At 59.0% G+C, this 57,671-nt stretch carries 42 protein-coding genes, 7 pseudogenes and 1 riboswitch; of the genes and pseudogenes, 28 read left to right on the top strand and 21 right to left on the bottom strand.

Annotated features, from left to right (window positions below):
* Positions 1-65: 65 nt before the first annotated feature.
* From XI09_RS02780 to XI09_RS02760, 5 genes are all read right to left on the bottom strand, one after another.
* The gene (locus tag XI09_RS02780; protein WP_271565561.1) at positions 66-350 is read right to left on the bottom strand and encodes a hypothetical protein; all 285 of its coding nucleotides are present in this window, start codon (positions 348-350) and stop codon (positions 66-68) included.
* 182 nt (positions 351-532) lie between these two features.
* Complete coding sequence (locus XI09_RS02775; protein WP_271565614.1) at positions 533-721, bottom strand: hypothetical protein; 189 nt, start codon at positions 719-721, stop codon at positions 533-535.
* A gap of 956 nt (positions 722-1,677) precedes the next feature.
* A complete protein-coding gene (locus XI09_RS02770) occupies positions 1,678-1,896 on the bottom strand; it encodes an integrase core domain-containing protein (protein ID WP_271565560.1) in 219 nt (72 codons plus the stop codon).
* Between the two features lie 77 nt (positions 1,897-1,973).
* A complete protein-coding gene (locus XI09_RS02765; protein WP_271565613.1) occupies positions 1,974-2,921 on the bottom strand; it encodes an IS3 family transposase in 948 nt (315 codons plus the stop codon).
* Positions 2,922-3,123: 202 nt separating this feature from the next.
* Positions 3,124-3,330, bottom strand: coding sequence for a cold-shock protein (locus tag XI09_RS02760; RefSeq protein ID WP_271565559.1), 207 nt, complete (start codon positions 3,328-3,330; stop codon positions 3,124-3,126).
* A gap of 1,616 nt (positions 3,331-4,946) precedes the next feature.
* Here XI09_RS02760 and XI09_RS02755 point away from each other — a divergent pair.
* Positions 4,947-6,164, top strand: a pseudogene (locus XI09_RS02755) (IS1380 family transposase).
* The gene (locus XI09_RS45930; RefSeq protein ID WP_442869516.1) at positions 6,077-6,283 is read left to right on the top strand and encodes a transposase; all 207 of its coding nucleotides are present in this window, start codon (positions 6,077-6,079) and stop codon (positions 6,281-6,283) included. The pseudogene XI09_RS02755 and the gene XI09_RS45930 overlap by 88 nt, the downstream one beginning before the upstream one ends.
* Before the next feature lie 167 nt (positions 6,284-6,450).
* On the opposite strand, the gene XI09_RS02750 is transcribed toward XI09_RS45930, so the two are convergent.
* The 4 genes from XI09_RS02750 to XI09_RS02735 all read right to left on the bottom strand — a co-directional run bounded on the left by XI09_RS02750 (position 6,451) and on the right by XI09_RS02735 (position 9,856).
* Complete coding sequence (locus XI09_RS02750; protein WP_271565558.1) at positions 6,451-7,326, bottom strand: host specificity protein; 876 nt, start codon at positions 7,324-7,326, stop codon at positions 6,451-6,453.
* A gap of 1,023 nt (positions 7,327-8,349) precedes the next feature.
* The gene (locus tag XI09_RS45925; protein WP_442869515.1) at positions 8,350-8,589 is read right to left on the bottom strand and encodes a transposase; all 240 of its coding nucleotides are present in this window, start codon (positions 8,587-8,589) and stop codon (positions 8,350-8,352) included.
* Positions 8,590-8,707: 118 nt separating this feature from the next.
* Positions 8,708-9,094: a cbb3-type cytochrome c oxidase subunit I gene (locus XI09_RS02740; RefSeq protein WP_442869514.1), complete on the bottom strand. Its 387-nt coding sequence runs from the start codon at positions 9,092-9,094 to the stop codon at positions 8,708-8,710.
* A 534-nt stretch (positions 9,095-9,628) separates the two neighbouring features.
* Positions 9,629-9,856, bottom strand: a complete 228-nt coding sequence (locus tag XI09_RS02735; RefSeq protein WP_183233830.1) for a hypothetical protein — start codon at positions 9,854-9,856, stop codon at positions 9,629-9,631.
* 1,335 nt (positions 9,857-11,191) lie between these two features.
* Here XI09_RS02735 and XI09_RS02730 point away from each other — a divergent pair.
* The 8 genes from XI09_RS02730 (at position 11,192) to XI09_RS02700 (ending at position 18,522) form a co-directional block, all read left to right on the top strand.
* Positions 11,192-11,524 (top strand): hypothetical protein, encoded by a 333-nt coding sequence (locus XI09_RS02730; RefSeq protein WP_271565557.1) that lies wholly within the window; start codon positions 11,192-11,194, stop codon positions 11,522-11,524.
* 2 nt (positions 11,525-11,526) lie between these two features.
* Positions 11,527-11,757, top strand: coding sequence for a hypothetical protein (locus XI09_RS02725; RefSeq protein WP_333939016.1), 231 nt, complete (start codon positions 11,527-11,529; stop codon positions 11,755-11,757).
* Positions 11,758-12,108: 351 nt separating this feature from the next.
* Positions 12,109-13,038: a PAS domain S-box protein gene (locus XI09_RS02720; RefSeq protein WP_271565556.1), complete on the top strand. Its 930-nt coding sequence runs from the start codon at positions 12,109-12,111 to the stop codon at positions 13,036-13,038.
* A complete protein-coding gene (locus tag XI09_RS02715; RefSeq protein WP_245570229.1) occupies positions 13,011-13,286 on the top strand; it encodes an ATP-binding protein in 276 nt (91 codons plus the stop codon). The genes XI09_RS02720 and XI09_RS02715 overlap by 28 nt, the downstream gene beginning before the upstream one ends.
* A complete protein-coding gene (gene fixJ, locus XI09_RS02710) occupies positions 13,283-13,888 on the top strand; it encodes a response regulator FixJ (protein ID WP_271565555.1) in 606 nt (201 codons plus the stop codon). Before XI09_RS02715 ends, fixJ begins: the two co-directional genes overlap by 4 nt.
* A 1,984-nt stretch (positions 13,889-15,872) precedes the next feature.
* A complete protein-coding gene (locus XI09_RS45920) occupies positions 15,873-15,995 on the top strand; it encodes a hypothetical protein (RefSeq protein WP_245570234.1) in 123 nt (40 codons plus the stop codon).
* 154 nt (positions 15,996-16,149) lie between these two features.
* Complete coding sequence (locus XI09_RS02705) at positions 16,150-16,779, top strand: hemerythrin domain-containing protein (RefSeq protein WP_271565554.1); 630 nt, start codon at positions 16,150-16,152, stop codon at positions 16,777-16,779.
* A gap of 1,374 nt (positions 16,780-18,153) precedes the next feature.
* On the top strand, positions 18,154-18,522 hold the full coding sequence (locus XI09_RS02700) for a hypothetical protein (protein ID WP_271565553.1): 369 nt from the start codon (positions 18,154-18,156) through the stop codon (positions 18,520-18,522).
* A 634-nt stretch (positions 18,523-19,156) separates the two neighbouring features.
* On the opposite strand, the gene metE is transcribed toward XI09_RS02700, so the two are convergent.
* Entirely contained in the window at positions 19,157-21,502 is a 2,346-nt protein-coding gene (gene metE / locus XI09_RS02695) for a 5-methyltetrahydropteroyltriglutamate--homocysteine S-methyltransferase (protein WP_271565552.1), read from the bottom strand.
* Positions 21,503-21,603: 101 nt separating this feature from the next.
* A riboswitch (cobalamin riboswitch) is annotated at positions 21,604-21,806 on the bottom strand.
* Between the two features lie 969 nt (positions 21,807-22,775).
* Here metE and XI09_RS02690 point away from each other — a divergent pair.
* The 3 genes from XI09_RS02690 (at position 22,776) to XI09_RS02680 (ending at position 26,519) form a co-directional block, all read left to right on the top strand.
* Positions 22,776-23,642 (top strand): nodulate formation efficiency C protein, encoded by an 867-nt coding sequence (locus XI09_RS02690; RefSeq protein ID WP_271565551.1) that lies wholly within the window; start codon positions 22,776-22,778, stop codon positions 23,640-23,642.
* Between the two features lie 1,415 nt (positions 23,643-25,057).
* Complete coding sequence (locus XI09_RS02685) at positions 25,058-25,768, top strand: thermonuclease family protein (RefSeq protein WP_271565550.1); 711 nt, start codon at positions 25,058-25,060, stop codon at positions 25,766-25,768.
* 10 nt (positions 25,769-25,778) lie between these two features.
* Complete coding sequence (locus tag XI09_RS02680; RefSeq protein ID WP_271565549.1) at positions 25,779-26,519, top strand: carbonic anhydrase; 741 nt, start codon at positions 25,779-25,781, stop codon at positions 26,517-26,519.
* Positions 26,520-27,268: 749 nt separating this feature from the next.
* On the opposite strand, the gene XI09_RS02675 is transcribed toward XI09_RS02680, so the two are convergent.
* Positions 27,269-28,423 carry an 8-amino-7-oxononanoate synthase gene (locus XI09_RS02675; RefSeq protein WP_271565548.1) on the bottom strand — a complete coding sequence of 385 codons (1,155 nt, stop codon included), beginning with the start codon at positions 28,421-28,423 and terminating at the stop codon, positions 27,269-27,271.
* Positions 28,424-30,459: 2,036 nt separating this feature from the next.
* On the bottom strand, positions 30,460-30,801 hold the full coding sequence (locus XI09_RS02670; protein WP_271565547.1) for a recombinase family protein: 342 nt from the start codon (positions 30,799-30,801) through the stop codon (positions 30,460-30,462).
* Positions 30,802-31,079: 278 nt separating this feature from the next.
* Here XI09_RS02670 and XI09_RS02665 point away from each other — a divergent pair, with 278 nt between their 5' ends.
* Entirely contained in the window at positions 31,080-31,337 is a 258-nt protein-coding gene (locus XI09_RS02665) for a hypothetical protein (protein ID WP_271565546.1), read from the top strand.
* Between the two features lie 470 nt (positions 31,338-31,807).
* Here XI09_RS02665 and XI09_RS45650 read toward each other — a convergent pair whose 3' ends face one another.
* Positions 31,808-31,990, bottom strand: a complete 183-nt coding sequence (locus tag XI09_RS45650; protein ID WP_333939020.1) for a hypothetical protein — start codon at positions 31,988-31,990, stop codon at positions 31,808-31,810.
* On the opposite strand from XI09_RS45650, the gene XI09_RS02660 reads away from it, so the two are divergent.
* The gene (locus XI09_RS02660) at positions 31,919-32,224 is read left to right on the top strand and encodes a hypothetical protein (RefSeq protein ID WP_246740375.1); all 306 of its coding nucleotides are present in this window, start codon (positions 31,919-31,921) and stop codon (positions 32,222-32,224) included. The two genes, XI09_RS45650 and XI09_RS02660, sit on opposite strands and share 72 nt — an antisense overlap.
* A gap of 464 nt (positions 32,225-32,688) precedes the next feature.
* Here the strand turns inward: XI09_RS02660 and XI09_RS02655 are convergent, their stop codons facing one another.
* On the bottom strand, positions 32,689-33,336 hold the full coding sequence (locus XI09_RS02655; protein ID WP_161536441.1) for an FkbM family methyltransferase: 648 nt from the start codon (positions 33,334-33,336) through the stop codon (positions 32,689-32,691).
* A gap of 503 nt (positions 33,337-33,839) precedes the next feature.
* On the opposite strand from XI09_RS02655, the pseudogene XI09_RS02650 reads away from it, so the two are divergent.
* The 3 genes and pseudogenes from XI09_RS02650 to XI09_RS02640 all read left to right on the top strand — a co-directional run.
* A pseudogene (locus XI09_RS02650) lies at positions 33,840-34,175 on the top strand (IS66 family transposase); the annotation flags it as partial.
* A 162-nt stretch (positions 34,176-34,337) separates the two neighbouring features.
* Positions 34,338-34,510: pseudogene (locus tag XI09_RS45915) on the top strand (transposase DNA-binding-containing protein); the annotation flags it as partial.
* Positions 34,490-34,714 (top strand): IS4/Tn5 family transposase DNA-binding protein, encoded by a 225-nt coding sequence (locus XI09_RS02640; RefSeq protein WP_245570275.1) that lies wholly within the window; start codon positions 34,490-34,492, stop codon positions 34,712-34,714. The pseudogene XI09_RS45915 and the gene XI09_RS02640, both read left to right, overlap by 21 nt.
* A gap of 15 nt (positions 34,715-34,729) precedes the next feature.
* Here XI09_RS02640 and XI09_RS02635 read toward each other — a convergent pair whose 3' ends face one another.
* The 3 genes from XI09_RS02635 to XI09_RS02625 form a co-directional block, all read right to left on the bottom strand.
* Entirely contained in the window at positions 34,730-36,883 is a 2,154-nt protein-coding gene (locus XI09_RS02635) for a peptidase domain-containing ABC transporter (RefSeq protein ID WP_271565545.1), read from the bottom strand.
* 29 nt (positions 36,884-36,912) lie between these two features.
* Positions 36,913-37,998 carry an HlyD family secretion protein gene (locus XI09_RS02630; RefSeq protein WP_161536443.1) on the bottom strand — a complete coding sequence of 362 codons (1,086 nt, stop codon included), beginning with the start codon at positions 37,996-37,998 and terminating at the stop codon, positions 36,913-36,915.
* A gap of 175 nt (positions 37,999-38,173) precedes the next feature.
* Complete coding sequence (locus XI09_RS02625; RefSeq protein WP_271565544.1) at positions 38,174-38,317, bottom strand: hypothetical protein; 144 nt, start codon at positions 38,315-38,317, stop codon at positions 38,174-38,176.
* Between the two features lie 1,091 nt (positions 38,318-39,408).
* On the opposite strand from XI09_RS02625, the pseudogene lptD reads away from it, so the two are divergent.
* From lptD to groL, 3 genes and pseudogenes are all read left to right on the top strand, one after another.
* A pseudogene (lptD, locus tag XI09_RS02620) lies at positions 39,409-39,908 on the top strand (LPS assembly protein LptD); the annotation flags it as partial.
* Between the two features lie 670 nt (positions 39,909-40,578).
* Entirely contained in the window at positions 40,579-40,893 is a 315-nt protein-coding gene (locus XI09_RS02615; protein ID WP_271565543.1) for a co-chaperone GroES, read from the top strand.
* 83 nt (positions 40,894-40,976) lie between these two features.
* Positions 40,977-42,617, top strand: a complete 1,641-nt coding sequence (groL, locus tag XI09_RS02610) for a chaperonin GroEL (protein ID WP_271565542.1) — start codon at positions 40,977-40,979, stop codon at positions 42,615-42,617.
* Between the two features lie 787 nt (positions 42,618-43,404).
* Here groL and XI09_RS02605 read toward each other — a convergent pair.
* Entirely contained in the window at positions 43,405-43,557 is a 153-nt protein-coding gene (locus tag XI09_RS02605; RefSeq protein WP_442869517.1) for an integrase core domain-containing protein, read from the bottom strand.
* 275 nt (positions 43,558-43,832) lie between these two features.
* Here XI09_RS02605 and arfA point away from each other — a divergent pair, with 275 nt between their 5' ends.
* The 4 genes and pseudogenes from arfA to XI09_RS02585 all read left to right on the top strand — a co-directional run.
* On the top strand, positions 43,833-45,371 hold the full coding sequence (gene arfA / locus XI09_RS02600) for an arabinosylfuranosidase ArfA (protein WP_271565541.1): 1,539 nt from the start codon (positions 43,833-43,835) through the stop codon (positions 45,369-45,371).
* A 412-nt stretch (positions 45,372-45,783) separates the two neighbouring features.
* Entirely contained in the window at positions 45,784-46,227 is a 444-nt protein-coding gene (locus tag XI09_RS02595) for an oxygenase MpaB family protein (RefSeq protein WP_333939019.1), read from the top strand.
* Between the two features lie 1,781 nt (positions 46,228-48,008).
* Positions 48,009-49,553 carry an acyl-CoA dehydrogenase family protein gene (locus XI09_RS02590; protein ID WP_271565540.1) on the top strand — a complete coding sequence of 515 codons (1,545 nt, stop codon included), beginning with the start codon at positions 48,009-48,011 and terminating at the stop codon, positions 49,551-49,553.
* Positions 49,554-50,160: 607 nt separating this feature from the next.
* Positions 50,161-50,315 (top strand): annotated as a pseudogene (locus XI09_RS02585) (transposase domain-containing protein); the annotation flags it as partial.
* A gap of 568 nt (positions 50,316-50,883) precedes the next feature.
* Here XI09_RS02585 and XI09_RS02580 read toward each other — a convergent pair.
* Both XI09_RS02580 and XI09_RS02575 read right to left on the bottom strand, forming a co-directional pair.
* A complete protein-coding gene (locus XI09_RS02580; protein WP_271565539.1) occupies positions 50,884-51,093 on the bottom strand; it encodes a hypothetical protein in 210 nt (69 codons plus the stop codon).
* A gap of 402 nt (positions 51,094-51,495) precedes the next feature.
* The gene (locus tag XI09_RS02575) at positions 51,496-55,362 is read right to left on the bottom strand and encodes a Ulp1 family isopeptidase (RefSeq protein WP_271565538.1); all 3,867 of its coding nucleotides are present in this window, start codon (positions 55,360-55,362) and stop codon (positions 51,496-51,498) included.
* A 497-nt stretch (positions 55,363-55,859) separates the two neighbouring features.
* On the opposite strand from XI09_RS02575, the pseudogene XI09_RS02570 reads away from it, so the two are divergent.
* The 3 genes and pseudogenes from XI09_RS02570 to XI09_RS02560 all read left to right on the top strand — a co-directional run.
* A pseudogene (locus tag XI09_RS02570) lies at positions 55,860-56,262 on the top strand (transposase); the annotation flags it as partial.
* 409 nt (positions 56,263-56,671) lie between these two features.
* The gene (locus XI09_RS02565) at positions 56,672-56,971 is read left to right on the top strand and encodes a transposase (RefSeq protein WP_271553078.1); all 300 of its coding nucleotides are present in this window, start codon (positions 56,672-56,674) and stop codon (positions 56,969-56,971) included.
* A gap of 177 nt (positions 56,972-57,148) precedes the next feature.
* Positions 57,149-57,304: pseudogene (locus XI09_RS02560) on the top strand (transposase domain-containing protein); the annotation flags it as partial.
* Between the two features lie 100 nt (positions 57,305-57,404).
* Here the strand turns inward: XI09_RS02560 and XI09_RS02555 are convergent.
* Positions 57,405-57,671, bottom strand: a 267-nt coding sequence (locus XI09_RS02555; RefSeq protein WP_271565537.1) for an IS4 family transposase, incomplete at its 5' end; no start/stop codon positions are given.

Here is a 57,671-nt window from a genome sequence, read left to right as displayed (position 1 = left end):
CCTCGGAAAGAACCATGACCCTAGCTGGCATCAAAGGTTCAACTATAGACCGGTCCAATGCCTGACTAACCATCACACCTCAGCCGCGCTCGCGCCGTCTCAGCAACCCTGACCGGCTCCATCGGCACGAGCGCTACCGTCGTGCCGTTGGCGAGATCAAAAGGAAAGCTTGACAACAAACCGCAATTAAAGTGCCGAATGACAGCTTTTCTTGAACAATCAACGGCGCCGAGCGCCCCGCGAGACAATTTCCAGCCGGGAAATCTTCGAGACAGGGCTGTGGCTAAGACGATGTCTTCACTCGCGATCATAAATCGCAAGCGGTCTTCGCCGTCGAAACCGTCTTCCAAGAAACTTCATCAAAGATGAGGAGGCGCTGGAGCCCGTTCCGCGACATTGGGAGGCCATCCAGCACGTGCGTGAAAAACTTCTCAGCGCGGATCGGCAAAGCTGATGTGCGACAAAATTTCTATGGCCATAGAGGGCGGCCCGCGAGCCGCCCTACCGCGCCAGTAGCCAGCGCTGCTGAAAATTACCGTTGATGTCCGAGTCCGATTCCGAGATTTAAGGCCTTCTGACGTAGCGCACCGACACTGCGTTTGGTCATCTTTGCTATTTTTATGACCGGGGTCCGAGCCCTCGAATGGACTTTGAGCTCTTTGATATCTGCCTTCGTCCACTCGCGCCGCTTAACGCGATTCTTGGTTGCTTTTTTCACGATGAATGTTCCTTTTGAGAGGAGCGGCTTGTAACATAGTTTTTTCGGAGCGACGACCGTAAAAAAGAGGCAATCATAGGAACTCGCGCCAGGATATAAGCTCGGTCATGTTTTCCGAAGACAAGGAGTCTGGACTAGTGCAGCTGTGGAATTGTAACCTTCGTACAGACGCCGTGTTGAGAGGCTTCTTGAATGCGGCCCCCAATCGACGCCTTTCTATTCGAAGCTGAGCACGTAAACGAACATGTTCTGGAATGAGCGAGCCAAGCGCGATGAACCTGAACAGCTCCAACTCGGGGAGTTCGTGATTTGTATTAAGCCTAGAGCGATCAAACATCGAGGCCCTGTGAGACATCGTGGCGGTCTCTTACTATGGTCGCCTTATGACGATTGGCGCGCTGCGTTATCTAGACGCCAGAGCTCCCTCGGGCTGCGCGCCAATACTAGATCGATCTCGTCTTCGTCGTCCGGGCTCGGCTCAACGCGTCGAAGGGGCAATGTGTGGCCGGATGATCAGCTCTCACTTCTTTTGAAGAAGGACAGAGAACGGAAAGACGTTGTGGTTTCAGCGTCCGCGATGATTTCTTAGAGAGGGCGGCCGACGTGAAGATCACGGGCTACTCTTCAGCTTTGATCGCGCGCTCTTCGTCCAATTCGCTTTCGGTGTGATGTATCCATATTTCGCGTAGAGAGACCGCGGACCCTTGATGGTGCTCGGCTCGAGCGCGTCCGGTTATCGGTGAGGTTCACGCGTGCCAAGGTCACATCCAGGATGCTAGACAGATTGCACTCGATCTTCTGAAGTGGACCCTTTGCTGAGGACCACCGGGTCCGGTTCTTAAGTGGAGTTGCTGCCATTCGTTCTTCCCAATACTTTACGCTACTCTTGCTTGCTGCTGTTGTGGCTGTGGGGATGTGGGCAACGCGCAGCCGTCTAAGCTTCTCGCTTGCGAGAAGCGTCATATCCACAGCCTCTTCGCCGAATGCGCCGGTGACACCGGCCCGCCAGACCGCCATCGGCGCACGGTTTTCCAGCGCCTGATGGGACGCTGGAAATTGTAAAACTCGATCCATCGGGCGATTCCGGCTTTGGCCTCGTGGCCATCCGAATAACCCTTAAGATAGATGTCCTCGTATTTGAGCGAGCGCCACAGCCGCTCGATGAACACGTTGTCCATCCAGCGGCCGCGCGACCGTCCATCGAGATCCTGACGCCGGAGGCGGCCAGCGTGCCGGTGAAGGCGGCGCTGGTGAACTAGCTGCCCTGGTCGGGATTGAAGATCTCAGGCCGGCCGAAGCGCGCCAAGGCCTCTTCGAGCGCAGACACGCAGAACGATGTGTCCATCGTGTTCGACAGGCGCCAGGCCAGTACCGCACGGCTTGCCCAATCGATGATCGCCACCAGATATAGAAAGCCCTGGCCGATCGGCGCATAGGTGATATCGGCCGCCCACACTTGATTTGGTCGGTCGATCACCATATGGCGCAGGAGATACGGGAAGATCTTGTGTCCCGGTGCCGGCTTTGTGGTTCTGGGCTTTGGTCCCAGCGCCGCGATGCCCATCTTGCGCATCAACCGCTGCACGCGCTTGCGATTGATGCGACGGCCTTCGCCATTGAGCATCGCCGTCATCCGCCGCGAGCCCAGGAACGGCCAGGCCGTGGACAGCTGGTCGATCCGTCGCACTAGCTCAAGGTCGTTGTCATTGGCCGGCCGCGGCGGCCGATATACGCTCGATCGCGCAACGCTCAGCAGTTGGCATTGCCGGCGGATCCATAGACTCTCATGATCGCGCTGAAGCAATCCTCGGCGATCCGGCGTGCTCATCTTCCGGACCTCCTGGCTAAGAAATCTCGCTCGACCGTCAATTGTCCGATCTTGGCGTGGAGCTTCTCGACCTCCAGGGGGGGGGGGGGGGGGGGGGGGGGGGGGGGGGGGGGGGGGGGGGGGGGGGGGGGGGGGGGGGGGGGGGGGGGGGGGGGGGGGGGGGGGGGGGGGGGGGGGGGGGGGGGGGGGGGGGGGGGGGGGGGGATCGAACGCCCGAACCACTTGATCCTGAAGCTGCTTCTTCCACGCATAAATCTGGTTCACATGCACCTGGTAGCGCTGCGCCAGATCCGTCACCGTTGACTGTTCTCGCAGCGCCTCCAAGGCGATCTTTGCCTTCAGCGCTGCATCGATTTTCCGTCTCGTCTTCTTCATGGTCCGCTCCGTTTATCAAAACGGAACGGCATCCGCACCACCTAAGCCGCCGGTCCAAAATCCGCGGTCCACTTCACAGCCTTCGAGATGACATGCTGGGGTCATATCGATGGCGTCTTAAGGAAGCCAAAATCCAGGTCAGAACGCCAGAGACGGTCAGAGCGCTGAAAGACCGGGCAGAGTCCCTCGCCAGGCGACGTCGTCAACCAATACGCAGGTTCTTCGCACTGATTTTGCCTGAACGACCGGCCTTCATCTCGTAACTGACCCGGGCGCCTTCCGCGAGATTGGTGTAGCCGGCCGTCTCGACCGCGCTGATGTGCACGAAGACGTCAGCTCCTCCATCCTCAGGTTGGATGAAGCCATATCCCTTGGTCGCGTTGAACCACCTCACAGTACCCATTGCCACTGCATTATCTCCAAACTGAACTTGCGCGATCTAATCGGAGTACGTCGCAATCAGCAAGGGGTTGAGCGGCAAGCCGTCACGCCGATAGCCCTTTGCGCGGGCTCAATCGCTTGCCGGGGAGCGCTTTCTGCGAGCGCTTGTTCGCGGGGGTCGTCAGGCGGTGAAAAGCCGAAGGCAATCCTGTGCGCCTCGTCAGACAAGATGTGCGGCCGCATCAATCGGGCCAAAAAGCCGGACTCTCACGAATAGGACGGGCTAGGAACCCTTGACGACCGCAAACGCACCGCCGGAAGCAGTTGCTCTTCTAGTACAGTCACGGCCGGCACATGGACACAAGGCGACCGTTTCGGAGCTTGATCTCGCCGTCGAATTCAGGAACTCTTTCGCGCAGCAGAATGCGACCATCGGATGATCAGAAGGCCGAATTTTTCGAGACGGCCTTCTCGCTCTTTACACAGCGCAGCCCCGCAAACCTGGTGAACGGTTCGGCAAGTGGCCGGACGAGCCATAGGCTCCCCCAAGCCTAAGTCGGAAATCGCTCGTGATCCAAGCGCTAAACAGCTGGTGAAGCGATTCAGCGAGCGGCGGCGCCAACACACAGGCGGTAGGCTGTAAGATATCGGCAATTGACCCCCTTGCGCTTGCGTCGGATGTTCGCCTGAGACGCTTTATTGATGAACAGACCAATGTTCAAATTGCCCTTTGACACGGTTCTGCTCGCAAGTTTGGCTTCGTATTGCGATCACTCCCGTAGTCTTCCAACACACTCAAGGACGGCTGCAACGATGCTTCATTGAAAGCGATCGAAGATAACCGGTCCACTGAACGAAAACGTGCAGGCAGAGCATCGCGAAATGTCATCCTGCCGAGCACTAAGATCAGCAACGACGGCAAGACATTCCGCTATCCGTGAAGATGATGTCCGGATGAGGCGCAGCAAGCGGAGCTCCGAGAAGCGCCCCCCTCTTCGGCTCGATGCCGAAAGTCTCCAGACAATTGGGCGGTATCGATCGACGAACAGCGCGTCTGGTTTGCATCACGCGCGGGTGTTTTTCATCGATATAGACCAGTCTGATTCATTCCCTGCTCCTTCCGTAGCGCGCCGGCTTAATGTCATTCAAACCGCAGATCGTACAGGCGGCAGCGACATTCGGCTTGGCCCATTGCTCGGTCATGAGGAGGCACACCTCAATTGATCGCCCTGCGAAGCGCCCTTCCAGCATCGCGCAACAAGTCCATGCTTGCGGAGCGTTCAAATCCCAGAGCGTTGCCAGATACGCAAGAAGCCGCTGAGAGCAGCTGACTAGGGATTCCAAAGGGCTGCTCTGCCGGAAAGCCCGAACCGCCGCCGGTTCAGCCTATTCCGCTCGCGCGCCGCATGGGGAGCACACCCGCGCGTGGCGGGCGCTCGCGCCGGAGCGCCCCTTCCCGGTGCATGCCGCTACGAGAAGTCGGCCACTTTCAGGCCAAGCCGCACCCATCGGGACGCCTGCTAGCCTGTCTTATTCGTAAGAGGCGCCCGAGAGGCTGGCGAGCGTGGTGTAAAGCGCTGATACGGCGTAGGATTCGGTTGGAAGCCAACCCCATCACCTCCAACTGCGAACGCCACGCCCGCCATGACCGACGATACGATTCCGCCCTTCTCGTTTCCAGCCATTCACGCCAAGAAAGTCACAGCTGCCTTCGATGGTGGGCGCCTAACCTCGAATGGGGGCGTGATGCTTCTGGCGATGGCCGAGCGGCGTCTCGGTTTGGCCGACAATTTGGCCCGGGTGTTCCCGGATCGGCGCGATCCGACGCGGGTCGTGCACAGCCTGGTCGATATGTTCCGCGCGCGCATGTTCGCGATCTGCTGCGGCTACGAGGACGCCGACGACCTCGATCATCTGCGGTCCGATCCCGCATTCAAGCTGGCCTGCGGTCGCCTACCGGACACGGGCCGGGATTTGTGTTCCCAACCGACGCTGTCACGGCTGGAGAATGCTCCGCGCCTGCGCGACGTGATCCGGCTGACCTACATTTTGGTCGACGCATGGATGGATAGCTACCCGCGCGAGCCGGCATCCGTCACGCTCGACATCGATGATACCTGCGATGTCGTCCACGGCCATCAGCAGCTCTCGCTGTTCAACGCTCATTATGACGAACGCTGCTTCCTGCCGATCCACGTCTACGACACGGAGAAGAGCCGTCCCGTGGCGGTCGTGCTGAGGCCCGGCAAGACGCCGGGCGGCGTCGAGGTGCGTGCCCTTCTGCGCCGCCTGGTACGGCATATCCGGACGCGGTGGCACAACACGCGAATTACGTTCCGTGGCGACGGGCTATGCCCGGCCGGAGGCCATGACGTGGTGCGAGACCAACGGCATCGACTACATCTTCGGTCTGTCCGGCACCAAGCCTCTCGCCAGAAAAGTCGACGAGGTCGCCGACGACATCCGCACCCGACGCGCCATCGAGAACCTGCCGGTTCTGCGTGGCTATACCGAGACCCGCCACAAGGCAAAGTCCTGGGATCGCGAACGGCGCACCGTCGCCCGTATTGAGGCGACCATGCTTGGCCTCGACATCCGCTTCGCACCAGCCTCGATGTCGGTTCGGCCGAGTGGGTCTACGACAGCCTGTATTGCGCGCGCGGCCAAGCAGAGAATCTGATCAAGCTGCATAAGACGCAGCTCGCCTCCGACCGCACCAGCTGCCGTTCGGCGCTCGCCAACCAGGTCCGTCTCGTGCTCCATACGGCCGCTTATTGGCTGATGCTGACCGTGGCGACGCCATTCCCAAAGCCCGGGAATTGGCCACTGCCGAGTTCGCGACGCTGCGTCTTCGTCTCTTGAAACTCGCTGCCCGTGTGGTCGAGACCACGAGCCGCATTCGCCTTGCGTTTGCCGCGGCATGTCCCGAAGCCGACCTGATCCGCGGCTTGCCCGGCGCGCTGCTGCCGCTCAGTCCTTGACCGGCGGGGCGTCCACCCCCCGTTCGCCCAACCTATCCCTCAAGCGCGTTGCAAAGTACGGGTGGTCAGGCGGTGAAAAGCCGAATGCACTCCTGTGCGCCTCGTCAGAGCAGATGTGCGGCCACATCAATCGGACCAGAAAAACGCACTCTCACGAATAGGACGGGCTAGCCAGTCCCCGGGCCTAAATTGAGCTGATCGAAGTACCAAGAAGGATCGTCCCCCGACGAATCCGTTTCGATGTATTCTTCACCCGAATATTCCTCGACACTTCCTTCGGTTTCCTCATCACTACTCTCAGCTTTTGAGAGATATAGCCGAGGCTTATCCACCCGCTGCCATTCTCCCTCCTCGTTCAGCGTCCACTTGTCCGGATGCTGCCTCGGGTCAAGCACATATTCATTGTCATCTTCATTGTTACCCACGTAAACAAAACCCATCTGCTCTAGACGGGGCTTCACTTCATCAGTGGCGGGACGCGACATGACCAACGCCCGCTTGCCGTCAAGCCGAAGTTGATGTTCCAGCAGAACATCGCCAGCGTTCTCAACGAGCGGATGAGTAACCCGGAGACCGACAACGGACGAGACGTGATTTCGTCCAGGAAAGTTCCGCTCCCACGCCTCCCCTGCCATGCGACTTCGACCTTCGGTTTTTAGAAGCCCGACACTCTTGTCACCCAATTGGTAGCTGAAATATCGCGCCTGGTCCGAATCCTTTACGGTAGATGCGGCTCTGGCGACCATCGCTGTTTGCCTAGCCTTGTTGGAAACGAAATCCGAGTATTCTAGCGGATTATCGGCTATGTGCTTGATGTCGTTACCGTAAAAATTTCTCAGTTCTTCCTTGAATGACTTCCTGTCAATCTTATCGATGGGAGGTTCGGAAACGAGTGAGTACGGCCGTGTCGCCCCCGAGGACGAACCAGGCGCCGCGTCGGCAAGCGTTTCTGTAAACCTCCGGCCATCTGCTGATGGCTCCGATTCATCGGCCTGGCTCGCGCTTGGAAATTGACTGGAAGAACCAGTGATTCTGCTATCCATGCGGTTCGCTCTCCTATCCCAAAAGTTACACCGTACTGGCCCATTCGAAGGCCTGTAGACATGATAGGCGCGCGAAGCTGACAATAAGCTGACGCACAGACGGGGTGCATCATCCTAGCTAGCTGTTCAAGCGTCTCAAGAGCCTTCCTTCCCTCCTCGGTGATAATCCAGCACCCGGCCTCTCGCTCGATCAGCCTTTGGCCGAAAATATCGAGTTGGGGCGCGCGACTCGCGATGCGCTTCATACGCGCCGGCCACTCTGGGCCGCTGCTATAATAGATGGCCAAATGCTGTTTAACGATTTCGATGCTCGCCCGTCCGTGCGGCTGGCCGGCAAGTATCTTTAGTATGGACAGCTGAAAACTCACGCGCGCACGCAATCGACTCAAGGAAAAGCTCCATAATTCTTATCCTGAGGAAGCCGCAGCGCCGTTCGCCGCTTTTCAAAAGAAACCTTGCTCCTTAAGGCTAATGAAGCAGGATACCCACCTGCCGTCGACGCGGTAAGCAAGGTTCTCGACGGCATCGGCGACTTCCTGCCCAGAGTGTTTCGAAGAATGCATCAGCGTAGATCGCCGCGTTGGCTACCCGTGTGACGAGGTCTCAACTGCCGCCTTCAACCGATTTGAGATCAAACTACGTCGGTGGTAACCGCGCTGTTGCACATCTTGGCGAATGAGATCGCTCACTGAACGCACCGCCCGCTTCTTTCGCTTCCAATTGCCGTCCAATCCCGCGGGGATCGCAAAGCCTCGCGGAACGACCAAAAGATCGTGTCTTCCGTTCAAATAAATATCGAACATGCCGTCCCTCGTTTGACACGAGCGTAGATCGCCGGCTCATCCATTTGGTGACATCGAAGCAACAGGCGAGTTTAAAGACTCTCGCGATTTTTCTCCGGATTTCGCCCGCACTTAGCGTGCATCCGCAGAGCGCGCCACGATATCGAGTGCACCAAACGAAGACAGAGCGGAGGCTCTGGCCCGCATTGGCGCGAACAGGCGGCAACAAGCGCCGCAGGGCCTAACCGTTGTCCACCAGTGACGCCTCTCTGGCGAGGCTGAGACAGCAGAATGTAGTACACCAAGGCGTCGGCCCCGATTCTGCGACCACCATCGCCGGTACGAAGCCCGTTTGATGGGCGGCATCCTTCGGCTCGGGACGAAACGACCGTCGCCATCGCAGCAGCAATGAGCGCGAAACGCCATATCGCCGCGCCGTCGCCGCGACCTGACGCGCCGCCTGTAAGCTTTCCAGGACCATCTTGAGCTTCTCTGGACCAGCGTCGCCGCCGGCCTTTGTCCACTACTTCAGTTCGACTTGGGCACTGCGCCTATCTCCTTCGACTGGGTGGCGCCGAACAGATAGCCGGTGCCCCTGATCAGAACAAATAAATTGACACGCACACCATAGCCGACCACCACGAACCACGGCGCAAGATCGCCAGCCAGTCGCGTGCGGCAGGTCTTCTCCACGAGAACGAGGTCGCGATAAGCACCTTGCCGCCGAACGCAAAGATCAGCGCCGACGTATGCAGCGGGCGGAGCCGCCCGAAGCTCGTCCAGGACAGACCGAAATTCAGTGCAGGCCAAGCAAGCTGTGACGCGATGACAAGGCCGATGGAAAACCCAGCGATGCCACATGTCCATCCGAGGTGAGTTTGATCGGACCGAGTTGTAGTTCGGCCGACCGTTGATCTCCGGGCGGCGGCCAGACTAGCGGCGAAAGCCAGTAATGCGCAGAAGGTAAACGCCGGATCGTGTCCCATCGCTCCGGCAAAGAAGCAAACGTGGCAGAAACAGCGAATACAGACATCAGGCCTGCTTCACCCTTGTCGTGGATTTCGAGGCGGCGATGGGCTTGTCCTGTGTTAACCTTCTTTGAAAGCCGGCTTGCTCAGGAGTCAAGATTCTCGGCGAGGAACTGATTGAACGCGATCAATCGCGAAAGCGCAGCGGGAGGATGTCTCACGACCGAACGCGCAGGGCCTGTTCGTTTTGGCAGACTTTGAGCGGATTTGCATGGTTCTGCCTCTCGAGGTCGGCGGCGCAGCTGTCTTGGCCAGAGGCAGGCCGCACACCCGCTGCAGATCGCGCAATACGCCTCCATGCGGGCAGCAAGCGTATTCTCGGAAAAACCGGCAAGTGCGAGGCGCCTGCTTAAGACTTCAGGAGAGTCTGGTTTTTGCGCCATGGTTCGAAAGGCGGATGTGGCAGATTGAGCTCACGTGCGATCGCATCGATGTCCTGATCACGCCTAGATTCGCAGATTGACCCCGTAGACTTCCCTGGCCAAACTCAAGCTAACCACCCCATGCTGGCGGCAATGCAGGCGGAGTGCGAAGCTCTATCACATCGGCGAAGACTGTCCAATCGCGGACACTCTTTTGCTTGCAGAAATCGGTCTCCGCCTGCTGTGCAGCAGCACTCAGCGAGGCGGCATCGACCTTGAACGCTGCCTGACAGGCACGATGTTCGTGGCCGGTATCGTCACAAACGGTCTTAATGAACCGAACGTTAAATGAAGGCATAACAGCCTCTTCCTGTGGGGTTACTCATTCACCATTCTGCCATTCGCGCCACAAGAGTATTTGATCTACCTCAAGCAGCATCCCCAAGAGGTTGTCCGCTCCTCCGATCGAAATAAGGTCGAGACTTGGGCAACGCGGCGCGAGCGCTCCCGTCGGCCGCAAACCCCGCAATAGCTCTCTGTGCAGCTTGGCGGACCGCACTCTGTTTTGAGCCGACGGACAGCGCCTTCTGGTCTGCTCATGCCCTCGACCGACAAAATTGAGTCGATAATCGAGGAATGTCTCGAAGAGACGATTGAGAACAGCATGCACCGTCACGCCCGAGATGCCGGCTATTGATCTCTATCGATCCCATACTCAACCGCTGGCAATATCGAACCTCGAGCCGCCGCGAACTTTGCACGCGATACTTGGTCTCACGAGGCATCGCCGCAAATACCGGGTCATTGGCCAATCACCGGGTAGAGCCATTTCTGACGCGCCCCGGCGGCGGGGGGCTATCGACGGCGAAACCTACGCGCACGTGATCATGGCCAATGAGGCGAACCGCCCCCGATCTCGGTCCTGACGGTCCACCCTGCCGCCGCGACAGCAAAGCCGATGATCAGGCTTGTCACAAAGGTTCAGGACTTCAGCGCGAAAGCCTATGGCTGGGATTAGCGCCGGCAAGGCTACCGACAATGCGAGGCGGGCGATCAAATTACCATCTGCTTGCCGGCTATCGCAGCATTGAGGACAAATGCTGTCGTGGCCCATCCGCGTGCGGTGCGCCTCAAATCAACCCTGCTACACGCTGGCGTGTCGCGGACCAACGCGACGCTCTGGCGGATCGCCCGAGTTGTGACATGTCGCCTGCCAACGCGGGCCTGTCCGGCTCGCAGCGGCCGCTCGGGCTCGGCCATTCTGGACGCGCATCAGCTCTTTTTGACCTGTATCAATTACTGCGACGGCTGCCTACTGATACAAGTGATCTTCCAGTCCAAGGTCAGACACATGGCAGACAGAAAGACTTGGCGCCCCATCATCTTTTCATGTCCAGATACCGGCGACCTAGTTCAAGGACTGCTGCCGGACGCACCCGAACCGTGTGCCGATGACCTGCACCCGATAGCCTGCGTCGCTTGCGATGGCGCACTTCATCGACCTGCGGACCGGCGCGCGATGATCGGTGCCGAGCGCATCATCCGAATGGCGTCAAGCGATTTCCGGCATCTTCCCATTCTAGCTTGGGGATGCCGCCCGCTGGCAAGGGCGCGGCTGAAGTCATCATAACCCAACGCCCCACGCTGACGCCGTGGGACAAGGAGATTCCTCACCAACGAAGGATGTTTCGACATGACGGACATTTGTCCCGCCGCGGGCCAAGTTGCGGGAGCGGCAGTCCAGTTTAACTTCTGCAGAACAGCGATCAATACCAACCGCCGAAGGCTCGAGCTGATCCAGATCGATTCGACCGAAGCCCGGGAGTTGTTTCGCAGCGCCAATCCTAATATTTCGGTCGGTGAGCGGATCAGGTCCCGGCACGATAGGTGCCACGGCGCCGCGGCCGATAAAACCCCGGCCACGGCTGACGCGATCGAGACCACGCGCCGCCTGGGCAATATTGGGCTGAGCCTGTTCGCGCGGCGGCCAAGCGATCGGTTCCTTAGTGCCCAGAAGGTTGCCTGAATTTGTCAGCCCGCAGCGATGAACCCCGTTCAGGATCTAATGGCGACCTGACCTGGGAGCGGCTCGAAACGGCGCCGCCCTTTGATCGAGATTTGGAGATTGCCGTGATCGAGGGTAACATCATTCACCGGGTGGTCTTTCCTTGCCGCCGGATCTTCGGCGGCTGGATCAAGGCCAAGACCGGAGAACACGTCACCGTGCAGCCGACGCACTGGCGCATCTGGCCGAGATAGCGGCGGCCATCCTCCACAATAGAGTGGCGTGAGTTGAGACGCGGACTGCCTCCGGTGGCCTCTCGTGGGAAACAATGTAAAGTCGATCGAATGAGAGGGGCTGCCAGGAAACATGCCGGACCACATCTGGTACCGCTATGGCACTGCCGCGGCAGTCGCCGGGCTGGCTCTCGTACTGCGCCCAGCGCTAAATCGGTATCGTCCGGACCGCACGTTCACGATCATCTACCTTCCAGTGGTCGTTTTTGCCGCTTTCGCCGCGGCCGCGGACGGACCAACTTCGCTACCGTGCCCTGCCTCATCATCAGCGTGGCCTTTCTTGCGAAAGGCCTCATCACCGATTCCGCAAACATGATCGATATCGCGGAATTCGCGGTACTTGGCCCCCTCCTTGGCTTCATGGGCAATCGGCTGCGGCGGGAATCAGAGCAGGCGCGGTATAGGCTAGCCCTTCTGCAGTTGATCCTGAACACCGTGACGGAAGCCATGATCGTGATTGACGAGAAGGGCATCATTCGCTCGTTCAGCGCCGCGGCAGTGCGTTTATTTAGTTGCTCTCCGGACGAAGTCGTCGGAACGAATGTATCCAGGTTGCTGCCGGAGCCCTGCCGCGCCGAGCATGACCACCACATCGAACGTTATCTGAGCAATGGCGAGCGGCACATCATCGGCATCGGCCGCATCGTGGTCGGTGAACGGAGCGACAACTCGACCTTTCCGATGGAGCTTGCCGTCGGTGAGGCCAAAGTGCGCGGGGAACGGTTCTTCGGTTTCATCCCAAATCTCACCGAACGGCGAGCGCAGAAACGGCGCTTGCAAGAGCTGCATTCTGAACTCGTGCACGTGTCGCGGCTGACCGCCATGGGTGAGATGGCATCGTCTATTGCCCATGAGATCAACCGGCCGCTCTCCGCAATTACAAACTACATGCGCGGCACAAAGGCTCTGCTGGCGCCCGACAAGCCGGACGCCAATCGCATTGCTGGCGCACTCGAACACGGCGCCCAACTGGCTCTGCGCGCCAACGATGTCATCAAGCGCCTGCGGGAATTCGTTGCCAAGGGCGAGACGGAGCACACGGCGGAGAATCCGCTCACGCTCCTTGAAGAGGCTGTGGCTTTGCCCCTAGTCGGCGCCAAAGTGCAAGCCGGGCGCGTGGCCATCCGCAGCGACCGCAATCTGCCATCAATGATTGTCGACAAGATCCAGATCCAGCAGGTCGCGCTGCACCTGATACGCAATGCAATCGAGCCATGGCTTCCTGCCCGCGCCGCGAATTGACCGTTGAACTTGCCAAGGTCGACAGGTTTGCCGTTGCTGATAAGGGCCCCGGCACCAGCCCTGATATCGCCGACCGCTTGTTCCAGCCCTTTGTCACGACCAAAGAGCATGGCATGGGTGTGCGGCTATCAATCTGCCGGACGATCATCGAGTCACATGGCGGCCACATTGTCCCGGAAGCGAATTCGGGCGGCGGCACGATCTTTCAGTTCACCGCGCCATTTGCGGAGCTTAGTGAAGAGACATGATTGGCCAGCGCATTCTTGTGATCGACGATGACGCGGCGATGCGGGAATCGCTCGCGTTTCTGCTTGATGTTAACGGTTTCTACGTAGCAACCTATGAGACGGCGACCGCCTTTCTCAATGACGTCGCGAGCGGTCCGGTTGACTGCATTGTGTCAGACATCCGCATGCCCGGTATGAGCGGTCTCGAACTGGTCCGCAAAGTGAAGGCCGATCGCGTCGACTGCCCCGTCGTCCTGATAACTGGTCATGGCGACGTATCGCTCGCAGTCGAAGCGATGAAAGCGGGTGCGGTCGACTTCATCGAGAAGCCGTTCGAGGAGGAGGTGCTATTGCGTGCGATCAATAGTGCTTTGGAAGCGCGGCCAACAAGGCAAGCCGATGACGCAGCGAAACTACAGGCGGAATCCCGCCTCGCGGACCTCTCGTCGCGCGAGCGTGACGTCCTGCAGGGACTATTAGCCGGCAAGATTAACAAGGTGATCGCCCATGATCTCGGCATCAGTCCCCGGACAGTCGAGGTTTACCGTGCGAACCTCATGGCCAAGATCAATGTCCGCAGCATGTCCGAGTTGATGCGGATCGCCATTACCGCGGGACTCTAGCAGCAGCGCAAATGGCGCGAATGGCTGATTCCTGCATTCAAGCTGCGCAGTGCAGACGACGAACGGAGGGTTTTTCGGGCGCACGGCACCGAGCCGATCATGTTTTCGGTGACGGCTACCGATGCAACACGGAGAACGGCATAGTTCGGCAATATATTGGTCCATCCTCCAACGGAGCTCCCGGTGCGGGCTGCAGTAAACAATTCGATTTCCTTCGCATATTGGGCACGGGTGCGCATTTTGACGCTATGGCGATCGGTTACGAGAGGACCATCATTCGGTGATTGCGCTAGGCTGGTCGGCAGTCACTTCGGTGTTCGAAATCAAACGGTCGCGTGCGTTGGAGCGGGCCGAAGCGGCACTTCGGGTCTTTGATCTGCGGGCACGGAACCGCCGGCATACCAGCGCACTGAGTGGGGTTCCGGCCGAGGCGCGCCGGATTATCTGCACGAGCGCGCGGGTCTACGACCTAGCCATCGTCACGCAACCTCAGAGGGGCTACGACAGCCACGATAACTCTATTCCCTTCGCCAGGCCGGCGACCCTGTTTTTTACCGGCCATACATCTTCCATGGCGCTTTTTCGATCAGACGAATCGGGATTTGCTCGGGCGGCAGGCGCCGTGCGGCCCGCGCGTTGCACGACCCGATGCCGCTGCTATGTAAAGCAGACGCCCTCACCATCGTCGCGACCGCCGCTCCGGACAAGGTCCCCCCGGAAAGTTCCACCGCCTGTCTGGGTTAGTACCTTGCAAAGCCAGGACTTACTGCAAAGGTCGTCTCACTCCCGACATCCCGGTCAGCGCAGCGCGCCCGCCTATCGCTTGCGGCGGACGAAAGCCTCGACCTGCTGGTGATGGGCGGATACGGCCGCTCTCGGCTCAAGAAAGGCTGCTCGGCGGTATCGCGGGAGATATGCTTCGTGCAATCTACCATTCCAGTCCTGATGTCACAATGAGGGCAAGAATTTCAGATACGGTCAAAACGCCGTCGCAATCGGCGCAATGGCGACGCCAGGCGCGCATCAGGAACAGGAGTGCCGTCTGTCCGGAGCCCTCACGGTTCGCCGGCGCTCCATCGACGAGGTGCGGCCGAGCCCACCGGTGATGCCCCGAGCTTAGCTTCAAGCCAGGCCAGTCACGATTTCCTCCGGCTTCAAAAACGCGGGAGAGTCGGCAAGGCCGGCCGTTGCGCCAGGTCAATATGTCACGCGAGCCAAGCACTATGATCCGGGTGGGCCCCAACTCGGTCCACATGCGCAAGTATTGCATGATCATCAAGCACGTCGACCACGTCGGCCTGCGTACATCGATCAGGATGCTGTCAATATCCGCATCGTCACCTCCGCGGCCGACCGATGCTGACGAGCATCAGAGTCAAGGCGAGCGAACAAGACTTCCTGCGGCGAGCCGAAAGTGGCGGTGGACGCCCGCGTTCGACTTGGCCGGCGCTCTTTACGGGTGCGGCCGTGCGCTTCCGACTGTTCCCATGGTCGCGGCCGACGAAGCCAGCATGCAGCTTCCTAATCCGATTTGAGCATGTTTGAGCAACCAAGGGACCGCGCCGCGGCGCCCATACGAGATGCCCTCCTCACGGGACTTACGTGTAAATACTTAGGGGCTTCTACCTAGGGAAAACATCCAAATTTCCCAGTTTGTCAAGAGCAGTCAATCTGCATCCCATCGCCGCGAGGCCGGAGCAAGCCATATCTCTTCGGCCGGATCGATTTTTGAGGCACAGCTGCTGATGGTGAAGCGTACCGCCCTCATTGTTCGCGCCACTCATGAGAGGGAGCTAAGATGGGAGCTGTGGGACGCGATGGCGCTTGAGCTCCGCCGCTTTCAGGAACATATGATGCTCCTGATCAGCAGCGCTGAAGACCGGATCGTCGCCTTCCTGCTCGATATGTCTCGCCGCGCTATGAAGAACGCTGCCATCGAACTGCCCAGTCACGGCAGGAGGTCGTCGATTATCTTGACTTCACGATCGAACCGGTGTCGCGCACCTTTACCCAACTTGAGCAGAATGGCGTGATCGCCCTGCCGACATCACGCCGACTGGAGCTTCGTACAGATTGCCCAGGAGCTTTGTGCAAAAACCTAGGTTAAGTTGATTTATGCCAGCTCGAATTGAAGCGCACTACGTTTTTGCGTCGAACAGCGCGGACAAATTGCAGCGCAGAAGGACACCGAATTCGGCTTAGGCGATCTGGCAAATGGCAGAAACGCGTCCAGCCTACATTGTTCCTCTAGGAGTACGGCAATGATCATCGATCTTTTGGTTCGAGAGCATCGCAATATTGATCTGCTTCTGGTCGCTCTTCAACGCGAATTGGAGATTTTTGAGAAAGGGATCCGTCCCGACTATGAGGTCATTCGCGCGATTATCAGCTATTTCGAGGTTTACCCGGAGGTGTACCATCATCCACAGGAAGACTTGATTTTTTCCAAGCTCAAGGTTCGCGATCCGGATGCGGCTGCAATCGTCGGCGATCTCGCGCTTGAACACCAGGAAGTCGTCGACCGTTTGCATCACTTCGCGCAAGCTATTGATGCCATCCTCGCGGATCGTGAAGTCCTTCGGCAAAACGTCGGCAATATCGTACGCGACTTTATAGTACGCGAGCGGCACCACATGATGTGGGAAGAACGAGATTTCTTTCCCGCCGCCCTGAAGGCTCTCTCGGCTCAGGATTGGACCGAAATCGCCTCCGCCCTCACCGATGATGGAGATCCGCTATTCAGCGAGACAGCGGCAGCGACTTCCGATGCGCTAAGAGCGCATATTTTGCAATTGGAGCAAGAAGCTGAGGCCGAACGGAGCTCGGTCGCGTTTTCGTCCGCCAAGGCCGGCAACCCGCGACACGGCGCCGAGACGGATGGGGCGTATTGACCGCTGCCGTTTCACAGCAGGAAGTGGACCTCATGCTTGGGGTGCTCGCCGGCGCGCAGGCTGCCGTACTGCGAAAATGGCTTCGGCGCAATATTCGCTTCCTCGACCACCGGTGCAAACGGCATGGCCGAACTTCCTGAGGTTTTGTTCCGGCACGTTCCACACTGGGACCGTTGCAGGTTCGGCATGCGCAGTAATATCGCACTAAACGGACGCCTCTCATTTCCGCCGACCGATAAGGACGGACGATTGCGGCCTCGGGGGCGGCGAAACACTCCCATTCCTTCCCCGCCCGGCATGCTCTGAATCATCCTGGTTCGGCTCACTGGACGCCAACTGCCACGTCCCGGTACGTTCAGCAAAACAGCAAGGCGTTGGATGTCGATCGCCTCGCCCAGTTCTAGCGGCATTGGATCACAACGAGCTGTGGGGCTCCGCATCGTAAGGATGCTCATTCCTGGCGTGTGACCGCTTCATCGGGATCCAAAATACGATGTATGCCGCGTGCAGCATGCCCTACCAATTGCGCTGTGGAGTGGCCATAGCCATCAGCAAGACAGATATTTTGAGGCAGCGCAAAGCTTCTCCGGGCGTGTCCGATAATCGGACCCAGAAAGCAAGAAAGGCATCCGAATGCGACCGGACCTGGCACAATCCTAAGGGCAGCATCGCCTACCGCGCTACACCAGCTATCTGACGTCCCCGCATTTCTCAGCGTCAGTTCGCGAATTGGACTATCAAGGGTGGCTCAAGTCCTTGGGCGGGCGGCAATCCGCCTCGATCTACGTGCACCTGCATTTGGTCGAAGCATGTGCTGATACAGCGGCTGCCAGACGTCAGTCACGAAACGCGGCGAGCCGATCGCGATCTATGCCTTCGGTCGATCGGTCACGCCGCGCCCGCGTCGGCCGGATCAATTTCGACCTGCTCTATGGCCTGTCCCAGCAGACAGTAAGCCTTTATGCCTGGACAGCCAAATGCCTCGAGTTGTATCGGACCGGTTTGCCGCCTTCGGTACGCGCACATTCCTCCATTCAAAAAGCACCACCGCAAGATCGACGAATTCACTCTGCCGGACAGTGTCGAGCGCTACCCCCAATTCGAAACGATCGCGGAAGCTTTAGTTGATGCTGGATACGTACGCATCGGCATCGATCACTTTGCTCTGCCGCACGAAAGTCTTGCCCGGGCGAGGCAGAAAGGCAGGCTGAAGAGCAACTTCCAGGGCTATACTGACGATTGCGCGGACGCCCTCATTGGTCTCGGCGCGGGCGCCATCGGGCGCATGCAACAAGGGTTCGCGCGAACGCTGTCTCGGCAAAGGACTACCTTGCTCACATCACCGAGGATCGGCTCGCCACCGCAAAGGGCTATTTGCTGACGGATGAGGATCGCTTCCGCGCCGAGATCATCGAGCAAATCATGTGCGACATGGCAGTCGATCTCTCAGAGACATCCCGTCGTCACGGTCTGGATCCGAAGTTCGCCGTCGTCGATCGTTCTCGAATCGACAGCCTTATTGCAGATGGGGTCGTGCTGATTGACGATGCCCGGCTTTCCGTAGCTGATGGCGCAGAGTTCCAGTTCCTGGTTCGCATCGTCGTTCGACGCTCATCTTCCTCGGTGCGGGGCTACACACAGTCCGGCGGTCTAAACCGGCTGCGCCGAGCCGAGTCGTGTCGGGTTCGAAATCGCCATCACTTAACTGGCCTATTTTTGGCGCAGGACCACACTCACTTCTGAGTAGCACCCTATTGGCACCCGCCACCTTCAAGTTCGTGACGTTCTCTAACTCGTCCGCTCATAGATCTCAAACAGAGGCCCAAGCCGAAACTGACTATCGGTGGAACCGGTCGACCGACGACTGCCTTAATCAGGGTCCCAATCAACAGTAGCCGCTCATGCATTCGTACGTTTGCGAGATCCTTGGAGCCCGGTTTTTCGTATCGCCGCGGTGATCAAGCATATCGTTTCCAGCCAGGAAGCGCACCAATTTGCGGGTGGCCCCCGCGGCGACCGCCGGCATCACTGCCCCTCGTTGCCGACGTGCTCATGAGCTACAAACCTTCGTGTAGACTTCTAAAACTCAGGCTATACGGTCGCATACCACGGCACAATTGAGCTTACGCTGAGCTTGTGCTTTAACTGGGCTCAGATTTTCGGCGAATGTCCTCGCCGTGATCGAACCGTCGGCTGTCCTCCCTCCGCCGATGGAAGTCGGCGCGATGCGCCAGCGGTCGTTCCTCCCAGACTTTCCTTCCGCCCGGCCCGCCAAGGCCGGGCATTTTTTTGCGTTCCCAAGGCTCCCTCGAGATTATCGAGAGCGCAAATGACCACAAGCGGATCAGCTTTGTCGAGAAAAGGCCCAGGCCCGCGATCAACGGCCTAGCGGATCGGATGCAGCGCGCAATTCGCGGGCGGCAGCGACCATGTTCGCTAGCGCCGGCCGAACCTCCTCCCATTTGCGCGTCTTCAGGCCGCAGTCCGGATTGACCCAGAGCTGCGAATCCCGCAGCCGTGCCCGAGCCAATGCCATCAGCTCCTTCATTTCGCCTGTCTCGGGAACACGTTGAGAGTGGATGTCGTACACGCCTGGCCCGATCTGATTTGGATATTCGTAGTTCCTGAACGCGTCGAGTAGTTCCATTTTCGAGCGCGACGTCTCGATCGAGATGACATCCGCGTCCATTGCAGCGATCGCACCCATGATGTCGTTGAACTCCGAGTAGCACATATGCGTATGAATTTGCGTTTGATCGGCGACGCCAGATGAGCAGATGCGGAAGCAATCCACGGCCCAGTCGAGATAAGCCGTCCACTCCGATCGACGCAACGGCAATCCTTCGCGGAGTGCAGCTTCGTCGATCTGGATCATGGTCGCACCAGCGTTCTCGAGATCGCGGACTTCGTCTCGGATCGCGAGCGCAATCTGGCGGCAGATCTCGCTTCTGGGAATATCATCGCGAACAAAGGACCAGTTCAAGATCGTCACCGGTCCGGTCAACATCGCCTTCATCGGCTTCCTGGTTAGTGATTGCGCGTAGCGCCACCACTCCACGGTGATCGGCTTCGACCGCAAGACATCGCCAAACAGGATCGGTGGCCTGACGCAGCGCGAGCCGTAGGATTGCACCCATCCGTTCGTGGTAAATGCGAAGCCGGCGAGGTGCTCGCCGAAGTACTGCACCATGTCATTGCGCTCAAATTCGCCGTGCACGAGGACGTCAAGACCGATATCCTCCTGCCAACGTACGGCGCGCGCAGTCTCCTCCTTGAGGAACCGGTCGTATTGCTCGTCGCTCATCGCGCCTCGTGCATGCGCTGCACGGGCATTCCGGACCTCTGTGCTCTGCGGAAACGATCCGATCGTCGTGGTAGGGAAAGCCGGTAGTCCGAAACGATTGCTTTGGATCTCGGCACGACGGGCAAATGGGCTGGCGCGCCGGCGCATGGTCTGGTCGATCGCTCTCATCCGGACAGCGACATTGGCATCACGGATTTTCGGGGAAGTCCGGCGGACAGTCGCGGCACATTCCGACTCGGCAAGAGCTAGCGCAGCATTCTGGTCGCCTGCGAGTGCCCGCGCCAGGGTTGCAAGCTCACGCATCTTCTGAACCGAGAAAGCAAGCCAACGCTTGACGTCGGAAGCGAGTCCGGTCTCGAGTTCAACATCGACCGGCACATGAAGCAGCGAACAGGATGGGGCGATCTGTACACGATCCTTGCCAAGCTTCGCAATCGCGGGTTCCAGCCGCTGGCGGAGCGACGACAAATTCGACCGCCATACATTCCGGCCGTCGATGACACCGAGAGACATGACAAGATCACTTCGGCCGCCAGCGATGATCTGATCCAATAACTCTGGCGCTCGAACCAGATCGAGGTGCAGTCCGGCAACTGGAAGGCTCAAGGCGGTGTCCAGATTGTCGCCTAGGTCGCCGAAATAGCTGGCAACCATGATCTTGATGGCCGGCCCCTCCTTCGCGAGCCGGTTATAAGCATGTAGCAAGGATTTTCGCGCCACCTCGCCCAGATCAAGAACCAGGCAGGGCTCGTCGAACTGAACCCACTTTGCCCCGCGTTTGGCCAATTCCTGCAGGACCTCGATATAGACCGGTATCAGATCGTCCAGTAGCGAGAGTGGCTGGAACGCAGGATCGGCACTCTTGCCGAGCTTTAGGAATGTGACCGGCCCGATCAGGACAGGGCGGGTCTGGAAGCCAAGGGCCTTAGCTTCCTCATACTCCTCGATCGGCTTGCGAGAGCACAGTCTGAAAGTCTGTCCCCCGTGAAACTCGGGGACCATGTAGTGGTAGTTGGTGTCGAACCACTTGGTCATCTCCTGCGCGGGTGCGCCAAATCCGCGCGGTCCGTGACCGCAACTCGCATCCTGGTCGTCGCATTGTGAACCGCGGGCCATGGCGAAGTACGTCTTGAGCGAAACGGACTCGGCTTTCGAGGCGTAGATGCCCGGGATGGCGCCAACCATGACACTTGTGTCGAGCACCTGGTCATACAGCGAGAAATCGTTCGATGGAATCACCGTGACGCCGATAGAATTCTGACGAGCCCAGTTCGCGGCACGCAGGCCAGCTGCGTCCTCGAGCAACTGCTGTTCGCTGCTTTTTCCGGCCCAATAGCTTTCGAGAGCGCGTTTGAGCTCGCGCCTTGGACCCATGCGTGGCGTTCCGAGCGTGGCAACCGGAAGGGAGAGAAGAGACATAGCGTTAACCCCATGTTGGGGGCAAAGGCCATGGCGGACGCAGGCAGGGGAAGTCGCGCGTGCGACGGCTGCTTAGCGCACCACCGGGACACCCCGCCCGCGGACGAATAGATGCCGGGGCAGGTCTCCTGGCTCGCGGGTCATCGCTGCTGTCCGGCCTTCCCGAAGCCGCGCAGGCTTCAGTGACATCGTTGGACAGCGGCTCGCCGCTCACAGTTGCGGGGGCAGCGCCGGCATTTTCACCGGCTTCCCTCTTAGCTCCGGATCAAATGCAAACCGGAGAACCTCGACGAGTTGGATTATCGGCAAGAGAACTCTTCCGTCAACCTCTCAGATTATATCTCAAGCTAACGCTGCGACATCTGCTACGGGAATGACGTGCATCTCTTTCGTTGACCACGATGTAGAAGCGCTCTCCAATCAGCGATGTCGGAATGACCATCGGAGCTGCGTGCGCGTGGGGCCGCACGCCAGATCGGTGGAAGGGGCAAATGCGGCTTGCGCGGTCGGGACTGCTGCCTCGAGCAGAACGCATTTGATGCGAGTCCCGGCTTCCCAGCGGTTCATCGAGCACGTCCGCCATCCAACCGCCTTCTCGACCAACAGGATCCGTATTGAATAGGCCTAAGACACCTGGCGAAAGTCAGCAACATACCGGCGAGCAGGTTGATTTGCGGTGCGAGCCAGACTCCAAATGCTCGGCGTAAAGATCGGCTTGGCGTCGTTGGCCATCGAGTGCAAACCGCAGCTGACTGAGGCTGCTCTCGACTTCCGGAGCCGCCGCATATCGCGAAAGGAGCGCCAAACGCGCCGCGGCCCCGTGGCCACAAGCGGCCAAAGGCATGGCAGAGATCGAAAGCCCACATTCCTGCAACCGAACCAAACGGTTCAATGGCGGCAAACGTGCTCCGAATTCTCATCAGGAACTTGGCACCGAAGCGTTCCCCTGCGCCGTCGAATATCCGGTGCGGGACGAGGATCGGTAAGCCGCGATGGATAGGCTGAATGGAACGATCGAAACGTGTGCAAGTCGGAAAGTCGACAAAGAAGACACAAAACCGGTAAGAATTTCCGTCTGTTACCTGGCACGAAGAATGCAAGTCATCGGCATGCCCAGGCCCTCCTGCTGGGCATGTCCAGCACAGCAAATCCGGGCTGTCGCTGGCGACTGAAGTTAGCGGCGCGTGACATAGAGGGGAGCGCCTGCTCGCGCGGGACACCATCGGTCGCCCCGTCGCGTCGACGCTAACTTATTGCGCTCGCGCATAACAGGTTGAAGGTTGCCCGCTTTGAAAGACGTGTTGATGAAAAACCAGATAGGCCGACGGTTGTGAAGAAAATGTCTGGAAGACGCGCGCTATGGTTTTGTCTTGGTCCATCGCTGATCTGCCTGGTCGGACTGGCTGCGACGAGCAACAGTGTTCGTGCCAACGAAAGCGCCCTCGTCGAAAGAGTCAAGTCCACGTGGCGAGCGCAAGACGGTGAGACGATAGAACACATTCTCTCCAACGTCTCGAAGGTCGCACAGTTCGTCCCTCGAACGTGGGGCGTTGCTGAAGGATTTGACCGAGATGAATATGTTTTCGTTTCCTGGACCAGGCACCGGGACAATAAATCAGACGAACAGTACGTTATCACCTGGAAGATCGCATTCGACGGAACGATTCAACTTGCGTCGACCTATGCAAAGCCGATGGAATTGGGCTGGCGCGCCCTGGCGCTCTCGTTGATCGCCAGTGAAGTCGCGGATGGCGAAAGGGACGCAAATCATCGCTTTCTGCATGACCTGGCCAACTTCAACTTTGTCACGACCACGCGAGGTCCGCTCGGCAATCTTCTGCGGCAGGGCCGCTGCACTATCGTCGAACCTGTTGGAGTTGACTACTTGCCGAAGCCGAATGATAAGCCGACCGAGAAAGGGGGTCTGTGGCGCGTTCTGCTTTTGGTGAACTGTAATATCCCCGGGCCCCGCTTTTTTACTCACAACGGGGTCATCATTTTCGAGAAGAGCGAAGGATACGATTGGGAGCCGCAATCCTTCTTTGCCAAGCGTATCGCGGCGTTCCCTCCCGGCTCCTGGTTCGATCGCATAGAGCCGAAGGAATGGGAAGAGTTAGACGGGCGCGACAGGCCTCGGTAAATAGTCGCGCAGAGCAGGATCGCGCCGCAGCTCTTTGGGCGCCGAGCGCCTCAGAGCAACTGCAAAACATATGCGCTCCAAAGTCGCGGTGTTTACGCCTTCGCAACAGTCGCGAGCCTTCGGCCCGTGATCGGAGCGCGCGCAGAACCTATTTCCCTGACCCGTTCGCGGGCTCGATTTTGACAACGACAGCGTTCACGAACGACACGGTCGTGCCGTGGCGCCGCTCACGATGTTGAAGTCACTCGTTCCAGGGCCCACAAGAAGAACGATCAGGCACTCGTCGCGCAAAAGAACGGAGCTATCGTTCGCCGCCTGGTGGGCTACGGGCGGCAGATGACGGGCTGCCCCAGCGAGGCCTGTTCGATATGGGTTGATTTGCCGATGGGACGCCGCCCGTACGGGATGATCAACGATACACGGTGAACTTCAAATTCACGTTCAAGGAGAGCAATGTCCTGCCGTCGCCCGATGAAGCCGGCCATTTTGTACGAGGGCCCGGTCGGATCAGCTGATCTGCTGGGCGAGCATGGAGCACGGCCCGATCGAGCGTCGACGATCGATGATGCTTGCTTCTCAAGAAAAGCGGCAGTTGGTCCGCGTGGCGCGTCAATATGCGGTCAGTACCACGAAAGAGCGGCCGCCCATCGGGCAGCCTGGGTCATGAACAATCCGGTCCGATTATACGAACGGTGCGGCAGCACCACGTACGATTATGTGGAGCTCGGAGGTGCGAAAAGCCATAATGTGATCGGTATCAACGACCATCCGGCTGGCTATACGAAAGAGAGCTCCAGGTTTTGCAGGGTTTGCGCAACGAGATTCCGACTCATTTACGCAGCGAGGGGTGAGCTGAACTCCTTGGCGCCTTTGTCCAAACCGGTCAGAGGAAGCGAGACCATATTTCTACATCGGTCTTTTCGCGACAAGAATTTACGACGAACTGTCATCGCCGTCGTCGAAACCGTCGGCAGCCTTCTGTCTGCCGATGCAGGTTGGCACGAAGCGTAGCAAGGTCGCTCCTCCACGACTGACTTGCGCTCGACCGCCGAAAATTCACAGGCGCTTTTGTTCAAGCGCGTGAGAAACAGCGTTCCGAGGTCCGGCTTTCTCCTGCATCTTCGAGCGATGGGGATCTCCTCCTCAGGTCGTCAGGGTGCAGTGCGCGCCGACTGAGAGAGACCGGCGAACCTCGAAGGATACCGAGACACGCACACCGTAAGAAATCGCTTGAACCTCACGCTGCGTCAGGTCGTAGGTTGGAAATCACGACCAAGCTTTCATAAAGCACACGTCGAACGATGCTGGCCCAATAACGGACATGGTGCGGTCAAGCAGTCGAATGTGGCGGCGCCGGATCGTGCGTGAACATGGACCAAGAGCGAAAGGTTAGTGTCGGGATGAAACACCGCCGAATGATGGTCGCATTGCTCGCCGTCATGACATCTCCGGCTTGCGCGGCGAAACTCAGCGACGCTCCGCGCATCCTCGACGGCAATACGATCGAGATCGAGCAAACCAAAATACGGCTCTTAGGCATCGAAGCTCCTGCGACTGATCAGATTTGCGTCGACGCCCATGGCCGGAAATGGGCTTGCGGCGTAGCGGCTCGCGACGAGCTTATCAAGCATTCAAAAGGACGAACGTGGGATTGTCATACCACAGGAGTTGATGAGTACAGGAGGTCACTCGGCACTTGCTTCATTGAAGGCGAGAATGTGAACGCCTGGATGGTACGCTCGGGCTGGGCACTTTCGTCGGGTCGATCTAGCCCTAACTACGCCATCTATGAGTTGGTGGCGAGCACAGCCGATGCGGGGCTGTGGTCGGGGGCGTTCATAACGCCTTGGGACTGGCGTCGCCGCAACAAGTCGACGATCATCGTCGGTGCGAGCTCGGTTCCGATCGACGCTCGGGAGCTCCTGCTCGGTTCCACTCTGCTATCGGACCCGCCCTCGCCCGAGTGTCTGATAAAAGGCACCGTGGACCGCAACGGCGAGCGCATTTATCACCTGCCCGGACAACTCAGTTACGCACAAATCGACATAACGAAGATGCCTGGTGACCGCTGGCTCTGCAGCGAAGCGGAAGCCGAAGCCACCGGGTGGCATAAAGCCGTGCGATGAGGTGAAGCACATGCATGCAGGCCGTTCTCCGAATATGTCCTATCCGACCAAGATCGCGCCTTCGCGCCGCTCGCTGTTGCTGTTCGCTGTTTCGGCGAGTTGCCTGCGGCTTGCCAACATTGTCGATGCGAAGGAAGCAAAAGCGCCGCCAAAGCCAGATAACCTGCTCTCGCCGGATGCTGCGCTGAAGCGGCTGATGGAAGGGAACGATCGCTATGTCCAGGGCACTTCACGAGGCGACGATTTCAAACGCGAGCGCCAGGTCTTGGTCGATGGGCAAAATCCTTATGCGGCGGTTCTGAGCTGCGCCGATTCTCGCGTGGCGCCTGAACTTGTCTTCGGCAGCGGACTTGGTGATTTGTTTGTCTGCCGTCTCGCCGGCAACTTCGTCAACGATGACACGCTCGCCAGTGTGGAATATGCGGTCGCCGTGCTGAACACGCCGCTGATCCTGGTACTTGGTCACGATCATTGCGGTGCGATAGACACCACGGTCAAGTCGCTCCACCACGATAAGCCACCGCCGGGGCACATTTCATCCCTCGTCGCTGCGCTTGCGCCTGCGGTAACGGCATCTCGCCAGCAAACCGGTGACACGTTCGCCAATGCAACCCGACAAAATGTAGTCGATAATGTCAACAAACTCAAATCGGCGGGCCCGATTCTGAACGCGGCAGTTGAGCAGAACAGACTGAAGATCGTCGGGGGCCTGTATCGGCTCGACACCGGCAGGGTCGATTTGCTGAGCTAACGCTGGCACCTTCGGGCGGCCGGCTAGTCGTTTGCCGCCTGATACAGGGCTTCGGTCGAGTTCTACGTAATCGCTCGTCCATCGGCTGCATCAAATGCACCGAATACAATTCGCTCCACAAATGTCATAGCTTCGGGAAGACCCTTGGTATGCGCGGCCTCTTAATTCTCCTCGTATTCTACGTACTCATGTTGGCAATGCGAGACCGGCACCAAGAAACACTCATACCGCGGCCGACAGCATCCATACCTTCACGTTGATCCGCCAAGCCCACAGAGGTGGTTCAAGAGGCAGATTGCGGTGCGAGGCAGGCGCTGGGGCTGAGCTCTCGTCCTCAGGACACGCGACAATTCCGGCAGCCCCTCACCCGCGATCCGGCAAGTCACCTATGGTCCTGCTTATAATCACCAGCCTCAGTCAGGGCCGAAGATCACATAGAGCAGGATTACGACCACGACCACTGCCCAGCCGGCCGATGTAAAGAAAATTGCTACTCGCGTCGGCATCGGACGATCTCTCCTGCATCAGCCATTTTTGGAGACCGCCAGTCTCGGAAAAGCAGCCTCGTTGCATCTGCTTGGGAACGCCTCGACGTGCCATCCAAAGATCGCTCCTGATTCTGCGCAGGCCGGGCTTGTCATTGCGATTTGAAGTGCGCATCGAAATGGAGCATCTTCGCGCGCCGGCGCGCACCTTTGAAAATCGCTTTGCCGATGCGGACATCAGCCTCATGATCGCGGCTCGCACCGTCATCGCACGTCGCCCCAAGTCTCTTCGACCAACGCATCAATCATGTCGGATACATCAACTTGCCCGACGTTGAGCGTCAGCGAGATCCGCAACCTTGCCGTTCCCACAGGCACTGTTGGCGGCCGTATCCCGCGGATATCAAAGCCGCGCGCCTGTAGTGCAGAGGCGAGCCGCATCGCGCGGCCGTTGTCACCCACGACGTAAGGAATGATCTGAGAGTTCGAACGGCTCGGGCGCCCGCACACAACGAGCTGACGATGTGTAAAGTCGATCAGATCGATAAGGCGTTGCTGCCGCTCGGGTTCCTCCTGCAGGATCAAGAGTGCTTCTCGCACCGCGACAGCCATAAGGGGTGATGGCGCGGTGGCGAACACAAATGGACGGCACCGATTGACCATGAAGTCGCGCAATACGCCGGAAGCAGTGACAAGCGCGCCCGCCGCGCCCAGCGCCTTCCCGCAAGTGTGGATCACCACCAGATCTTCGCGCCTCTCATAGGAAGCGGTGAGCCCCCGGCCCTGCTCGCCGTAAACGCCTGTGGCATGAGCCTCGTCCACGACCAGGAACGCCTCGTAGCGCTCGGCCATTGCGACCAGATCTTTAAGCGGCGCGAAGTCACCGTCCATACTGTAGAGGCTCTCCACCACGATCCAGATGCGCCCCATTCCGCCCTTGGCGCGCCAGTCGCCAATCGTATCTTCAACCGACTGTAGATCATTGTGGGCGCTTATCCGAAACTCGGCTCGACCCGCTCGCGCGGCTTCATGAATGCTGGCGTGCACGAGCGAATCGAGAACGAGCAGATCGCCCCGCTGCGGCAGCGTCGTCAGAACAGCGAAGTTTGCGATGTAACCGCCGCCAAAGAACAGCGCTGTCTCCGATCGGAAGAACTGCGCCGCCTCGGCTTCGAGAGCTTCGTGCTCCTCGCAATTGCCGCGCAGCAGCCGTGACCCACCAGCTCCGATCGGCGTGCCGCCCTCAAGCGCGGTGAACAAAGCCTTTTTCATACGCGGCGCGCTCGCCAGGGCCAGATAATCGTTCGAAGCAAAATCGGTTCCTGCGCGTGGCATTAGGCCGCGCAGTCGATCGCCTCGTCTCAAGGCTTCCAGGGCCGCGGCATAGCTGTTAAGCTTGCCTATATAGGTTGGGTACATTGTTCAATCCGCCCAATGCCATCAATCGTGAAACGACTGTGATGGCTACAAAAGGAAGATGAAGGATCCGCCGTGCACTCCTTCAAGCCGGTCGGACGTAACTGTCTCCCATCAACCAGCACATGCGCGGCCTGCACGTTTTTCCCGCCCCGAAGGACTCATAACTGCAGCCAGTCGCGCGCCCATTAATCGCCACCATGATTGGCGACAGGAGTGCTTCGATTACGTATGTGACCGCGCTTCGGTTTCGATTTTGGCAGGTCACAGCGTGTCCGTTGATCAACGATCCCGCCCCCGCGACAGCGCGCGGTCGAGCCTTCGTCGCACAAACTTGCTCGTGTCACCGGCGCGCGACACATTTGTAGGAAGATCGAACGCGCGTTGGCGAAGCCGGGCGCAGCTGGTGCCATCCGTTATTTGCTGCCGTCCGGAAAACAAGTCTCCTGTTGGGGTGCATGTCGCGACCAAGCGCACTCCTCAACGCCACCAAACGGCACATGCTTGACGCCATTCCAGAGGAATGACGGTTAGGCAGAACCAGCATACCTAGGTCACCCTCGACACGCTCGCCCGTGCCGGTGATGCCGCCACTGCACACCTTGATGCCAGCGCCACGCGGAGACACCTGCGCCCCAGTTCTTTGCCCCTAAGGGCCTTTCCAAAGGCGCGCCGAAGGAAGGAACCGGTGCGGTGCGGGCGATTCCTCCCCGCATGCTTATTTGGCAGATTGCGCTTCGGCAGGCGCGCGCAACCTTCGTACTGACCGGACAAACGCACACTCTCTCAGCGAGAGTGGTCTGATCGTCTCAGAAGCGTACGGTGCGTACCGGAGCGAACTGAGAAGATCTCCAGTTTCGGCATGCCGAACCACCGGCCGTCTTGCCGCGCGTCACGGCAGCCGCACCAGCATTGCGATGCGGCCAATCTCACGATAGTGATCTGACAGATTTGCGACACCAGCTTCGCATCCATGCTAAGTTACATCGTCTCGTTCGCCCAAAGGATGTGGCTCACATCGATGAGATCGTCGAAGGTGTGGCTGTTCTCACCACAATCCCGCATGCACGCCGCTCGAGATCGCACGCAATCGCAAGACGGGCGCGCGTCCGTCCCTTTAGTACAATATTTTCGCTATTTGCACCAGCACACCTGACAATGGAGCCCGATCAGGTCGTGTTGCGCTTAGCAGCCGGGAGACGCACGGGAGTTCAGTCGCTCTACCGGATGGCTGTTGGCCCAAACCGCGACAATCTGGCGACCTTCTCCGCTACCGAGTACGCCGCGGGAAGCGTTAATCTGCTCCGCCGCCATCTCTGCCGTTCTTCATTTGTCGCCCGAAGGCGGACTCGCTCCCTGCTATCGATCTAGCGACGGCGATGGTGATATCCTCCAACATGCCGCGGTGGACGGCGCAATCGCTGCTCCAAGTGCAAAGCCGATCAGCTTGAGCGATGTCAACCAGTGGTGCGTGTGGTCAAACCAGCATTCTTTGAAAGTGTTGGGGTGAACGCGGCCCAAGCGCGAAGTGAGCAAGACGTGCGAGGTTCGGGCACGATCGCCCCGGATAGGTCACTGTGTTCCGATTGACATTCCATCTTGCTGCCATGGTGGTTGAAATGCGCGCGTGTCTGCCCCTGTACCGGGCCTGCCGGGCGGACGTCGCTCGCCCCTTTCAGCGACAGTGGCTTGGAAGGTTCGTGAGTTGAACCGGGAGTCGTTGCGCTGAAATGCAAGTGGATCGTGCTTGACACGACAATGATCAAGGCAGTGGGCGTAGAGGCTTATGAGAGCTCGCTATGTTGGCGACTGGGAAGGGAATGCTCACGGATATACCGCGGGGTTTTTGAGAAGCGGTTTTCCTCAAGGGTCGCTCACTCTTGGCCTTTAACAGGCCGCCAGGTCCTCCAGCGGCAGACCGCATCATGACGCAGGTCTGGCAATCCGTTGCTGCGGGGCGTGCGGAATTGCTCGTGGATGAACCACTTCATGGAAAGCCTGGTATGCTGCACTTCCGAGCAGGAGTCCGACGAGCGCTGTCACAACCAACTCGCCCGGCGCGCCTTCTCGTAGCGAGCCGAGAGCGAGCGCTGGCGCAACAGATCCAGCTCGTACTCGTTGAGGCTGCCCTTGAGCCCGAGCAGCAGGGGGTCGTTGCCGTGCCTTGGCGCATAGATGGTCTCTTGATCGACCAGCACGGTATCGACCACGCGGCACATCTCGATGAGTTGCTGCCTATCCCCGCTGTTGCGGGCGAAGCGCGAGACCTCGCGGGCGCAAACCGCACCAACCTTGCCGAGGCAAACCTCCGCCACCATTCGCTCGAATCCGGTGCGTTGTATGCCGCCGGCCGCTGAACGACCGAGGTCATCATCGATCACTTCAATTTTCCGACCACTGGCGGATCACTTAGCTGCCTGTGACAGCTCGGCGACTTAAATTTTATGCCGATCAGCTCACAGGCCTTGAATCGCACGTAGCGTCACGTTGTACATTTCGAAGTAACTGATGAGGATGCCCGGCAAGTCAGACCGGCCCGCTGTTTGCTGCCATCAGTGAGACGATGATACCAATGCGGTCGATGTGTGTACAGCAGAGGGCGACGCAGGTGGCCCAAACCCCGCCTGCGGGATCGCGCGAACGGGCTCCGAGTGCTCGCATGCGAACGATGACAGCCGCGGGGGATGCTGGGCTGCTGCGCTCTGCGGCCGGCACGTTGAAGCCGTTCGAACAGCCGCGGATCGTCTCTGTTCGGCGCTGCTCATTTAATCAGCATGACTTTGACGATCCTCAGGGCAGCGGAGACCCCCCTCCAAGGTCTGTGCGAGCCAGTGTTGAGCCGCATTCCATCAATATCGTCTTGATAGAGAAGGAAACGACGACAGATTTCTCGATCATTGATCCTCTCGCAACTTGAATTTGCGGTAAGCGTTTTGCCGCAAATAACCGTCGGCAGGTCCTCCCTCGGTCGACGACTGACTTCCGCCCGGCCATCGAAATGAGGCCGGGCTTTTTTTGCTACCAATGAACGACAGTTTGGAGTGTTCTGGCCCGCCGTGTCTGATGATTGATGATTGGACGATTAGGGAGACAGAGACAAGCATAAGCGATCGATTGGGATGATAGTTCGTCACATGCTGAAATCCTGATCCGATCCTGACGCCCGAGCTGCTCTTGCTGCTCGCCTCCATGGGCACGCGGACGCCGATCGGACCGGCCTGAAATTGCGGTTGATCGAGCGGCAACTCCGGACGACCTCGATCAAGCTGACAAGCGCGGCATTGAAGGGGTCGAGGCCTTCCGCCGGAATTCAGTACTTCCGACGTGAGCGGCCGCTGGCCTCTTGCACGTCGTAAAACGGCGTATGGTCGCCGAACTTGGAGACGATCACGTGCGCAATGGCCGCCTCGGTCGACAGTCTGCCGGGCACGACATGCTCCGTCGCGTGTGCCTGCGATAGCGCCCGAGCAGCCACGGCAGACGTATTTTGGGCGGCGCGTGACCAAAAATCCGCCGTTGCGCCGGGATCAGGTCGAGGCGTTTACTGAGGTGCTCGCCGATCTTCGTCATGGCGCCGCAGCCGCACGGACAGAGCGTGCTCGCAGCCTCGATGATCCGCTCCACCTGGGGCACATGAGCAGGCAAGCAGCCGCGATTGCGATCACGATCTTGATCCGATCCGGCGCGCGATCGGCCCCTGATGATCGCCGCCGCCTTCTCCTGCACCGTGTCCAGGACGCCTTGCGGGACAATCGACTTCGGCAGTTATGCTGGACCCCTCACGGCAATCTTGATCCGGAATGAACAACATGCTTCAGCTCGCTTTCCCATTGAGACAACAATAGCGACGTCAAGCGCGTGATGAAATCTGCCCATCTCAAGGAGCTAGGAGAACTGATGCAATTGCTTTGGCATTTGTTCGAAGCAGTGCACCAGCTTCCCAGAGGGCCAGACCATACAGCAGCCGTTCAGACGATCAAACGCCTCGAGCGCCGGCTGACAGTGTTGATTCAAGCCTCTGCTCGAGCTGCCGACCGCGAAGTCGTCGGTCGCGCCGGCTCGGCTAAATAAATGATTGTCAGAAACCCACCACCCGCCCGACGCGGACGTCGCGCGCGGGGTTTGCAATGGCAGCCGGAAACCGGAGTGCCCGTCCGGCTACCGATATCCCCTGGCCTTATTGATCACCAGTTGTGCAGCTTTGGGTGGCATAGAGCGCACCAGTCACGTCTTCCAGCGATGAGTGAGGCGCTCGATATGAGTAGCCACTAGAAGCGCGTATTTTTGAGCAATACATCACCTTCCACTGCGCGTGGATAGTGGGCCGCCACTTCGAATGATGGTAGCAGGTCCAGAATGGCTTGCAGAGACAACTGCCCTTCGTAGAGCTCGCGGTCGCTATATTCCGTGTAGATGAAGCGCGTGTTGCTCAAGGTCCGCATGCCGCCGGCGATAACATCGGCTTCGGCTCCCTGGACATCCATCCAGATGAAATCGACCGTGTTCAGCTTGGCATCGCTGCACCAGTCGTCCAGCCGCCGCGTTTCAACCGAGACAGGGCGATCGAACCGAACCCAATCATACTCGGTAAGATGGTTCTTCGGGCGGCGTATCGAGCCGGAGAGGTCCCATTCCTTCGCATCACCATCTGCATTGCTTGGATGGAAGTCGATCATCCCGTTTCGATCACTGATGGCGATTTCAAGCAGCTTCAACCTATTGAGGGATGGGCCCAGCTTCTTCTTGAAGCGCGCGATCGCTCTGGGGTCCGGCTCAAAGCAGTAGAGCTGAGCTTGCGGGCACAGGTTGAGAAACTGTTCCGTATCGGTCCCGTCATTGCAGCCGATATCCAGGATGACCGGATTCGGCTTCTGAAGAAGTGAAACGATGTGCTGGTGTACTTCTACAGACGACACAGGTGCTTTATCCCTTGGGCGCGGAGATCGGGTGAATTTCGACTTCGAAGCCGCAATCACACGCCAGACGCGCCGGCACAACGTATATCAAGGTATACAATGCATATGTCCGTCAGTTCCCTTGATCCATGACGGCTATTTGGATGCCATCGACATCAAAAGGGAACCTGTCGGACCGGGAGGTGCAGCGACTGCCTGGAATGGAAATTGCAACCCAGCGTCGGCAGACGCGCCCTCTGTGAGCCAGATCGTCGTCTGCGGTTCTTTTTCGGGGCGGCCAAAAGATGAGCTTCGCTCGAATGTCACCTGTGGCTATTCTCCCTGGAGCGTGCCGGGCAGAGTGATCTCTCGTCCGCAGCAATAGCCTATCACCTAGATCACAGTTGCGCGAGATATGCTCTGCCGGCTGACGGCCGCCATCTCAGATTCGGCTGACGCAATGTGCGAGCAGCTCCGGACGATACCTTCCTCGGACTCATCTGCTCTTTGGAGAAGACCATACGCGGTCCGCGTCTCGACGCACGCGTTTGCTGCAGCAATCCTCCGCAGCGCTCGTCGCAGATCTCTTCGACTTTCTGCAGCAAACCTTGCGGCGGATCTCCGGCAACCCAAAACTGGCGGAGCCAATCCGTTATGGCGTCTCGAGGGTTGCCATCTTCGAACGCTTCCTCACCGACGGCCGCATTGAGCTCGACTGCAGCATCGTCGAACGCGCCACCGCCACAAAAATTACGGGAAAGCTCTTCGCGGGCAGCGGCGGCGGCGGACAAACCTGGGCAACTATCGCAACGCTGCCGCAAACAGCGAAAGTGGACGATGTCGATCCGTTCGCCTGGCTCGCCGTATTGCCAACTGTTTACCGAGGTTGACGGCCTCAGCTTGCTTTCAATTACCCACATTTGACATCGGATTTGAGCGAGGCGCCGCGGGCGAAATCTTGAATCGCTAGAATCTGTTGTGATTCGTTGTTGAGCACCTGATTCGGAAGCGCGGAGTATTCGATGGGCTTGGTGAAAGAATGCGCGGGGGCGCGTGCTCAGCGATTGACGACCGGTATCGAGACATGGGTTGATCGGGAAGTTGCGGGATTTGAGTTTAAGGATGAGCGGCTTGGTCGCCGGTTCTGCAAACTTCTCGCCAAATCGGGCGCGACATGGGTCAAAGCATCCCGCTGGTTTGTCAGGATTGGGCCAACACGAAGGCCGCCTATCGCTTCTTCTCCAACGAACGGGTCGACGAGGCGGATATTCTTTGCGGTCATTTCGAGGCGACGCGCGGGCGCGTAGCGGCGACGGAGGGACCGATCCCCGTCCTCCATGACACGACGGAATCTTCAGGCTCTAAAGCCAGCGAACGATTCCGCCCAATTTTGCGATGAGCCATCTTCTCAACTTTAGCCTCCGCCGATTTGCGTCTGCCACAAGCGAGCATAAGCGCTTTCACCAAGCAGATCAGTATGCCTGCCCTCCGCAACGATGCGGCCCCTGTCTAAGACGACGATCTTGTCGGCATCACAGATGGTGCTGAGTCGGTGAGAGATGACCACGATGGTCTTGCCGGCCCGACGCAAATCCTGGAGGAGCCGGTGCACTGTGGCTTCGGCAACCGGGTCGAGAGAGGAAGTCGGCTCGTCTAGGATTAGGATTGCCGGATCCCGATAGAGAGCTCGCGCCAACGAAAGGCGCTGCTTCTCGCCGCCAGAGAGCCTTACGCCGTTTTTGCCCAGATAGGCCTGGAAGCCTCCGGGCCAACGCTCAATCACCTCCCGCAGCCCAGTTTGATCGCAGATTTTCATGATCCTGTCGATCTCCGGCTCGAACTCGCCAAGTGCGATGTTCTCGATCACCGAGCCCGAGAATACGTCCGTTGACTGCGGTACCGAAGCAACAACGTTACGCAGGGATACGGTCGATAAGTCTTTGAGATCATGGGGGCCGATCCGGATGCGCCCACCCTCGAGCGGGTAGATGTTCTGCAGCAGCGCGGCAAGGGAGCTCTTGCCGGAGCCGCTTTCCCCGACCACGGCCGTCATCTCGCCTCTGCGGAACGTGACGCTGAGGTCTTGAAATAGCTTGGGCTGGGCGCCGTGACGGAACGTGACATTCTCGAAGATGATATCACCGAGACTGGATTTCGTGACATCAGCGCCTCCGTCACGCGCCGGCTCAAGGTCAAAAATCTCAAACAGGCGATCCGCCGCGATAAAGGCGTCCTGCACAACTCTGTTAGCTTGGATCAGGTTGGCGACTGGGCGGGTGATATAGCCGAGCAGCGCATAGCACGAAAGTAATTCACCCGGAGTGACGGTCTGATCCAGAACAAGCGTCGTCCCGAACCACATTAGCAGGATCGTCAACAGAGTTGAGAGGAACGAAGAAGCGTTATCTCCTAGGATCGAGATAAGGCCGGCACTGTAGACTGACTGCAGCGTCTTAACGAAGCGGGTCTCCATCTTAAGGCAGGAGCTGTTCTCCATCCCGAATGTTTTGATCGTAGAAACAGCTCCGAGCGATTCCACCAATTGCGCCTCCAGATCGGCGGCATTCTCCATGATTGCGCGCTGGCGCTTGCTGTTCAGCCGATTAGTGGTCCAGTATACCAGCGAATATAGTGGAACCGAGATCGCCACGACCACAGCGATCTTCCACGAGTAGAGGAACATCAACCCGAACGAGAACAGTATGACTAGGATGTTGACGAACATCGTGATGGAGACCTCGTTCAAGAAGCTCCTGATTTTCACCGCGTCGTTCATCCGGGAAACGATTTCTCCCACTTGCATACTATCGAAGAACTTTTGGGGTAAGCTTAGGATGTGATTGTAGTAGCTGAGGATCAAGCACACATCGATCTTCTGCCCAGTTTCCAGGACGAGCCGGCTTCTAAGGAGACTGATAAGGATTTGTGGCACCAGGATCAGCAACATCGCGACGCTCATGAGGTTGAGCAAGTTGCGGTTGCCCGATGCAATCACGTGATCGACGATCTTCTGTACGTAAATGGCCGTCGAGAGTCCCAGAATGGTGGTTACCAGTGCGCCGACGAGCGCCTGCGCCAGCGCAGCTCTGTGCGGCGCAAGCAGTCGGACGAAGCGAAGAAAAGTTGAGGTGGTCTCATCGCGGCGCTTGAAGGTATCTGCCGGAACCAGGAGCACCAGGACACCGGTCCACTGCCCTTTGAATTCTTCATGCGACAGCTTTCGAATTTCACCAAAAGCTGGGTCCATCACGGTGACGCACCTCGCGTCGATCGCCTGGACGACCACGAAGTGATGCAGGACGTCCTTGACGATCACATGCGCAATAGCGGGCTTCGGGACCTTGTACAAGCTGTCGAAGTTGCCCTTGACACCTTTAGCAATGAAGCCCAGCTTTTGAGCCGCGTGCAAAAGACCCGCCACCGTGGTGCCGGAGCGGTCGGTTGAGGCAAACTGTCGGATACGAGACAAGGGCAACTTGCAGCCATAGAAGGCGCCAACAGAAGCAAGGCTGGCTGCCCCACAATCCGTCATGTCCCGCTGCTTCAACTTGATGATCTGTCTCGACATTGGCTCACTGGCTCTCGAATAATCAATAGTTAGCGGGCAGCCAGGAGCGGGTTGAGCCAATCGTCGACCTCAGTGTAGAGGAGTTGCAGTAGAGTGCGCTCAGCCACGAAAAAGCGGGCTCGCACGGTCATGCCCTTCTTCAGATGGCCAATAATTCCGTTTTTGAGTGCAAGGTAACTGCGAGAGAGCGCGCAACGGACCTTGAAGACCGGGTTCTTGTCCAGGAGGATGAAGTCCTGCGCCACGTTTAGCACTTTCGCGTCGATTCCCCCCCACTGATTGTAATTGAAAGCGTCGACCTGGAGCCGCACCGCCTGCCCCTGCTGCACGAAGCTGATGTCTTTGGGAGAGACGTAAATTTCTGCCACCAGTTCGCCTTCAGGCGATATCCAACCCACGGTTTGCCCTGCCTGGACGTAGCCGCCTGGCGACAGGCCAGAGAATTGCTCGAGCGCGCCGGACACGGGAGCGCGAATGCGGGTCAGGTCGCGTTCGCTCTCAAGTTGGTGCAGGCTCGCAGTGAGCTCCTGAAGGCGGAGGTTCGTATCGAAGAGTTGCTGATTCCATTCGGCGGATTTGCTCCGTGCAAGGATCTCGCCTTTTACTTCGAGGCTCTGCAGCGCCAAGGTCTTTTCCTCAACCGCCTTGGCGGGCGCTGCAGCAACGGAGAGGAGGCGCTTGGCCCGATCGAGCTCCACCGCGGCATTGCCGCGGGCATATTGGTTCTCCCGCAACAGATTGAGAAAATGCAGCCGCTCGGCCTCGGCGGCCTCGGTCCGGAGGCGGATGGGAGGGGCGAACTGCGCGCCAGAAGAGATCAGGGTCTGGAGGTCGATGGCACGATCTCGCTTCAGACGGATTTCGTCCGTTAGCGTACCGATTTTTTCCTCAATGACCTTGTCGTCGAGAACTAGGATCTCCCGGCCTTGTTCAACGCGATCGTTCTCGACCGCAAGAACCCGGGAGATGCGCCCGGAAAGCGGCGCAATCAGGGGAGTCTTCTCCATTGTGGGACGAATAGTACCGGCACTTTGAACAGAAAGCGTGACAGTAATGATCGGCAGCGACGACATGGTCGCAACGACAGACAGTACTATCAGCTTGTAGATTGCCAAAGATCGCCCTGATCCTCGCGACAGAATACTCTCCGCAGTGCAACCGACCACTTCCGGAGGCAGTAACTCATCAGTCATAGTAGTCACGCTATATGGCGATTAGCAGGCCGAACATGCAGATCTAGCTTGAGCACCTCCGAGGGATGCACCGCCTCTTATTCACCGGACCAAACGATCAACGCATTATATCCCATGCAGCTACAGCTGCGAACACCGCAATAACTGCTGCAAACAATCCGAGAACCCACCCTCCCGAGATCGCAGCTGCTTCGCCAGCGGTGAGTTCGGCCAGATTGTAAGATGGCACATCGAGCTTCATTGTTTGTCTCCTCCTGAATGGGGAACGGTCGGCTCTGCAGGTCGGCGGCTTGCTCGGTCACCGAGAGAAGTTAAGAAATTCTCAGACCCTCAGCGCCCACATTTGTCCTGCTCCAGAGCGACGGACTGTTAGGGGACGCACGTTGAAGAGGATATTCCAACCGTAGCTGCGGCGCGAAAGCGTCTCCGTCCCGTACAGAAGTTTTTGCATCATGAGGCGAGCCAGCCTGGAGGACAGGTATCTGCGCCACAGACTGGCTCACCAAGTTACTTTTTTGCGCACGCTACTTATGCACTCTGAGTCGGAGGCGGGCAGTAGATTGGCTCGACGATGATATAATTACCCTCCGGATTTGGCCTAACTACCCAACCGCACGGATCTTGCCCTCCCGCAGCAGCACACGCTTCTTCGAGAGTCAATTCGGTCACGTCATAAGCTGACATATTCATGCTTTTTCCTTTCGCGTAGTCGGCGGTCAGGAACTGCTGCCGCCGACGCAGGATAATCAAATCTCGTGCCAAGCCCTCAGGAAAGCCAACAAGCTCGGGAAAGCCAAAAATAAGCGGCTCTGCGTCTTCAGAGGCTTAACCGAACTGTGCTGCAGGCCGCGCGAACATTACGTCGCCAATGCGACTAATCAGTCGCGAACACAACAAGTGTGAAGAAGCCGGTGAGCATCCGTATTGGGCGAGCCGGCTACCCGAGAACTGCTGGAGCGAATTCCCATCAGCACCGCTGGCCGGCCTTTGCTGCGTTCGTACTGGGGCGCGCAATGGCCAGATCGAGGTCGGTGCGGATCATTCTTCAAGAATTCCCGCGCTCTTTCCCGCACCGCTGTCTCCGCTCCATGGCACGAATCTTGGTTTTCTATTTGCGCGAGGCGGCAGGCGTTGTCGGCCAGCGTCACGCCGGACCTTCTTGTTTGGAAAGGAGACTCTGATGAGGACCAATATGTCAGCTTAGCGTGTAGCCTAACTAACCCGCGAACCAGCATCTGCAACTTCGGGAGGGTCGATATCGTTGGGAGCATTTGCCTGAATTTTGGGGCTAGCAGGGGCTGCAGCTGCAATTATAAAGCAGATAGTGCTTGGCTTGAAAGTCCGATCCTGGGTGGCGAGTTCAGCTGCATGGTGGACTTCACTAACCTGACCCGCAAAACAGCGGTGTTCGATCCGATGACGACACTTGCCAACGCCAATGGTCTGTGCACGACCGCGTCCACCGATCCGATGGCGCGATTGCCGTCGCAGCGCTTGCTGCGCGGCATGCCGGGGGCCTATACCCGCCTGACGGCCGAGGCGCAGTGGCGCAAGCCCTTGCACGCCGTTCGTCAGTGTCCGCGCCGGCCATCAATGCCGACATCTCGAGCCAGCCGGGCGTTTCCAACTACCTGCCGGTTGGCAGCACCCAGACGGTCCGCCTGATGCCGACCGTCGGCTTTGAATACCGCTATCCCCTCATCAATGTGCAGCCACGGGGCACGACCGCCGTCGAGCCAATCGCGCAGGTCATCATCCGGCCCGACGAGCCCCACGCCGGCAAGCTGCCGAACGAGGACGCGCAGAATTTTGTATTCGACACCTCGAGCCTTGTTCGCGGTCGTATGTCGACGATTGCTTCGTACTGGCGGCAAACTACGTAAGTTCCTACAACTACTCCGCTGGTTCGGCATCGCCCGTGCTGAACAACACCTGCCTGCTCACTCTCGGTCTACGAACGATCGGGGTAAATTCAGTCAGTTTTTGAGCGACCGTGCCACGGCTGGACATCGACAATTCGATACAATTCGATGATGGCCTCTCTTGGAGCACGCCGCCTGAGTTTTTGAGATAGTTGGCATACTTGTTGTTGTGCGCGACTTCGTCAAATTCATCGAGCGCCGATCTTCGATGAGTCTTGTGCACCGCACGCTTCGTCGGCGTCAGCTCCTAGATGCTGCCGTCAGACGAAGCAATCATGTGCATTCCGGCCACCGCCGTCGAAACACGCGGCGCTTCTACCGGTGTAACGGCCGCCAGGCCAATGTTGAGGAAGGTTCAATCTGGGTGTTTCGACGAAACGCAATGTTATTTTCGTCACAGCTTGGCGGGCCGTGTACCTGAGGGCGTTGGCTTCCGGACAAAGACACGCGCAGGCCAGGCAACGATTCAGCAGAACTGCAGGGATGGATCGTTCAGCTCATTTTTGGCCTGACTCTTGCTACAATTGGGCTGGTCACAATGTGCCTATCACCAACTTGCTCAAACGCTCAGGAGACCTGTATGACTTTCCGTCCGCTTCACGACCGCGTTGTGGTCAAGCGCATCGACGCCGATGAGAAGACCGCTGGCGGCATTATCATTCCCGACACTGCCAAGGAAAAGCCCTCGCAGGGCGAAGTCATCGCTGTCGGCCCCGGTGGCCGCGACGAGACCGGCAAGCTGGTTCCGATCGACATTGAGGTCGGCGACCGCGTGCTGTTCGGCAAGTGGTCCGGCACCGAGGTCAAGATCGACGGGCAGGACCTGTTGATCATGAAGGAGAGCGACATCATGGGCGTTCTCACCGATGTGTTGTCCAAAAAGAAAGCCGCCTAACCCAGCGCTCGCACAGCTCACCCCTGACGAGCGCCCACCGGGCGCGCTGAAGGATCAGAAACTAAGAACTGAGGGAATTCTTTATGTCACCGAAAGAAGTCAAATTCGGAGTGGACGCGCGGGACCGCATGCTGCGCGGTGTCGACATCCTCGCCAATGCCGTACAGGTCACGCTCGGTCCGAAGGGCCGCAACGTGGTGCTCGATAAGTCGTTCGGCGCGCCTCGCATCACTAAGGACGGCGTTGCCGTCGCCAAGGACATCGAACTCGACGACAAGTTCGAGAACATGGGCGCCCAGATGGTGCGCGAGGTGGCTTCGAAGGCGGCGGATGCTGCTGGCGACGGCACCACCACCGCGACCGTGCTGGCCCAGGCGATCGTGCGCGAAGGCGCCAAGTCGGTTGCCGCCGGCATGAACCCGATGGACCTGAAGCGCGGTATTGACCTCGCGGTCGAAGCCGTGGTTGCGGACCTGCAGAAGAACTCCAAGAAGGTCACCTCGAACGAGGAGATCGCCCAGGTCGGCACCATCTCGGCCAACGGCGATGCCGAGATCGGCAAGTTCCTCGCCGACGCCATGAAGAAGGTGGGCAACGAAGGAGTGATCACGGTCGAGGAGGCCAAGTCGCTCGAGACCGAGCTCGACGTCGTCGAGGGCATGCAGTTCGACCGCGGCTACATCTCGCCCTACTTCGTCACCAACGCCGACAAGATGCGCGTTGAGATGGACGACGCCTACATCCTCATCAACGAGAAGAAGCTCTCCTCGCTGAACGAGCTGCTGCCGCTGCTCGAGGCCGTGGTGCAGACCGGCAAGCCGCTGGTCATCGTCGCCGAGGACGTCGAAGGCGAAGCGCTCGCGACCCTTGTCGTGAACCGCCTGCGTGGCGGCCTGAAGGTCGCGGCCGTCAAGGCTCCGGGCTTCGGCGATCGCCGCAAGGCCATGCTGCAGGACATCGCGATCCTGACCGGCGGACAGGCGATCTCGGAAGATCTCGGCATCAAGCTCGAGAACGTCACGCTCAACATGCTCGGTCGCGCCAAGAAGGTGATGATCGACAAGGAGAACACCACGATCGTCAACGGCGCCGGCAAAAAGGCCGACATCGACGCGCGCGTGTCCCAGATCAAGGCGCAGATCGAGGAGACCACCTCGGACTACGACCGTGAGAAGCTCCAGGAGCGTCTCGCCAAGCTCGCCGGCGGCGTAGCGGTGATCCGCGTCGGCGGCGCGACCGAGGTCGAGGTAAAGGAGCGCAAGGATCGCGTGGATGACGCGATGCACGCGACCCGCGCGGCAGTCGAGGAAGGCATCCTGCCGGGCGGCGGCGTCGCCCTGCTCCGTGCTTCCGAGCAGCTCAAGGGCCTGCGCACCAAGAACGACGACCAGAAGACCGGCGTCGAGATTGTGCGCAAGGCGCTGTCCTGGCCGGCCCGCCAGATCGCGATCAACGCCGGTGAAGACGGTTCGATCGTGGTGGGCAAAGTTCTCGACAACGAGCAGTACTCTTATGGCTTCGATGCGCAGACAGGCGAGTACAGCAATCTTGTCTCCAAGGGCATCATTGACCCGACCAAGGTCGTGCGCATCGCGGTCCAGAACGCCTCCTCGGTGGCGGCGCTGCTGATCACGACGGAAGCGATGGTTGCCGAGCTGCCGAAGAAGGCCGCGGCTGGTCCAGCAATGCCTCCGGGCGGCGGCATGGGCGGTATGGACTTCTGATCCACCTCTCAAAGCGTCGATGACATGCAAAACCCTGGCAGGAATGCCAGGGTTTTTTGCTCCGCGGGAGCTTGCAAATAGCCCTTGCAAGCCGCCCCGAAGGCCCAACCCATCGGCCTATCGATATGAGCGGCGGTTGGGCCCAGACCTAATTTACTTGTGACTTTTCCCTCGGCGGCGACAGGGCCTCGGCCAAGGTAAAACGGGTCCAGCACTGCGATGGAACCGGGCCTATCGCTATTTGACTCTCACGAAGCTGCCTCTGCTCATCCGAGTGTTGAACCCTTGGTCTGCGGCATATCCGGTGCTGCCTACCCGCTTTCGACCTTCTTGCGTACTTTCCTGTCCTGACGCGTAGTCCCAAGCGCCCAAATGCCCTTTCCTGGAGCTTCGCACTCACATCTCATGGCCAGAGGGCTCGTTTGAAAGCAGCGAGAATGCTCATTGTCAAAAACCACACAGTATCCTGCGGAAGTGCCATGATTAGTGTACGCTTTATTTTGTCCTCGCGGACGGGCTCCGCTTCGCCTACGGGGGCCCCCTCAATTCCGCTGCAGCGTCCTACCATGGATATCTGTTTTAGAGAGAGTGTGTGTCGGCAGGTCGTGCAATTGATGCTGTTCCAGGCAGATCACGGGGAATGACTTTTGAGGAAGCAGCGACACCGAAGTTTGGACCGCCCAGAAATGGAGTTTTACGACTCTGAACACGTTGGCGGGCTGGTTGCGCCGACGTGGTTCTGCAGCAAAATCGGCGGTCTGCTGCCGAATGCCCCCTGGGGGCGTTCTTACTTGGAGTACTTGCACCAAGTCTCCACCTTCTCCTGGGCGGCTGCAAGGCTGAGTAACGAATGGGTGTTGAGGCATTCGGCCCGGAAGCGACCCTCGAGGACCTCGATGAACGCATTGTCGTTTGGCTTGCCGAGCTGCGAGAAGTCCAGCGTGACGCCACGCTGGTAAGCCCACGTGAAGATTGCACCACGAACTCGCTGCCCTGGTCGACGCGGGTCGCCGCCGGGCGATCCACTTCCTTGCAGGCTCTTTCCAGCCCACGACGTCGCTGCCGCGGAAGGCTCGCGCTCCGCAAATCGCTCAATATTTGCGGATCGGCTTCATGGAGCTCTCTCCGTGCAAACGGCACGAATCTTGATTCGTTTCTTTCGCACAGCAGCAGCCACCTCGTAACTGTCATCACCCCAAGCCGCCCGAGAAGGACATGAGGAAAGCCAAAGTTCTGATCGACCGCGACTTCACCATTGGTTACACCGACCCTCGTCTTTTTGGTGCTTTCATCGAACATCTGGGCCGATGCGTCTACGGCGGCATCTACGAGCCCAACCATCGGACCGCAGACAAGAGGGGTTTTCGGAAGGACGTGCTGGCGCTGGTGAAGGAGCTCGGCCCGACCCTCGTTCGATATCCTGGCGGCAATTTTGTCTCCGGATACAACTGGGAGGACGGCGTTGGGCCACTGGAGACGAGGCCGGCGCGCCTCGACTTGGCCTGGTTCAGCACCGAGCCGAACAGCTTCGGCACCAATGAATTCATGGACTGGTGCAGGGCCGCCGATGTCGCGCCGATGATGGCTGTCAATCTGGGGACACGCGGCGGCGATGCCGCTCGCAATCTGGTCGAATACTGCAACCATCCCGGAGGAACTGCGTGGTCGGAGCTCCGCCGCAAGCACGGCTGGCAGACGCCTCATGGGATCAAGCTGTGGTGCCTCGGCAATGAGATGGACGGGCCCTGGCAGATAGAGCAAAAGAGCGCCGCCGCTTACGGGGTAGTTGCAAGAGAGGCGGCCAAGATGATGCGGCGGGTGGACCCTACCATCGAGCTTGCGGTATGCGGTTCATCGTCGCGCAAGATGCCTAGTTTTGGCCAATGGGAAGAAACGGTCCTGGAACACACCTTCGATTACGTCGACTACATTTCAATCCATACTTATCTGGAGAACTACAGTCAGGACACCGCATCGTTTCTCGCGAGCACCGACCTGATGGACAGCTTCATCGATGAGGTCGTCGTCCTAGCTGATGCGGTTGCGGCCAAGCGGCGCTCCAAAAAGCGTCTTATGCTGAGCTTCGACGAATGGAACGTCTGGTATCGAACGAGCAACGAGGTTGCCCCGGTAGACCGCTGGCCAGTGGCACCCCCCATTCTTGAGGAACTCTATACGATGGAGGACGCGCTCGCCTTCGGCGGCGCCTGCATTTCCCTGCTGAATCACGCCGATCGGGTGAGAGTTGCCTGTCTGGCGCAACTCGTGAACGTCATCGCGCCGATCATGACCAAGACAGGCGGAGGTGCGTGGCGCCAAACCATCTTCTTTCCTTTTGCGCATATGAGCCGCTTTGGCCGCGGCAGGATTTTGCGCGCGCAAGTCGAGTCGGAGGCCTACTATGCGTCGTACAACAATCCTGACGGTAGACCGGCCGACACCCTTCCAGCGCCCGACGTACCGTATCTCAAGATAGCGGCAGTCGCCGAGCAAGGCGGCGGCTTGTCGCTCTTTCTGCTCAATCGTGATCTGAAGCAGGAGATGGAGGTGAGCGTCGAGGCTAGAAGCTTCGGTCCCCTGACAGTTCACGAGCGGCTCGAGCTCCGGCACGATGATCTGATGGCGGCAAATACCGAAAATACGCCGGACAAAGTCAAGCCGGCGCCCTTGCAAAGCGTGGCCTTTGACCGCGGGAGGTTGCGGGCGAGACTCAAGCCGGCGTCATGGAATGTGATCTACCTGGCGGCAGACTGAGAAGATGAAGGATCCGCGAAGGCAGCGCCAAAGGATCAATTACCATCGCGGTTTAGGTTCTTGCTTGAGCATGATTTCCGCGAAAGCTATTAGGCCGAGAGCGTGAGCACATCGCAAAAGCTGTGACCGCTGCCGGTCGTACCAGGGCCGATGATCGCAGCCAACGGCATGGTGATGGGTCACATAGCCCCTGCCGCGATCAGCGCGTCCGCCGCCGCCGCACCCGGCCCAGCCTTGCCTGCATGGGGTACGACCAAATTTCAGGCCGCCGTATTCCGCGCCTGCACCGCGTCATACCATGATCGTCGCTCGCCTGCCCGAAGCAATCGGTCCGTTCGAGAGCGGCTCGTCCCACCGCGTCAGCGAGGTCGCAGCGTTATGCTAAGTCCACGCCACTCTCGTCGACACCGCTCTGGCCGTCCATGACCTGATCCTGCCTCCATTCTCCGTCGAAAAGCGCGAGCGCTATTGGGCTAAAAGCCGGCTGTTCGGGGCAATATTCGGGCTGACGTCGAGCGAGTTGCCGACGCATTGGGACTCGTTCGCGGCCTACAACGCGGCGATGATGCAATCGGATACATTGTCCGTCAGCACCGCCGCGCGCGAGGTGGCCCAAGATCTTCGTCGGTTCACGACCATGTTGCGGCCGCCGCGCTGGTATCAAACCCTGAGTGCCGGACTACCGCCGGACCGATTACGCACCGGCTTCGGGTTTGCGCTCGACGAACGCGACAGAGAGGCCGCAGAGCGTGCAGTTGCCCGAATACTACGCATCTATCCCAAAATGCCGACCGGCTTCGCTACGTCGGCCCCTACCAGGAAGCTCAAGCGCGACTGCAGTGAACGCCGCAGCTGAGCTGGACAACCGGGTGCCTGAAGAGTGCCTGGAGAGCACAACCCCAGTTGGATGACCGCCGGAACAGGTAAAGCTGTCCCGGACAGCCGCGGACGTTGCCGACCGCCTGCCGCGCCCCGCCGGCGGTCTTTGCCCGCAAATTTCATTGCCAGGTTACGCGTGACGTCGGGGTAGATGTCGCCGCTCATGACGTCGTAGAGAGGCACCATCGTGATTGTGCCTCCCGCCCGGAGGAGAAGTTTGCGTCAAGCCGACGGACGCAGCCTGCGAGCTCTTTACGGCGATCTTGTCGCAGGACACCCGTATCGCAATTGGGCGTACGCCACGATGAAAAATCCGAGAGGCTCCCGCACAGCGCAAGGAGTGGGGAGATCAACTCTGCTGTTGCAAATATGCTCAGGGCGCCAAGGTCGCAAGGTTGCTAGGTGCAATTGGTCATCATCGTCGTAAGCTAATCAGTGACGTCGTCCGGAGCGAGCGGACTCCCCGGATGTTGTAGGAGTTGGCAGACCCGTCATAGTCGCAAAGATGCGTTGGATACGTCCCCCTCCTCCTCCCTGCCGTTCGTTTGCCAGGAAGCCTGACGAGATCAGGCGGATGCCAAATCTAGACTTGGCGACCCCAGAAGGTCAATCGGCCTGCTGCGAGCAACCGCCGTCCCGGGCGGCAGCTGTGCCACTTAGACTTCGCACCGGGGCAGCCCCATCCGGTCTTGCCGCAAACAAGCAAACTTCCGGTTCTGATCAGCAAAGTCATCGGCAATCCCCATTGCCACCGTCCAATGTGGCCGGAGGCAAACGAAGCCGAACGACCGCAAGAAGCGCGAGCCGAAGGCTTGGTATTCCAAAGCGCTGGGCCCATAGTCGCACGCGACTTTGCTGGCGCAAATATTGCCCACCATCAACTTTGCGCGCGGCTGAGTTCAAATCCATCACGTATAATGCGATGCAAGAGACAGTTTGAATTGGTTGCGAAAATTCATTGAGCAAGGCCCGTCTGACGAAGGGCCAGGCCGAAGCGCGTCCACTTTCGAGCCATCCGCCTTGCCATCTCCCGGCGCAGGCATGACGTGGCACCCCATCGCGGATTTCAGCGCTGCAGAGGAGATCCTGCTGGACCCGAACCTTAAGGAGGTCTTCAAGGCGGTTCTTGACAACGGATCCGCAGTGGTGTCCGCGAGCAAGGACTAGCTGAACTGCACAAATGACGATCATGGGGCCTTGCACAAGGAGCCGGCCCAGCGATCGAAACGCCGGTGTCGGTTCACTTTCGAAATGCGTTCCTGCCTTGACCATTGTCCGACATCACCGTTTGAAGTCCCGAGTGCCCGTCGCGAGAGATCAAGGTCGGCGACCGTGAACACGATGCGAGCGATTGCTTGCGGTCTTGAGCGACAAGCGCGTATGTCCGCGCTATGCCGAACAGCCACGGAGTGGCGGTGAACATGATTTAAGTGCCATATGTCACGTATCGCCTCGCTATCCTGGCGATCGGTGCATGACGGATGTCTCCCCAGGAGGCTCTCTTAGGGACGAAACACCAAGCGACAACCCTGAGTGAGTCTTGAGGAGAATGGGAGGTCACTGAAACGAGCGTGCGCCTCCGATAGGTCATATCGACAAGACGCATCTTGACGGGAGACCCATGCGGCGGCCGCAATAGATCCCAGTCCCGGACAACGTGCTTATACTTGCATCCACACTATACCAATGTGTAACCGAGCTAACCCCGGGGATGAATTGGCACGAAGCGCGGCCGGGATCATTGTGGACCTTATGGCTATGCACACTCAGGTTTACGCCCAATTCGGGGAGGCGCAGGAACGCACAGCTGAAGGCCGTGCAGCTGCACTATACTCCGGTTTAATCGCTGACCTCAGTCAGCTGAATTTCGCAGACGCGGATGACCGCCGAGCATTCCCTCCCACCCTACACAGCATATTGGCAAGGCATGGACTGTTCGGGCTCACCACACCAGGAGAGCACGGCGGATTAGCTCTTCCGTTGCAAGAGGCCATCGACCTCATCTCCGCCACTGCATCCTTCGATGTCTCCGCTGCCTCTACCCTCGTCATCCATAACTTCCTGGCCTTGCCCTGCATCGAAGCGGCACCGCACATCCCCGAACAAAAGCATATCATTTGGGGTGCAACACGCGGCGATCTCTGCGCTTTCGCTTTGACGGAGCCTGGAGCTGGCTCTGCCCCGAGGCATATAGAGGCTTCGGCTCTCATGCACGAAGATAAAGTTCGTATCTCTGGCCGCAAGATCTGGATCGGCCTCGCTGACTGGGCCCGCTGGATCGTTTGCTTTGCGCGCGCGTCTGGTCCCGATGCGAAAGGTCGGCTCGTTGGTGTACTCGTTGACAGGCAGGCTCCAGGCCTAAAGGTCACGCACGAGCATCGCACACTCGGTCTACGTGGCATTATTCAGAATACTCTGGAGTTCCAGGATGTCGAGGTGCCGCGTGCTTACGTGCTCTCTCGCGATCAAGACGGCTGGGGCGCGGCGACATCTAGTATGAACCGCGGCCGTATCGGTGTGGCCGCTATGGGTCTTGGAGCGCTTGAGCGCGCTATCCAGGTCGCAGCTTCTTATGCGAGCCATCGTCGACTCGGTAAACTGCGCATGATCGAGAACAGCTATATCGAGCAGTTATTTGGGCAGATGGTGCTGCGGCGGGAAGTAGTGAAGGCGATGCTGGCAGCATCCTGCCGACTTGTTTCAGCGCAGGGCGCGCCCAACGTCCACCTTGCGTCGGCAACGAAGGTTTTGTCCTCGGAGTGGTGCGGCCTTGTCGCTGATCAATGCGTCCAGCTGTTAGGTGGCCGTGGTTACGATGAGGGAACGCCTTTAGCCAAAATCTATCGAGACGCTCGCATCCTTCGCATCTTCGAAGGTCCGACTGAGGCGCTCCTATCACATCTCGGCCGCTGCCTCCTCTCTAGAGCCACGCGGGACGAGATAGCCGATCTCTTTCGGTCTGTTGGTGCGGCATCAGTCCATGCTGCTGTACTTGAGGAACTCTCTGCGCTCAGTGAGACCGACGGTGCCGTGCTGATCTATGCGGGTTGGCTCACCACACTGGGACTGGCACAGGCTGTCATGTCTGCTGGTTGCTTCTCTGCCTCAGATTGCGCCGCAGCAGCGGCTGACCTGGTCAGTTCCGAATTAGCAATTCTCCGTACTCGCGCGCCGGCACGGCAATCTTTCGAAGGCCGCAATCGGGCCAGCCGGACTCTGACCACCTTCCTTCAAGACGCGGCCTGTTCCATTCGTTCACCTGTCCTCACAGACGATTACCTCAAACTGGTGCAGTATGTCTGACATCTAGCTATGGGTGCCGGACGTCTTTCCACGTGGTGGGGCCGCGCGCGACGACGCAGCTGCGCAAAGCCGAGGCGTCCCTGAACACTGCCACCTCTGAATCCGGCAGGCTCTGCTATGAGGCCCTAACCCAAGCTCGCTTCCGGGCAGCGCCGGCCGCAGCAAAGGCTTGCGCGTTCAGGAGGAGCACCGCCTCCTCGACCGGCTGTGGCTCGACAACGGTCGGCCGCATCCATGAACTTGAGCACGTTCTGTCCCTTGTCCGTGATGGCCAGCCACCGTTTCGGGGGCTTCCATGTTCGATACTAAACCACCGTGCTTTTGCGCCCGGGCGACTGCGCGATAGGGATGCGGCTTCCGACCTTTCTCGTAATGCGCCCGAGAAACGTCATGTACCGTCCAAGGACGCGGTGCCGCCCCACGCACACAAAAGCCCAAGCCCTTCGTTTTTGGTACTGTTCCGCTCCGTTGGGATGACGGCGCCCAAGCGCATGCTGCAACGAGATCCGCCATGACCTAGCTAGTGCCATGGGGCATCTGTTATTTTGGGCATGAGCGGCCAAGCCAGGAACCCATCAGCCATGTGTAAGCGGCCTGATGGTTCGCTGCTCGCATGTTCGAGTCGTGCAAGATCAACGACGTCGATCCCCTCGCCTATCTCACGAACGTCCGACAAGGATCGTCAACGGGCATCCAAACCGCGACATGGACCAGCTACTGCCCTGGGCCTACCGAGGTCAAACCTTCAGAGCCGTGGTCTGAGAGCGGCGCTTACGTTCTACCTTAATGTGTGATCCGTCTTTACCGGCACGCCAACGGCAACTTGGTCGGTCCAAGCACGGCGGATGCACTAGCTAGCGGCGGCGGTAATCGACACTGGTAGTGATCGGGGGCTTCAGGCCTGACAACCGCATCGGGCGATCCGCTGGCCAGATGGGTGGTTTCCAGACAGAGGGCACCGACCCACACCGGCCACTTTTCGTTTTGTGAATCGCGTCGGGTTCGTCAGCTTTCGGAAAGCTAGTCCGCGTACAACGCCGTTGAAGTTAGCGGCGCGTGGTAGGGACAGCGCTTGCCCTGTGTATGCGTGGGGCTTTTGGGGCGCCGAGTCACGTTTCTGCTAACTTCACTCAGTAGTGCGGGCGTGGCAGGGACAGCGTCTGATCCATCCCAGCCGGACCAGCGCCGAGTCGCGCCCGCGCTGCTTCCGTGTGAGACTGGAATCATATCCAAGCCACCGGGCGACGGTCTTCCAGATCAAGCTTAATAGCCGGCTTGCGCCGCTCCGCCGAGAGTGGGCACGGGCCGTAAATCAGAATGTCACCTCGCATTATTCGGGAAGCAAATTGGCAAATGACCATGTAGTCGGTGCAAGCTGGACCAATTCCAAAGAGTAATGCATCAAGCTGGGGACATCGCTGCCGGTTAGGGCGAGCCCACCTTCAATGCTGCGCCCCACCTGCGGCTTGGCGAACTCCTCCCGGAGTCGTTTGGTCACGGCTCCCATCAGCCAGTCACGACGTTTGTAGGGTTCGATCAACAGTCGTCAGCAAATCGCGCGTATTCGACATAGGTGCAAGCATCCGGAAATCTCATAGTGCGCGACGCCACCGCACTAACGCCTGGCAGCCGACCCCACGTACCTCCGACGCGGTTCGGGCCCGATCGCGGGTAATCTGCATAGCTTAGAAATCGATCGAGTTGCTGGCGCAGCAAGATCTAGCCGCCCCTGAAGTCGGGCGGGCGATCGACTACTGCGGTCCGCCGATCGACTTGTTCCTCGCCGGCTTGCCAACGATTTGAAAAGAGGCCGCGTCTCGACGGACCGGCCGATCCCCAAAACAGAGGGAGGTAACCGTTGCCCCTGAACCTCTGGTTCGGTCCACCGCACAGTCTGGTGTCGGTGAGAGCCGTTCCACCAGCTCCATCAGCCCAAGGAGGATCAGCCCCTCAGTCGGTCCTGGAGTGCCCGCCGATCGGCGACGAGATTGTCGAGGTCCAGCGGCTCGTGCTCTGGCCGCTCTCCTTGCGCTAATCGACCAACCAGCGCCCGCGTGCCGTCAACGACAAAGACGCCGCAATCATAACCGTTCTCCTGCTGGGCGATGCGGGCTGGCTCCAGGTGAAGGTCAAGCTTTTCCGCGAGCGCTTTTGCAATGCCCCAGTTCATGGTCTCGATGGAGTCGTAGTGATAGGCGACCGGCTTTTCCCGATCGCGGCGATCAATGAACAGCAGCGACCAATGCGTGCCTCGGCGATCCGGACTGGCATCATTCAGCGGCAGGAACACGAAGTCGGCTGTATCCTCTCCATTCCGATTAGAAACGATGCGGTCGAATGAGCCTCGCGCGACGCTCACGGAGCCCCAGCGCTGCCTATAAAGGGCTTCGAGGGGGTCCACGAACCGCGTCCGGGCGGCGAGAGCCGGATTGGCCCGCTGCAACTCCTGCGCCAGGAGCTCGTAATCCCTCTCGATATGCTCGTCGCCCAGCCATGCCGTGGCATCGAGCTCAAGTCCTCTGCGGCCGGCGAGCGAGGCTGCCCCGATCTGAGCGTCGGACGGTGCGCGCGGGAGCATCAACGGATAGTCAGCCTCATCGCTCAACTCCTGCGGATTGGACGGCAAATCAACCAGAGAGGCAAGACCGCCGAAGATGTCTGACGGATCCCACGCGGCTGCCGCTGGCACAGCTTGACTACCAATTCGGGTGTGACGGATGAGCTGAACGTCATCGCGCCCGTCCGGTCCCAACAGCGATCTGCCGTGCTCACCGCGAGGGAGCATCATCTCCGAGGCGGGTTGGTTGCCGTGGGAAAAGCCCTCGGGAAGGGCCGATGAAGCATCAAAAGTCCCGCCGAGCGCTGGCGAGGTTTCCTCAGCCCTGTCGGACGCCGCCGCGACTTGCTCCATCCTCCGTGCACGCAGCTCTGGCAACGCCCCATCCCCCGGCTGCGCGCTGGAATGCGGAGCGTTTTCGGGCGGATAATTAAGACCAATGGCAGCGCCTGGCTGATTGAGTGGGATACTCTGCCTCATCACTCCCGCGGGCACCAACAACGCCGTGTAACGGTCATCGTTGATCACGAAGCTGGTCGGTCGGTTGTCCTGGCTCAGCAGGACGCCGCTCCCGTCAAGCGCAACGATCAGCTTGTCCGGCGCGCGCTGGTCGCCGTGCCGCCAGTTCAAGGGAGGAACGGCCTCTCCGAAATCCGGCGCCTGGTGATGGAGCGCTGTCGGCTTGAGAGACGGCGGCGGGCCGGCGTCTTGCATGAGCACACGAGCCGCGAGAGGGGCCTGGATCAGCACGCCACCGCCTGCCTTGCCATCGCTCAGCTGCCGCTCAATGTCGACGCCTTGCGGATTGTTAAAAGTCCTCTGCCTCTTCGCTGGCCTCAAGTCCGCTGTAGCATGCCCGCCGTTGATGAGGAGCTCCTCGCCTGGCAGGCGGCTGGTCCTGACACGTGCGTCCGTCAGCTCGTCCGTGCCCTGGTGGTGGTTCTGCTCCTCGTTGACAGCTGGGACTGGCGGGGCGGCAGCCTGTCGGTCCTGTCGAGAGCCGCTCCTGATAGAGGCGCGCTCCCCGCGAGCTGGCCCGTCGACAGGCCCGTGGTCGTCTCGAACAGCCGGAGCACTGCGCTCGCGATACTCACGAAGCGCCTCCAAGGCGGGAATCAGTTCCCTCTTCGGGAATACCGTGGCAGCGAGCTCGATCAACGAGTCGTGAGCAAGGCCTTCCAACGTTTTGCCCTCAGACTTGAGGTGATTTCCCAATTTGCGAAGATACCCAATATATTTCTTCACGGTACTCGATCGCAGTTTCCGCCGCGCCTGAACCGCGGCGTCGATGAGGTCCAGATCATCCTGAGACAGATGAGGATGAAACGGGTCTGGCCGGACCACGATGCCGGAAGCCGGAATTGCGGCGTTGGCTCGGCCCACCTCGCCCAAGTGCCCCTGAAATTGCTCTTGCCCGGCATGTCCGGTTTGATGCTCTTGCAATTGGAAAGACGGCGGCGAATCAACCCCTAATGCAAGACCGCCGTAGATATCTGAGGATGCCCTCGGCACCGTAGGCGCAGCTTCACCAAACAAGGCGGGCTGGGGGTGATGAATGAGTTGAACGTTGGATCCCCCCGGTCCCAACACGGCCGTGTAACGTTCGCCGCCAATTTCGTAGTTCATCATCGGATATTCCGCATTAGGCAAGAAGTCCCACTCACCTAACTTGGACAGCATCAAGTCGGGTGCGGGCTGGGTGCAATGGGAAAAGTCCTTGGGAACGGCGAACGATACATCAAAGATATCGCCGATAGCGGGAGAGCGCAGATGGATGAGCTGAACATCGTTGAGCCCTCCCGGTCCTAACACGGCCGCATAGCATTCACCCCGAATGTCGTAGGTCTTAACCCGCTGTGCTGCATCAGGCAATAGGCCCCAGCGGCCCAGCTTGGAGCGCATCATATCCGGCGCGGGCTGGGTGCCGTGAGAGAAGTCCTCGGGAACAGCCAAAGAAGCATCGAAGCTCTCACTGGTTGCAGGGAGCGTCTGTTGAAGCGCTACCGAAGCCGCACCGCGCTGGTCGATCATCCTGTGAAAGTAGTCTTCAGGGCCGGAATACCGCGGCCGCGAGGAGGGCGGCCAGCTTGCGGGATCCAAAAGCTCGTCCTGGCGGACAGTTTCCGGCGGCTGCGCGGCACCCGCTATTTCTGGCCAAAGCTCCGACGCATCGAGACCATCAGCAGACTTGGAGCCGTCCCAATTCACGCCATCGAAGAGCTCGTCCTGGGCGAAACTCTGCACGAGCGAGGGAGAGACTGAACGCTTATGTTGCCAGAGCACTGGTGCATCGAGATCCGGAGCTGGAGACTCGGCGCTCGGCTCCGCTGCGTCGAAAAGCACGTTCTGGGCGACACTTTGTATCGGAGAATGAGCGGCTGAACTCGGTCCCTGCCAAAGCTGCAGAGTATTGAAACCGTCAGCCCGCAACGAGCAGCCGCGATCCGCAGCGTCTCCCAAGCGCTGCTCATCGACAAGCCGCATGGGCGAAGGGGCAGCCGGCTGAATGGCCTGCCGCGAGCTGCCTCCTTCTGCGCCCAAATTGCTGTGACCGATGATCGCACGATATTCGCGAAGACCGTTCAAGGCGGAGATGAGCCCCCTGTCATTCTGAAACAAAGTGTCGGCGTGACCGAGCAGGGTATCATCACCGAGCTTGGCCATAGACAACGGTCGGAGCGCTGCCGCCAGCTTCCGCAGACAGCTCGCATAGGTCTCGGCGGTTTTCGCGCTGATCCCTCGACCAAAACCTGCCTCACTTGCCTCCCTGATGAGACGTTCATCTTCTATGGAAGGACGATAAGGACGATGATGTGTTGTGGCGGGCCGAGAGGTGGTGGCATAAGACTTGCGATACCGCCTGACCATTAACAATGCTGGGGCAATGATCTTGTCGTTTGGAAACAGCTGCTTGGCGTAACCGAGCAACGTATCGCCATCGAGGCCAGCGATTGATTTGCCAGACTGCTTCAGCGCAGCAGCCAATTGGCGAAGTTGACGATCATAAACGCTCACGGTGGTTGGATTGGGCGGTGGCCTTCGCTCGAGGGCGTCGGCCGACGCAGCCTGGATGAGGCGATCGTCTTCCTCACTGACGTCGTGAAGCTCTCTATGGGAATATACGGGACCGACCGATCGCGCGTCTCCCAGGTGCTGCTCAAACTGCGCTCGCTGCTGCTGCGATTGCTCCGCGGGAGTATCAGACACAGCGGAATCATTGCCGGCTCGGTTGATATTGTTGAATCGCTCCATGTTCGTCCGCTGGCCTCGCTGATCTGGTTCCCTAGCTACGAGCGTTAGCTTTCCAGAAGCTGACGTTGATAGAATGAATTGGACGGCAAGGGTCTTCTTCCAAGACGCTCAATCGCGAATCGTGCCAAACGAAAAATCGTGACTGTCAAAGTACCGACGACCGACTGTCGTGGTTTTGTCTATATTCGGATCGCTACGGCCTAGCCTGCTGCTCAGCGGCCGCAAGCGCTCTAGTCCCCGACCTTGAGGAGTACGGGAGTGTGTTTCGGCATGGAATTAAGGGCTCGCAGCCTGATCAAGGAGTATGGATTATTGTTCCCTCGCGCAATCGGCCTGCAGTTCCGCCACTAGGTCCACGAGCTCTTGGGCGATGATCATCAGCTTCTGAGCGTGATAGCGCCGCTCTTGTCGATCCGCGAGAACGTCAGTAAACAACGGTGCAAATTTGATGACGAAGTCCGTCGTTTGGCAAAACAGCACGAGACGACGCGCCTCAGATGACGGTCCCGGGTGTCAGCGTCGTGACTGCCCTGACGTTCCGCCACACGATCGATGACCCTCCGCGCTTCCGATCGGCCTCGACGATCGGCGCCCACCTGGGCCTTACGCCGCGTACGTAACCAATCTGGCGAAACTGACACCAACAGCAAGATATCCCGATGGGGCGACCGACTTCTCCGAACTTACAGCTCGAGGCCGCGACCGTTCTGCTGTACCGAACAAAGAAATGGACTTGCCTCAAGGCCGGGGGGATGAACCTCGCAAGCGGATTGGCATGAGGAAGGCAAAGGTAGCCATTGCCCGGAAGATCGCCGTAACCTGCACTTCATCTGGGTCGACGGCACATCGTTCAACTGGGGGCAGGCGAAAGAGGCCCAATCCTATTTTGCAAGTTCATAGTCCGGTCCGCCGGACTGGCGATGTCCCGCGGGGACGGTGGTCGTGGCGACCTCGGTCAATCGGCTGGTGACGGTTCGTCCGCACTCCGCCGCAAATGTTGAGGCGCGCGATCCGGACGTCATCATGAGGCGCTTGCGACTCGGGAATGACCATGACCCCAGCTGCGACATCAAACCCAATCACGCTGAAGCCGCCAACGACATCGATTATCCAATCCCATCAGCGATCGTCTCCGCGATCGCTCCGTCTCCGCAACCCCGACAGCTCCGACGGAGCAATCGCTGCCGGCATGTCACTAGAGAGAAAGAATAATAGCTCGACAACAACCCGCGTATTCCTCCGTTGAGGACCGCCTTGTTTGATGGACGCGAGTGCTGCAGGTCCTAGGGGTAATCCCAGGAGAAGCGCTATGACGATTTCGCGGGCGGAGGTGATCACATCGGTCGAGCGGCGGCGGCGGTGGTCGCAAGATGAAAAGGAACGGCTCGTTGCAGCATCGCTCGGGCTCGGGGCTACAGTTCCCGAGGCGCCTCGCATGGCCAGCCTTCATGTGAGCCAGCTGTTCAGGGTGCGCAAAGAGCTTTGCAAGCACGGTGAAACGAGTGTAGCGCCGTTGATGCCGGTCGAGATTAGCCCGTCTGTGCCGCCGCGGGATGTGGCCGAAGCGCCGTTGATGACGAAGCGCTGCGTCGAGTTCTCGATGCTCTGATGCGTCGATGATCCCGGTACGGCGCATCTCGAGCTGCGGATCGAGAAACACAAACGCGAACTGTACGGGCCGCGGTCTCCACAAGTCACCAATACCTGGATAGCAGAGCTGCTCGGCAGGCGTCCCTTCAATGTCGTGACGGTTGCGACTTCGCTCGCTTCCTCGACGATGGCAGGATCTGCTCGTCTCAACGACGTCGATCCCAAGGGCTGGCTCGCCGACGTCCTGGCCCGTATCGCCGATCTTCCCCCATCGCGTCTGCGCGTGCTGCTGCCCTGGGAATGGAAGCTCCTGCGCCAAGCCGACAGGGCCACCGATCAGCAGGCCGCCTGACCTTCGCGCAGCCCATCATAGAGCTCGCCACGCCCGCGCGCATGCGTCAATCAGGCGGTCTTCGTCGTCTTCGTCGTCTTACGATTACCCACATTTTGAGTCAGAGTTTCGCGCCCGTTGCGATATCGATGAATCGCGATAATCCGCGCCACATGATCAGATTCCCCGGTGGCGGATCGTTGGCGCGGGCGAGATAGCCGCCGAGCCTGGCGATCTTGATGAGATAATGCGACAATGTCTTTCGTTGTGTGCTGACCGGCTTCTTGTCTTTGACGAGCCGATCAAGCAATTGGATTTCAGCTTTGGTCAGCACAAATTTCGGTGAGGCATTTGGCGCTGAGCGATTGAGCATCGTCATCCAAAAAAC

Origin of the sequence: Bradyrhizobium sp. CCBAU 11386, from assembly GCF_028128955.1 — a bacterium.
Taxonomy (GTDB): Bacteria; Pseudomonadota; Alphaproteobacteria; order Rhizobiales; family Xanthobacteraceae; genus Bradyrhizobium.
This window is presented reverse-complemented; position numbering and strand designations above follow the sequence as displayed.

Bases quoted from the DNA above. Each gene is read 5' to 3' on its own strand.
- XI09_RS02770 (WP_271565560.1), bottom strand. From the start codon at position 1,896: ATGGACAACGTGTTCATCGAGCGGCTGTGGCGCTCGCTCAAATACGAG.
- XI09_RS02765 (WP_271565613.1), bottom strand. From the start codon at position 2,921: ATGAAGAAGACGAGACGGAAAATCGATGCAGCGCTGAAGGCAAAGATC.
- XI09_RS02750 (WP_271565558.1), bottom strand. From the start codon at position 7,326: ATGGATAGCAGAATCACTGGTTCTTCCAGTCAATTTCCAAGCGCGAGC.
- XI09_RS45925 (WP_442869515.1), bottom strand. From the start codon at position 8,589: ATGGTCCTGGAAAGCTTACAGGCGGCGCGTCAGGTCGCGGCGACGGCG.
- XI09_RS02740 (WP_442869514.1), bottom strand. From the start codon at position 9,094: ATGGGACACGATCCGGCGTTTACCTTCTGCGCATTACTGGCTTTCGCC.
- XI09_RS02735 (WP_183233830.1), bottom strand. From the start codon at position 9,856: ATGCCTTCATTTAACGTTCGGTTCATTAAGACCGTTTGTGACGATACC.
- XI09_RS02730 (WP_271565557.1), top strand. From the start codon at position 11,192: ATGACGGACATTTGTCCCGCCGCGGGCCAAGTTGCGGGAGCGGCAGTC.
- XI09_RS02720 (WP_271565556.1), top strand. From the start codon at position 12,109: ATGATCGATATCGCGGAATTCGCGGTACTTGGCCCCCTCCTTGGCTTC.
- XI09_RS02715 (WP_245570229.1), top strand. From the start codon at position 13,011: ATGGCTTCCTGCCCGCGCCGCGAATTGACCGTTGAACTTGCCAAGGTC.
- fixJ (WP_271565555.1), top strand. From the start codon at position 13,283: ATGATTGGCCAGCGCATTCTTGTGATCGACGATGACGCGGCGATGCGG.
- XI09_RS02705 (WP_271565554.1), top strand. From the start codon at position 16,150: ATGATCATCGATCTTTTGGTTCGAGAGCATCGCAATATTGATCTGCTT.
- metE (WP_271565552.1), bottom strand. From the start codon at position 21,502: ATGTCTCTTCTCTCCCTTCCGGTTGCCACGCTCGGAACGCCACGCATG.
- XI09_RS02685 (WP_271565550.1), top strand. From the start codon at position 25,058: ATGATGGTCGCATTGCTCGCCGTCATGACATCTCCGGCTTGCGCGGCG.
- XI09_RS02680 (WP_271565549.1), top strand. From the start codon at position 25,779: ATGCATGCAGGCCGTTCTCCGAATATGTCCTATCCGACCAAGATCGCG.
- XI09_RS02675 (WP_271565548.1), bottom strand. From the start codon at position 28,423: ATGTACCCAACCTATATAGGCAAGCTTAACAGCTATGCCGCGGCCCTG.
- XI09_RS02665 (WP_271565546.1), top strand. From the start codon at position 31,080: ATGCGAACGATGACAGCCGCGGGGGATGCTGGGCTGCTGCGCTCTGCG.
- XI09_RS45650 (WP_333939020.1), bottom strand. From the start codon at position 31,990: ATGACGAAGATCGGCGAGCACCTCAGTAAACGCCTCGACCTGATCCCG.
- XI09_RS02640 (WP_245570275.1), top strand. From the start codon at position 34,490: ATGGGTCAAAGCATCCCGCTGGTTTGTCAGGATTGGGCCAACACGAAG.
- XI09_RS02635 (WP_271565545.1), bottom strand. From the start codon at position 36,883: ATGTCGAGACAGATCATCAAGTTGAAGCAGCGGGACATGACGGATTGT.
- XI09_RS02625 (WP_271565544.1), bottom strand. From the start codon at position 38,317: ATGAAGCTCGATGTGCCATCTTACAATCTGGCCGAACTCACCGCTGGC.
- XI09_RS02615 (WP_271565543.1), top strand. From the start codon at position 40,579: ATGACTTTCCGTCCGCTTCACGACCGCGTTGTGGTCAAGCGCATCGAC.
- groL (WP_271565542.1), top strand. From the start codon at position 40,977: ATGTCACCGAAAGAAGTCAAATTCGGAGTGGACGCGCGGGACCGCATG.
- arfA (WP_271565541.1), top strand. From the start codon at position 43,833: ATGAGGAAAGCCAAAGTTCTGATCGACCGCGACTTCACCATTGGTTAC.
- XI09_RS02590 (WP_271565540.1), top strand. From the start codon at position 48,009: ATGCACACTCAGGTTTACGCCCAATTCGGGGAGGCGCAGGAACGCACA.
- XI09_RS02575 (WP_271565538.1), bottom strand. From the start codon at position 55,362: ATGGAGCGATTCAACAATATCAACCGAGCCGGCAATGATTCCGCTGTG.
- XI09_RS02565 (WP_271553078.1), top strand. From the start codon at position 56,672: ATGACGATTTCGCGGGCGGAGGTGATCACATCGGTCGAGCGGCGGCGG.